Annotated in this window: 54 protein-coding genes and 1 pseudogene (2 of these 55 cut by a window edge); 33 read left to right on the plus strand and 22 right to left on the minus strand. The window is 66.9% G+C overall.

All coding sequences use genetic code 11. The features are described 5' to 3' along the window. Together VIF40_RS09200 and VIF40_RS09205 are read left to right on the plus strand one after the other, a co-directional pair. Positions 1-228, plus strand: partial view of an outer membrane protein assembly factor BamE gene (locus VIF40_RS09200; RefSeq protein ID WP_331937223.1) — the final stretch only. It extends 234 nt beyond the left edge of the window; the window shows 228 of its 462 coding nt (coding positions 235-462); its start codon lies beyond the left edge, outside the window; it ends in the stop codon at positions 226-228. Between the two features lie 370 nt (positions 229-598). Further along, positions 599-1,561: a transglycosylase SLT domain-containing protein gene (locus VIF40_RS09205; protein WP_331937224.1), complete on the plus strand. Its 963-nt coding sequence runs from the start codon at positions 599-601 to the stop codon at positions 1,559-1,561. 57 nt (positions 1,562-1,618) lie between these two features. On the opposite strand, the gene VIF40_RS09210 is transcribed toward VIF40_RS09205, so the two are convergent. Beyond that, complete coding sequence (locus tag VIF40_RS09210) at positions 1,619-2,638, minus strand: AraC family transcriptional regulator (protein ID WP_331937225.1); 1,020 nt, start codon at positions 2,636-2,638, stop codon at positions 1,619-1,621. A gap of 139 nt (positions 2,639-2,777) precedes the next feature. On the opposite strand from VIF40_RS09210, the gene VIF40_RS09215 reads away from it, so the two are divergent. Continuing rightward, positions 2,778-3,956: a DUF3047 domain-containing protein gene (locus VIF40_RS09215; RefSeq protein ID WP_331937226.1), complete on the plus strand. Its 1,179-nt coding sequence runs from the start codon at positions 2,778-2,780 to the stop codon at positions 3,954-3,956. Here the strand turns inward: VIF40_RS09215 and VIF40_RS09220 are convergent, their stop codons facing one another. The 4 genes from VIF40_RS09220 to uvrC all read right to left on the minus strand — a co-directional run bounded on the left by VIF40_RS09220 (position 3,957) and on the right by uvrC (position 7,494). Beyond that, a complete protein-coding gene (locus tag VIF40_RS09220) occupies positions 3,957-4,415 on the minus strand; it encodes a molybdenum cofactor biosynthesis protein MoaE (RefSeq protein ID WP_331937227.1) in 459 nt (152 codons plus the stop codon). 47 nt (positions 4,416-4,462) lie between these two features. Beyond that, positions 4,463-4,714 carry a molybdopterin converting factor subunit 1 gene (gene moaD, locus VIF40_RS09225; RefSeq protein ID WP_331937228.1) on the minus strand — a complete coding sequence of 84 codons (252 nt, stop codon included), beginning with the start codon at positions 4,712-4,714 and terminating at the stop codon, positions 4,463-4,465. Beyond that, positions 4,711-5,331 carry a CDP-diacylglycerol--glycerol-3-phosphate 3-phosphatidyltransferase gene (gene pgsA / locus VIF40_RS09230; RefSeq protein ID WP_331937229.1) on the minus strand — a complete coding sequence of 207 codons (621 nt, stop codon included), beginning with the start codon at positions 5,329-5,331 and terminating at the stop codon, positions 4,711-4,713. The genes moaD and pgsA overlap by 4 nt, the downstream gene beginning before the upstream one ends. Before the next feature lie 180 nt (positions 5,332-5,511). Next, a complete protein-coding gene (gene uvrC, locus VIF40_RS09235; protein WP_331937230.1) occupies positions 5,512-7,494 on the minus strand; it encodes an excinuclease ABC subunit UvrC in 1,983 nt (660 codons plus the stop codon). A gap of 98 nt (positions 7,495-7,592) precedes the next feature. On the opposite strand from uvrC, the gene VIF40_RS09240 reads away from it, so the two are divergent. The 5 genes from VIF40_RS09240 (at position 7,593) to VIF40_RS09260 (ending at position 11,797) form a co-directional block, all read left to right on the plus strand. Then, on the plus strand, positions 7,593-8,897 hold the full coding sequence (locus tag VIF40_RS09240) for a TAXI family TRAP transporter solute-binding subunit (RefSeq protein ID WP_331937231.1): 1,305 nt from the start codon (positions 7,593-7,595) through the stop codon (positions 8,895-8,897). Positions 8,898-8,954: 57 nt separating this feature from the next. Continuing rightward, positions 8,955-9,458 (plus strand): hypothetical protein, encoded by a 504-nt coding sequence (locus tag VIF40_RS09245; protein ID WP_331937232.1) that lies wholly within the window; start codon positions 8,955-8,957, stop codon positions 9,456-9,458. Between the two features lie 112 nt (positions 9,459-9,570). Beyond that, positions 9,571-10,746 (plus strand): AI-2E family transporter, encoded by a 1,176-nt coding sequence (locus tag VIF40_RS09250; protein WP_331937233.1) that lies wholly within the window; start codon positions 9,571-9,573, stop codon positions 10,744-10,746. Positions 10,747-10,915: 169 nt separating this feature from the next. Beyond that, entirely contained in the window at positions 10,916-11,134 is a 219-nt protein-coding gene (gene infA, locus VIF40_RS09255; RefSeq protein ID WP_018266249.1) for a translation initiation factor IF-1, read from the plus strand. A gap of 9 nt (positions 11,135-11,143) precedes the next feature. Further along, positions 11,144-11,797 (plus strand): Maf-like protein, encoded by a 654-nt coding sequence (locus VIF40_RS09260; RefSeq protein WP_331937234.1) that lies wholly within the window; start codon positions 11,144-11,146, stop codon positions 11,795-11,797. 4 nt (positions 11,798-11,801) lie between these two features. On the opposite strand, the gene alr is transcribed toward VIF40_RS09260, so the two are convergent. Continuing rightward, complete coding sequence (gene alr, locus VIF40_RS09265) at positions 11,802-12,947, minus strand: alanine racemase (protein WP_331937235.1); 1,146 nt, start codon at positions 12,945-12,947, stop codon at positions 11,802-11,804. 96 nt (positions 12,948-13,043) lie between these two features. Beyond that, a complete protein-coding gene (locus VIF40_RS09270) occupies positions 13,044-13,766 on the minus strand; it encodes a response regulator transcription factor (RefSeq protein WP_331937236.1) in 723 nt (240 codons plus the stop codon). 496 nt (positions 13,767-14,262) lie between these two features. On the opposite strand from VIF40_RS09270, the gene sdhC reads away from it, so the two are divergent. The 9 genes and pseudogenes from sdhC to VIF40_RS09315 all read left to right on the plus strand — a co-directional run. Then, positions 14,263-14,676 carry a succinate dehydrogenase, cytochrome b556 subunit gene (gene sdhC, locus VIF40_RS09275; protein ID WP_331937237.1) on the plus strand — a complete coding sequence of 138 codons (414 nt, stop codon included), beginning with the start codon at positions 14,263-14,265 and terminating at the stop codon, positions 14,674-14,676. Between the two features lie 66 nt (positions 14,677-14,742). Next, complete coding sequence (sdhD, locus tag VIF40_RS09280; protein WP_331937238.1) at positions 14,743-15,135, plus strand: succinate dehydrogenase, hydrophobic membrane anchor protein; 393 nt, start codon at positions 14,743-14,745, stop codon at positions 15,133-15,135. Positions 15,136-15,271: 136 nt separating this feature from the next. Beyond that, positions 15,272-17,101, plus strand: coding sequence for a succinate dehydrogenase flavoprotein subunit (gene sdhA / locus VIF40_RS09285; protein ID WP_331937239.1), 1,830 nt, complete (start codon positions 15,272-15,274; stop codon positions 17,099-17,101). 50 nt (positions 17,102-17,151) lie between these two features. Continuing rightward, a complete protein-coding gene (locus tag VIF40_RS09290; RefSeq protein ID WP_331937240.1) occupies positions 17,152-17,937 on the plus strand; it encodes a succinate dehydrogenase iron-sulfur subunit in 786 nt (261 codons plus the stop codon). 136 nt (positions 17,938-18,073) lie between these two features. Then, the gene (locus VIF40_RS09295; RefSeq protein ID WP_331937241.1) at positions 18,074-18,433 is read left to right on the plus strand and encodes a hypothetical protein; all 360 of its coding nucleotides are present in this window, start codon (positions 18,074-18,076) and stop codon (positions 18,431-18,433) included. A 175-nt stretch (positions 18,434-18,608) separates the two neighbouring features. Continuing rightward, positions 18,609-19,643, plus strand: coding sequence for an aspartate-semialdehyde dehydrogenase (locus VIF40_RS09300; protein WP_331937242.1), 1,035 nt, complete (start codon positions 18,609-18,611; stop codon positions 19,641-19,643). A gap of 175 nt (positions 19,644-19,818) precedes the next feature. Then, the gene (locus VIF40_RS09305; RefSeq protein ID WP_331937243.1) at positions 19,819-20,037 is read left to right on the plus strand and encodes an AbrB/MazE/SpoVT family DNA-binding domain-containing protein; all 219 of its coding nucleotides are present in this window, start codon (positions 19,819-19,821) and stop codon (positions 20,035-20,037) included. After that, positions 20,037-20,417 (plus strand): type II toxin-antitoxin system VapC family toxin, encoded by a 381-nt coding sequence (locus VIF40_RS09310; RefSeq protein ID WP_331937244.1) that lies wholly within the window; start codon positions 20,037-20,039, stop codon positions 20,415-20,417. The genes VIF40_RS09305 and VIF40_RS09310 overlap by 1 nt, the downstream gene beginning before the upstream one ends. A 69-nt stretch (positions 20,418-20,486) precedes the next feature. Beyond that, positions 20,487-20,615: pseudogene (locus VIF40_RS09315) on the plus strand (aspartate-semialdehyde dehydrogenase); the annotation flags it as partial. Here VIF40_RS09315 and VIF40_RS09320 read toward each other — a convergent pair. Next, a complete protein-coding gene (locus VIF40_RS09320; protein WP_331937245.1) occupies positions 20,590-22,356 on the minus strand; it encodes a SulP family inorganic anion transporter in 1,767 nt (588 codons plus the stop codon). The pseudogene VIF40_RS09315 and the gene VIF40_RS09320 sit on opposite strands and share 26 nt — an antisense overlap. 139 nt (positions 22,357-22,495) lie before the next feature. On the opposite strand from VIF40_RS09320, the gene VIF40_RS09325 reads away from it, so the two are divergent. Continuing rightward, the gene (locus VIF40_RS09325; RefSeq protein WP_331937246.1) at positions 22,496-22,789 is read left to right on the plus strand and encodes a hypothetical protein; all 294 of its coding nucleotides are present in this window, start codon (positions 22,496-22,498) and stop codon (positions 22,787-22,789) included. Positions 22,790-22,799: 10 nt separating this feature from the next. Further along, positions 22,800-23,483, plus strand: a complete 684-nt coding sequence (locus tag VIF40_RS09330) for a nucleotidyl transferase AbiEii/AbiGii toxin family protein (RefSeq protein WP_331937247.1) — start codon at positions 22,800-22,802, stop codon at positions 23,481-23,483. A 48-nt stretch (positions 23,484-23,531) separates the two neighbouring features. On the opposite strand, the gene VIF40_RS09335 is transcribed toward VIF40_RS09330, so the two are convergent. From VIF40_RS09335 to VIF40_RS09350, 4 genes are all read right to left on the minus strand, one after another. Then, positions 23,532-25,817: a TonB-dependent receptor family protein gene (locus VIF40_RS09335; protein ID WP_331937248.1), complete on the minus strand. Its 2,286-nt coding sequence runs from the start codon at positions 25,815-25,817 to the stop codon at positions 23,532-23,534. A 74-nt stretch (positions 25,818-25,891) separates the two neighbouring features. Continuing rightward, the gene (locus VIF40_RS09340) at positions 25,892-26,287 is read right to left on the minus strand and encodes a hypothetical protein (RefSeq protein WP_331937249.1); all 396 of its coding nucleotides are present in this window, start codon (positions 26,285-26,287) and stop codon (positions 25,892-25,894) included. 160 nt (positions 26,288-26,447) lie between these two features. Next, a complete protein-coding gene (locus tag VIF40_RS09345) occupies positions 26,448-27,347 on the minus strand; it encodes an alpha/beta hydrolase (protein WP_331937250.1) in 900 nt (299 codons plus the stop codon). Continuing rightward, entirely contained in the window at positions 27,347-27,820 is a 474-nt protein-coding gene (locus tag VIF40_RS09350) for a copper uptake system-associated protein (protein ID WP_331937251.1), read from the minus strand. Before VIF40_RS09350 ends, VIF40_RS09345 begins: the two co-directional genes overlap by 1 nt. Before the next feature lie 216 nt (positions 27,821-28,036). Between VIF40_RS09350 and VIF40_RS09355 the strand changes: the two genes are divergently transcribed. From VIF40_RS09355 to phbB, 3 genes are all read left to right on the plus strand, one after another. Beyond that, entirely contained in the window at positions 28,037-28,585 is a 549-nt protein-coding gene (locus VIF40_RS09355; protein WP_331937252.1) for a TetR/AcrR family transcriptional regulator, read from the plus strand. 115 nt (positions 28,586-28,700) lie between these two features. Continuing rightward, positions 28,701-29,876 (plus strand): acetyl-CoA C-acetyltransferase, encoded by a 1,176-nt coding sequence (locus VIF40_RS09360; protein ID WP_331937292.1) that lies wholly within the window; start codon positions 28,701-28,703, stop codon positions 29,874-29,876. A gap of 92 nt (positions 29,877-29,968) precedes the next feature. Beyond that, positions 29,969-30,694: an acetoacetyl-CoA reductase gene (gene phbB, locus VIF40_RS09365; RefSeq protein ID WP_331937253.1), complete on the plus strand. Its 726-nt coding sequence runs from the start codon at positions 29,969-29,971 to the stop codon at positions 30,692-30,694. A gap of 124 nt (positions 30,695-30,818) precedes the next feature. Here the strand turns inward: phbB and VIF40_RS09370 are convergent, their stop codons facing one another. From VIF40_RS09370 to VIF40_RS09380, 3 genes are all read right to left on the minus strand, one after another. Beyond that, positions 30,819-32,942, minus strand: coding sequence for a PAS domain S-box protein (locus VIF40_RS09370; protein WP_331937254.1), 2,124 nt, complete (start codon positions 32,940-32,942; stop codon positions 30,819-30,821). A gap of 192 nt (positions 32,943-33,134) precedes the next feature. Continuing rightward, entirely contained in the window at positions 33,135-35,201 is a 2,067-nt protein-coding gene (locus tag VIF40_RS09375; RefSeq protein ID WP_331937255.1) for an elongation factor G, read from the minus strand. A gap of 131 nt (positions 35,202-35,332) precedes the next feature. Then, on the minus strand, positions 35,333-36,424 hold the full coding sequence (locus VIF40_RS09380) for a DUF2332 domain-containing protein (protein ID WP_331937293.1): 1,092 nt from the start codon (positions 36,422-36,424) through the stop codon (positions 35,333-35,335). A gap of 226 nt (positions 36,425-36,650) precedes the next feature. Between VIF40_RS09380 and VIF40_RS09385 the strand changes: the two genes are divergently transcribed. The 3 genes from VIF40_RS09385 to rdgB all read left to right on the plus strand — a co-directional run bounded on the left by VIF40_RS09385 (position 36,651) and on the right by rdgB (position 38,812). Beyond that, a complete protein-coding gene (locus VIF40_RS09385) occupies positions 36,651-37,382 on the plus strand; it encodes a superoxide dismutase (protein ID WP_331937256.1) in 732 nt (243 codons plus the stop codon). A gap of 93 nt (positions 37,383-37,475) precedes the next feature. Beyond that, positions 37,476-38,189: a ribonuclease PH gene (gene rph, locus VIF40_RS09390; RefSeq protein ID WP_331937257.1), complete on the plus strand. Its 714-nt coding sequence runs from the start codon at positions 37,476-37,478 to the stop codon at positions 38,187-38,189. After that, a complete protein-coding gene (gene rdgB, locus VIF40_RS09395) occupies positions 38,186-38,812 on the plus strand; it encodes an RdgB/HAM1 family non-canonical purine NTP pyrophosphatase (protein WP_331937258.1) in 627 nt (208 codons plus the stop codon). Before rph ends, rdgB begins: the two co-directional genes overlap by 4 nt. 22 nt (positions 38,813-38,834) lie before the next feature. Here rdgB and VIF40_RS09400 read toward each other — a convergent pair whose 3' ends face one another. Next, a complete protein-coding gene (locus VIF40_RS09400; RefSeq protein ID WP_331937259.1) occupies positions 38,835-40,055 on the minus strand; it encodes an OmpA family protein in 1,221 nt (406 codons plus the stop codon). A gap of 158 nt (positions 40,056-40,213) precedes the next feature. Here VIF40_RS09400 and hemW point away from each other — a divergent pair, with 158 nt between their 5' ends. Next, on the plus strand, positions 40,214-41,383 hold the full coding sequence (gene hemW, locus VIF40_RS09405) for a radical SAM family heme chaperone HemW (protein WP_331937260.1): 1,170 nt from the start codon (positions 40,214-40,216) through the stop codon (positions 41,381-41,383). 13 nt (positions 41,384-41,396) lie between these two features. Here hemW and VIF40_RS09410 read toward each other — a convergent pair whose 3' ends face one another. From VIF40_RS09410 to VIF40_RS09425, 4 genes are all read right to left on the minus strand, one after another. Then, positions 41,397-42,845 (minus strand): ABC transporter permease subunit, encoded by a 1,449-nt coding sequence (locus VIF40_RS09410; RefSeq protein ID WP_331937261.1) that lies wholly within the window; start codon positions 42,843-42,845, stop codon positions 41,397-41,399. A 14-nt stretch (positions 42,846-42,859) separates the two neighbouring features. Continuing rightward, the gene (locus VIF40_RS09415; protein WP_331937262.1) at positions 42,860-44,242 is read right to left on the minus strand and encodes an ABC transporter permease subunit; all 1,383 of its coding nucleotides are present in this window, start codon (positions 44,240-44,242) and stop codon (positions 42,860-42,862) included. A gap of 38 nt (positions 44,243-44,280) precedes the next feature. After that, the gene (locus VIF40_RS09420; RefSeq protein WP_331937263.1) at positions 44,281-45,012 is read right to left on the minus strand and encodes an ABC transporter ATP-binding protein; all 732 of its coding nucleotides are present in this window, start codon (positions 45,010-45,012) and stop codon (positions 44,281-44,283) included. A gap of 212 nt (positions 45,013-45,224) precedes the next feature. Then, the gene (locus VIF40_RS09425) at positions 45,225-46,013 is read right to left on the minus strand and encodes a tRNA1(Val) (adenine(37)-N6)-methyltransferase (protein ID WP_331937264.1); all 789 of its coding nucleotides are present in this window, start codon (positions 46,011-46,013) and stop codon (positions 45,225-45,227) included. Between the two features lie 202 nt (positions 46,014-46,215). Here VIF40_RS09425 and VIF40_RS09430 point away from each other — a divergent pair, with 202 nt between their 5' ends. After that, positions 46,216-46,506: a YARHG domain-containing protein gene (locus tag VIF40_RS09430; protein ID WP_414684775.1), complete on the plus strand. Its 291-nt coding sequence runs from the start codon at positions 46,216-46,218 to the stop codon at positions 46,504-46,506. A 130-nt stretch (positions 46,507-46,636) separates the two neighbouring features. Further along, positions 46,637-47,653, plus strand: a complete 1,017-nt coding sequence (locus tag VIF40_RS09435; RefSeq protein ID WP_331937265.1) for a polyprenyl synthetase family protein — start codon at positions 46,637-46,639, stop codon at positions 47,651-47,653. 77 nt (positions 47,654-47,730) lie between these two features. Here VIF40_RS09435 and VIF40_RS09440 read toward each other — a convergent pair whose 3' ends face one another. After that, entirely contained in the window at positions 47,731-48,234 is a 504-nt protein-coding gene (locus VIF40_RS09440; RefSeq protein ID WP_331937266.1) for a Spy/CpxP family protein refolding chaperone, read from the minus strand. A 189-nt stretch (positions 48,235-48,423) separates the two neighbouring features. Between VIF40_RS09440 and VIF40_RS09445 the strand changes: the two genes are divergently transcribed. Together VIF40_RS09445 and greA are read left to right on the plus strand one after the other, a co-directional pair. Next, positions 48,424-49,410, plus strand: coding sequence for an MDR family oxidoreductase (locus tag VIF40_RS09445; protein WP_331937267.1), 987 nt, complete (start codon positions 48,424-48,426; stop codon positions 49,408-49,410). Positions 49,411-49,488: 78 nt separating this feature from the next. Next, a complete protein-coding gene (gene greA, locus VIF40_RS09450; protein ID WP_331937268.1) occupies positions 49,489-49,956 on the plus strand; it encodes a transcription elongation factor GreA in 468 nt (155 codons plus the stop codon). A gap of 60 nt (positions 49,957-50,016) precedes the next feature. Here greA and VIF40_RS09455 read toward each other — a convergent pair whose 3' ends face one another. Beyond that, complete coding sequence (locus VIF40_RS09455; RefSeq protein WP_331937269.1) at positions 50,017-50,910, minus strand: AAA family ATPase; 894 nt, start codon at positions 50,908-50,910, stop codon at positions 50,017-50,019. A gap of 250 nt (positions 50,911-51,160) precedes the next feature. On the opposite strand from VIF40_RS09455, the gene VIF40_RS09460 reads away from it, so the two are divergent. The 3 genes from VIF40_RS09460 to VIF40_RS09470 form a co-directional block, all read left to right on the plus strand. Further along, on the plus strand, positions 51,161-52,471 hold the full coding sequence (locus tag VIF40_RS09460; RefSeq protein ID WP_331937270.1) for a replication-associated recombination protein A: 1,311 nt from the start codon (positions 51,161-51,163) through the stop codon (positions 52,469-52,471). A gap of 521 nt (positions 52,472-52,992) precedes the next feature. Then, complete coding sequence (locus tag VIF40_RS09465) at positions 52,993-53,853, plus strand: outer membrane protein (RefSeq protein ID WP_331937271.1); 861 nt, start codon at positions 52,993-52,995, stop codon at positions 53,851-53,853. Between the two features lie 153 nt (positions 53,854-54,006). Then, positions 54,007-55,215: the 5' portion of an efflux RND transporter periplasmic adaptor subunit gene (locus tag VIF40_RS09470; protein WP_331937272.1), read on the plus strand. Its footprint extends 105 nt past the window's final position; the window shows 1,209 of its 1,314 coding nt (coding positions 1-1,209); the start codon lies at positions 54,007-54,009; its stop codon lies beyond the right edge, outside the window.

Below are 55,215 nucleotides of genomic sequence, written 5' to 3' on the forward strand. Positions count from 1 at the left end.
TATTATGTCAGCCAGCGCATCGAGCGCGAGCTCGCCTTCCTGCCGCCCGAGGTCGCCGACCAGCACATTCTCTCGGTCTATTTCGACAAATCGAAAAAAGTGCAGCGCATCGCCGACTATGGGCTGAAGGACGGCAAGGTCGTCGATTTCATCAGCCGCACGACGCCGACCGCCGGGGCCGAGTTCAATTTCATCCGCAATATGCTGTCGAAGCTCACCAGCTTCTGAGCATTCGATAAAAATTCGAGCTTTTTCAATCGGAAGCGTGGCTGTGTCGATTTGGCGCCAATAAGGCGGGCGAATCGACGGCCGCCCTCCGGGAGGAGCGGATCGCTTCATTTTTAAGGGCTTGTGGGAAATACGGAGCCCCGGCCGAATGTGACGCTCGCGTGACGCGAGCAGTCGATTTTTCGCCCCTCGCGGTTGCTAGCCTCTGTCTCGTCCCTACAACAGCGAGGAATGAAACAGAGTGTCTTTCGAAGCGATAGCTCCTGCCGTTCGCGGCGAAGCGTCGGCGCCGAAATGGTCGCGCTTTCTGCCCGTGCTCAACCGCGCAGACGCGGACCGCCCCCTCACGGGGGCCGACGGATCCGTTCACATGCTCCTACGCGCGTTCGCCATAGCGACGGCTCTCGCCTTCGCCCTGGTCGCCGCGCTGCTGTCTATGCCAGACGGCTGGGGTCGGTTCAGACTGTCGGAGGCCTCGCGCGCTGGCGCGCAGAGCCGCCGCGCGCCTCCGCCTTTGTTCTTCTTGACCAATCGCGGTCTCACCGATCAGCCGCTCGACGCCGATGCGGCAGAGGCGATGGGGGAGGCGGTGAAGGCCTGGTCCGGCTCCGTCGATGCGGCGAACGAGGCGCAGTCCGGCATGGCCGGCGCGGCGCCGGCGGTGCTGCAATTCGGCCCGGTGCGCGTCGCCCGCGCCATTGTCGAGCACGTCGTGCAGGCCGCCCGCACCACGGGCTCCGATCCGGCGCTGCTGATGGCGATCGCCGACAAGGAGTCGAGCTTCGCGCCCAAGGCCAAGGCCAGCACCTCTTCGGCGAGCGGTCTGTTCCAGTTCATCGATTCGACCTGGTTCAAGGCCGTGCGCATGTTCGGCCGCAGCTATGGCCAGGAGGCGGCGGCCGAGGCGATCGGCGGCGACTATCGCGTCGCTCCGCAGAAGCGCTCCGAAATCCTCGCCATGCGCAACGATCCTTATCTCTCCGCGGTGTTCGCGGCCGAGATGCTGAAGCATGACGGCGAGCGCATCGCCGAGCGGATCGGCCGGCCGCTGACGGCGGGCGAGATCTATCTCATCCACTTCCTGGGGCCGGACGACGCCGCGCGCTTCATGGCGAAGGTGGAGGAGGCGCCCGACTCGCCGGCGGCCAAGCTGCTGCCGCGGCCCGCCCGCGCCAATAAGCCGATCTTTTTCGCCCGCCAGGGCAAGAAGATGAAGCCGAAGTCGGTCAGCGAGGTGCATGAGGCCTTCGAGACGATGATGGGCAAGCGCTCCGATCGCTATAAAGGCGTGGAGCGGCAGCTGCCGGCCGCGGCGCTCGCCTACACCGAGTGAGCCTCATCCGAGGAAAATGAGAAAGGCGCCCCGCGGGCCGCCTTTTTCGTCTCTGGTCTATCGCTCCGCGGCTCTCGCCGATTCCCGCCAGCGGCTGGGCGCGAGGCCGCTCCATTGCTCGAAGGCGCGGGTGAAATGCGCCGGATCGCTATAGCCGAGCTGCGCGGCGATCTCGGTGATCGAGAGCTCCGGCCGGCGCAGCAGACCAATCGCGCGGCGCTGGAGCGTGTCGCGTAGGAGATCGGCGTAGCTCAGGCCGAGACTGCCGAGCCGTCGTTGCAGCGTGCGCTTCGACAGTCCGGCCCGCCGCACGACGGTCTCGAGCGTGGGGCGGCCGCCGAGCAGCTCCAGCTCGATCAGCACGCCGATCCTGCCGGGAAGATCGTCCGGCGCCGGAATGTCGAAGATGCGGGCGATCTCGTCGGCGCCCAGGCCATCTCCTTCGCCCAGTCGCGGATTGACCGTCATCAGCAGCCGCTGATCGAAGACGATCGCGCCCGGGCCGTCGCAGAGCACGATGTCCGCGCCCATCAGCTCGCCGATCGATCGTCGCGCGCTCGCCGGCAGGCCGCCGAACATCACGCGGCTCGGCAGCCAGCGCGCGCCGGCGAAATGCCGCACGAGCGCGATCATATACCAGACGGCCAGCATCTCGTTCTGCGGCCGGCCTTCCGTCGCGGGGTCGTCCAGCTCATAGGACCAGACGGCTTCCTCGCCCTGTCGTCGCAGGACCAGCCGCGTCGCGCTCTGCAGCATATGCGGCAGGCTGGTTCCGGCGCGATGGATCGCCTCGAGCAGCGTCGGCGCCTGCGTCACCCATTTGCCATAGACGCCGAGGCCGGCGATCGACGTGCGGCGGCCGAGGCGGGCGGCGAAGGCTTCGTCCGCCAGCTCGCGGGAGGAGGCGGCCAGCAGGCGAAAGTGATCGCGCAGCGGCAGCAGCGTGTCTGGCGCTTCGAGCAGGCCGAGCGGCAGCTCCGCGCGGCGAAACACGCGCTCGATCGAGCGGCCGGCGCCGCCGACGACCTCGGCGATCGGCCCCAGCGTGCTCGCGCGTGTGTAGCCGGTTTGTCGCATCTGCCCTCACGCGCCACCGTTCGGCGTTTTCGGCATGTCCTGGCAAGCGTCGCCAGCGACCGGACGATAGCATTCCCGATCGGCTCACAAACGCCGATCCATCGGGGGATTTGCCCGAGCTCGGGGAGGATTTTTGGACATGTGCCTCTATTGTCTCGGACGCGCGTCGGCCGGATTGTCTCGGCGCGAGATGCTGCAGATGGGCGCGCTGGGCGCCGCTCTGCCTTTCATCGCTCCGGCCGCGGCGGCCGAGAGCGCCGATTTCAAACGTGACATCGCAGCGCTGATCGCGCGCGCTCATTCGGGCGAGCTCGTCTCCTATCGTGTGTTCGAGATCGATGGCGACGATTTGCCCTGGATCGATCTCGGCCTCGCGGCGGCGAAGGGTCAGCAGGTCAGCTTTCTCGTCACCGGCCGCATGTGGATCGCTCGGCCCTATGACCTCTGGTTCAAGCCGGGCCTGGTCTTCCATGCGCGCACGCGTGGCAAAAGGCCGATCTACAGCCCCGGCGTCGACACCGGCACGATGATCGCCGCCCATGACGGCCCGCTGGAGATCGCCCGCTCCGCCGCGCAATTCGCCGATGCGGACGGCAGGCTGTGGACGCCCGAGGCGGAGTATCGCAAGCAGGAGGTGAAGATCGCCGGCGTCGCGCTGGTCTGGAAGGGCGAGGCGCTCGCCGGCCTCGAGAGCCTCGCCGCATCGGGCGATGTGGACGGTCTCGTCGCGGCGGAGATCGCGCGACTGAAACGGGGTCGCAAATTGCCGGAGGGCTGGAACGATCTTTTCAGTCTCGGCGGCGGCGCCGAGGCGTTCGGCCGCGAGGCGAATGGCGAGATCGTCTGCGAGAGCGCGGGCTCCGCCTCCATCATCGAGCGTCCGCTGCCGCTCACTTTCGCCACGCGGCCCAAGCTCGGCTGGCGCTGGAAGATCGATCAGCTTCCGTCGGCGAAGCCGGAGGATGCGCCGCCCTTCCACGACTATCTCTCGATCGGCGTGAAATTCGAGGACGGGCAGGACCTCACTTATTTCTGGAGCGCCGGCCTGCCGACCGGAAAAGTCTTCCGCTGTCCGCTCGCCGGCTGGAGCGCGGTCGAGACTCATATGGTCGTCGATTCGGGCGCGGCGGGGCTCGGCGAGTGGCGGTCGCTGGAGCGCGACGTCGCCGCCGATTACGCCGCCCATATCGGCGGGCCGGCCAAGTCGATCAGTCACATTTGGCTGCTGGCGATCACGCCCTTCCAGCGCCGCCGCGGCGCCTGCCGCTACGCCGACATTCGCGTCGCGACGGCGGATGGGGCGGTGACGAAACTATAGTCACTTGCTCCAGCGTTCGGCGGCGGCGTCGTCCTTGGCCTTGGCCTCGACCCAATCGCCGACGCTGCCGTCGGTGCGATGCTCCTTCTTCCAGAAGGGAGCGCGGGTCTTCAAATAATCCATCAGAAATTCCGCCGCCGCGAAGGCCTCGCCGCGATGGCGCGCGGCGGCGACGACGAGCACGATTCTCTCGCCGGGCAAAATGCGCCCATGGCGATGGATGATGGTGAGCGCCTGCAGCGGCCAGCGGGAGAGCGCCTCCTCGGCGGCGCGGGCGATCTCCGCCTCGGCCATGCCCGGATAATGCTCGAGCTCCAGCGCCGCGAGCGCGCCGTCCTCGTCCCGGCACAGACCCGTGAAGGTGACGACCGCGCCGATGTCGCGGCGTCCGTCCTCGATCAGCGCGGCCTCCCGGGCCGGATCGAAGGGCGCGGATTGGATGCGAATGGCAGGGGTCATGGGAGCGTGGGGTTCGATGCGCGCCTTCAGGCTAATCTGTCCGCCGCTCACCCGCCGGTCATCGGCGGAAAAAATGCGATCTCGCGCGCTCCGGCGATCGGCGTCTCATGGCGCGCATGGGTCTTGTCCAGCGCGGCGCGAATGATCGCGGCGTTCTCGAAAGCGTAGGCGTAGCTCTCGTCGCGGGCCTTCAGCCAGGCGATGAGCTCGCCGACGGTCGCCACCTCCGGGGGAGGGGAGAGCTCCTCCTCGGCGCGGCCGACGCGCTCGCGCACCCAGGCGAAATAAAGGGCCTTCATCGCGCCTCATCCGTTCCGAAATGCGCCCAGCCGGCTCTCATATAGTCATAGCCGGTGTAGAGCGTCAGCAGCGCGGCGATCCACAGCAGCACGCTGCCTATGTTCACCGTGCCGGGCAGCACCAGCTCCCCGGCCGGCCCGGCGATGAAGAAGCCGAGCGCGAAGAGCTGCAGCGTCGTCTTCCATTTGGCGATGGCGCTCACCGGCAGCGGCACTTTCAGCTCGGCGAGATATTCGCGCAGGCCGGAGACGAGCATCTCGCGGCAGAGGATGATGAGCGCCGCCCAGATCGTCGGACCGGCGATCGTCTGGTCGGCGACCACCATCAGCAGCGTGGCGGCGACCAGCAGCTTGTCGGCGATGGGGTCGAGCATGGCGCCGAGCGACGACTGCTGCGCCCAGGCGCGGGCGAGATAGCCGTCGAAGAAATCGGTGATGCCGGCGGCGGTGAACACGCCGAGCGCGGTCCAGCGCATCCAATGCTCGTCTGGCCATTGCAGCAGGCCCGCGACCACGGGCACGGCGACGAGCCGGCCATAGGTCAGAATATTGGGCAGTGAGAGCGCGCGCCCGCGGCGCGGCGGAATGGCCGTCGATGTCATGCCGGGAAGGAACATGGCGAGCGCCATGCTTGTCAATAGAGGAGACGAGCCTCGGCCGGGCGCAACGCCGTCGCGCCGTCGCCCGACCGGTCGAGCCGCGGCGGGAAACTTCGGCAAATCCTGCGTTTCCGCCGATCGCGCGGGCCGGCGGCGCCGTCGCCGCGCCACGCACAAATTTTAGACGCTCGCCGCCGATCAGCCGCCGCGCTGGAAATGGTCGAAGACGAGTCGCGCCGTCGCCTTGTTCACGCCCGACACATTCTCGAGGTCGCAGAGGGCGGCGCCGGCCACCGCCTTGGCGGTGCCGAAGGCCAGCAGCAGCGCCCGCTTGCGGGCCGGGCCGACGCCGGCGATCTCGTCCAGCGGATTCTTGGCGAAGTCCTTCTTGCGCCGCGCCCGATGCGTGCCGATGGCGAAGCGATGCGCCTCGTCGCGCAGGCGCTGGACGAAATAGAGCGCCGGATCATGCGGCGGCAGGCGGAACGGCTCGCGCCCCTCGACGAAGAACATCTCGCGGCCGGCGTTGCGGTCCGCGCCCTTGGCGATGGAGGCGATGGTCACGCCCTCGAGGCCGATCTCCTTCGCCACCGAGCGCGCCGCGTCGAATTGCCCGCGGCCGCCGTCGATGAGCACGAGGTCGGGCTTGGCGGGAAAGGCGTCGGGCGCCTCCGGCTCCGCCTTGTCGGCGTCCTTGGCGATGCGGGCGAAGCGGCGCGCCAGCACCTCGCGCATCATGGCGTAATCGTCGCCGGGCGTGATCTCGGCGCCCTTTATATTGAAGGTGCGGTAATGCGTCTTCATGAAGCCGGCCGGCCCGGCGACGACCATCGCGCCGATCGCTTGGCTTCCGCCGGTATGGGAATTGTCATAGACCTCGACGCGGCGCGGCGGCGTCTCCATGCCGAACATCTCGCCGAGCGCGACGAGCAGCTTCTCCTGGCTGGCGTCCTCGGTGAGCTTGCGCGTCAGCGTCTGCCTGGCGTTGGTCAGCGCATGGTCGACCAGCTCGCGCTTCTCGCCGCGCTGCGGCGTCGCGATCTCCACCTTGCGGCCGAGCTTGTCCGACAGCGCCTGCGTCAACAGCTCGCGATCCTCGATCATATGGGAGAGCAGCACCAGCGGCGCCGGCGGATGCTCGCCGTAGAATTGCGCGAGGAAGGAGCCGAGCACCTCCTCCTCGGTCAGGCTCTGGTCGGCGCGCGGGAAATAGGCGCGGTCGCCCCAATTCTGAAAGGCGCGGAAGAAAAACGCCTCGATGCAGAAGCGCCCGGCCTCCTTGGCGATGGCGAAGACGTCGGCCTCCTCGACGCTGTGCGGATTGACGCCTTGCGTTCCCTGGATCAGCGACAGCGCCGAGATGCGGTCGCGCAGCCGCGCCGCGCGCTCGAATTCGAGGCGCTCGGCCGCCGCGGTCATCTCCGTGGCGAGCAGCTCGCGCACCGAGCGGCTCTTGCCGGTGAGGAAGTCATGCGCCTCCTGCACCAGCTCGGAATAATCGGCGATCGAGATTTCGCCCGTGCAGGGGCCGGCGCAGCGCTTGATCTGAAAGAGCAGGCAGGGCCGCGTGCGGTTCTCGTAGAAGGAATCGGTGCAGGAGCGCAGCAGAAACGCCCGTTGCAGCGCATTGAGCGCGCGCCCGACGGCGCCGGCGTTGGCGAAGGGGCCGAAATAATCGCCCTTGCGCGAGCGCGCGCCGCGATGCTTGGCGATCTGCGGCGCATCATGGTCGCGCGCGATGAGAATATAGGGAAAGCTCTTGTCGTCGCGCATCAGCACATTGAAGCGCGGCTTCATCTGCTTGATGAGATTGGTCTCGAGCAGCAGCGCCTCGGTCTCGGTCTCGACCGAGATGAACATCATCGAGGCGGTCGCCGAGATCATGCGCGCGATGCGATTCACATGGCCGGCGAGGCGCGTGTAGCTCGCTATGCGCTTGCGGACATTCTTGGCCTTGCCGACATAGAGCACCTCGCCGTTCTCGGCGATCATGCGATAGACGCCCGGGCCGTTGGGCGCGGTCTTCCAATGCGATTTGATGACGCCGACGCCGCGCTTGACGCTCTCGGGCGTGTCCTCGGCGAGCTCGGCCGGGGCCGCGGCTTCGGCCTCGTCCGCGAAATCCTCTTCGCGGTCCTCCGTGGGGTCGAGGGTTTCGGGAAGGTCGGGCGCGTCGCTCATGGGCGTCAGATTTATGCCCGGCGGGCGGCGATGGGAAGAGCGCGAGAGGGTGGGGGCTGGCGCGCCGCGGCCTATTTCCTCCCGACGGAGGAGCCCCCATGCCCAAAGGCCAGGCGCCGCGCGCGATCTTCTGGGTCGCCGTTCTCCTATTTGCCGTCGCGGCGGCGCTGTCGCTCTTTTATTATCTGTCACCGCGGGCGACTTTGCGCATCACCACGGGACCGGCCATGTCGCCCGCCCAGCGCGCGATCTCGACCTTCATTCATGTCGTCTCCGGGACGCATCCTTTCATTCGGGTCGAGGAGGTCCCGGTCGCCGATCTCGAGGCGAGCGCCAAGGCGCTGGAGGATAAGAAGGTCAATCTCGCCGTCGTGCGCACCGATGTCGCGGCGCCCGCCAATGGCCAGACCATCGCCATTCTACGCCGCGACATTGTCGCGATCGTGCTGCCGCATGGCTCCGCGATAAAGGACGCCGCCGGCCTCGCCCGCAAGACGATCGCTGTGCCGGCAGGACCGTTGCAGGCGGAAAATCAGCGCGTGCTGGATCAGATCCTCGCCTATTTCGACGTCCCGGCGGCGAGCGTGCAGCGTCTCGTCCTCCCGCTCGAGGAGATCGGCCGGGCGCTGCGCTCGGGCCGCGCGGCGGCGGCGCTGGCGGTGGGGCCGATCGGGCCGGGGCAGGCGGTCGATGTCGTCGCGACGATCGCCAAAGCGACGAAGGGCGCGCCCGAGCTGCTGCCGATGGATCAGGCCGACGCCATGGTGAAGCGCTTTCCCGGTTTCGAACCGGTCGATATTCCCGACGGCGCCTTCAAGGCGCATCCGCCGGTTCCGGGCGATACAGTGAAGGGCCTCGCCGTCACCTATCGGCTGGTCGCGCCCTTCTCCATGCTGAATGTCGTCGCCGGGGCGGTCGGCCGCTCGATCTTCAAGACCAAGGCCAAGCTCGCCGCGCTCTCGCCCGCCGGCGCGCAGATCGAGGCGCCGGATTTGGACGCGCAGAACCCGCTGCTCCCCGTCCATCCCGGCGTCGCCGCCTATCTCGCGAGCGGCGACCAGAGCTTTTTCGATTCGCTCCAGCAATATTTCTACATCGTCGGCATACCGCTCAGCCTTTTGGGGTCGCTCATCGCCGTGCTGATCGGCCTGTGGAACAATCGCCGGCTCGTCGAGGATCAGAATCGCGTCGTCCGCCTGCTGAGCCTAGCCGATGAGGCGCTCGCGGCGGACGGCGCGGGCCTCGCGCGAATCGAGAAGGAGTTTCGCGAGATCGTCGCCGATTGCGTGAACAAGCTGGCGGAGGGCGAGGCGGGGCCGGATCGATACCCCGTGTCGTCGCTGGCGATCGACCACGCGCGCCGTTCGATCGAATGGAGGAAGGACCGGCTGCGGGCGGGGTGACGCCGCGCAATCTCATAGTAGAATGCGGCTGCTTTTTTTGCCGAGAGGATTTCGATCATGCCGTCGTCGCCCCGAGTTTTTTCCTGCGCCTGTGGGCGCGTCCGCTGCGAGGTCGCCGGCGAGCCGATCGTGAGCGCGGTCTGCTATTGCACGGATTGCCAGGAGGGCGGCCGCAGGATCGAGGCGCTGCCGAATGCGCCGCATGTGCGCGATCCGGACGGCGGCACGCCCTATCTCACCTTTCGCGACGACCGCTTTCGCTGCCTCGCCGGCGAGGAGCTGCTCGAGGACCATCGGCTGAAGCCGGATTCGCGCACGCGCAGGGTCGTCGCCAATTGCTGCGACACGGGCATGTTCCTGAAATTCGATCCCGGCTTCTGGGTCTCGACCTATCGTCTGCGCTATTCGGGCGCTCTGCCGCCGATCGAGATGCGCACGAAGATCGAGCGTCGGCGCTCGGCGCTGCCGCTGCCGCAGGATGCGCCGAGCTTTCGCGGCTTTCCCCTGCGGCTCATCGGCCGGCTGATCGTCGCGCGCCTCGCCATGGCCTCGGGGCGCTAGGGAATGGCGTCGGCGCAGCCGCGGGCGTGAAACAATTGCCGATCCGCGCTATGTTGTCGCGGGGGAGGCGCGTCGGGAGCCGAGGCGCGACAAAATATCGGGGAAAGCTCGGGTGATCGAGGACCAGCGCGAAACGTCCGGCCGCAGGCGGCTGAACGCCACACTCATCGATCTGATCGTGAGGCTCGGCGCGCTCGGCGCGCTGGCCTATTGGGCGTTCCTGCTGGTGAAGCCCTTCGTCACCATTGTGATTTGGAGCGCCATTCTCGCCGTGGCGCTCTATCCCGTGTTCGAATGGATGACGATCCGGCTCGGCGGAAGGCGGCGGCTGGCGGCCGCGGCCATCACTTTTCTGGGCCTGCTCTTCGTCATCGGGCCGGCGACCTGGCTCGGCCTCGGCGTCGTCGACGGATTGCGCGGGCTCGCCGATCGCATCGACGCCGGCGGAGTCTGGGTGCCGCCGCCGCCCGAGACATTGCGCAGCTGGCCCTTCATCGGCGCATCGGCCTATGAATTCTGGGAGCTGGCCTCCACCAATCTGCGTAGCGCGCTGGCCCAGGCGCTGCCGCAGCTCAAGCCCTATGGCGAGATCGCGCTGGACGCCACGAAGAACGCCGGCGCAGGAGTCTTCAAATTCCTGGTGTCGGTGATCATCGCCGGCTTCATGTTCGCGCCCGGTCCGGCGCTGGTGCGCGCCATCAAATCGGCGGTGACGCGCATCGACTCGAAGCGCGCCGAGCATTTCGTCGAGCTCTCGGGCTCGACGATTCGCACCGTCTCGCGCGGCGTCATCGGCGTGTCGCTGCTGCAGGCGGCGATCGGCGGGCTCGGCCTGCAGCTCGCCGGCGCGCCCGGCGCGAGCCTGCTGACGCTGTGCATTCTGGTGCTGGCCATCGTCCAGATCGGGCCGCTGCTGGTCGTGGTGCCCTCTATCCTCTGGGCCTGGACCGAGATGAACACGCTGCCGGCCTTGCTTTTCACCTGCTGCATGTTGACGGTGACGCTGGTGGACAATGTGCTGAAGCCCATCGTCATCGCGCGCGGGCTCACGACGCCGTTGCTGGTCATCATCGTCGGCGTCATCGGCGGCGTGCTGGCGCATGGAATCATCGGCCTCTTCGTCGGGCCGGTGGTGCTGGCCGTCGCCTGGGAGCTTCTGAGCGCCTGGGCGGGGGAGGGCCTGGCGGGGCGCCTCGTCCCGACGGAGCCGGCCGCCGCGTCCGCCGAGCCGCGCGCGATCGAGCCGCCCGCGGCGACCGTTCCGGTCGCCCATGCGCCGGAGCGCTGAAGCGCGCCGGAGCGCGAAAGCCCCGGTTCACAAATCGGCCGTACTCGATTAGGGTCCCGCGCGGATTTGCGCGTCCCGGCTTCGATCCCATATTGATGAGCGCCCGCTTCGTCAGCGGGCCTTTCGCTATCCGAGGTCCGCATCGGCGGCTCTCTGAAGAAGGAACCACATGGCCAAGGAAGAACTGTTGGAGTTTCCCGGAGTCGTCACCGAGCTGCTGCCCAGCGCGATGTTTCGGGTCAAGCTCGAGAACGAGCACGAGATCATCGCCCATACGGCCGGAAAGATGCGTAAAAACCGCATCCGCGTGCTCACCGGGGATAAGGTTCTCGTGGAGATGACGCCCTATGATCTCACCAAAGGGCGGATTACCTATCGTTTCAAATAATTTCGATTTATGGCGGAGCCGATCGTGACGTCCCACTCGACTGATGCGCGGCCCAAGCTGGTGCTGGCCTCGGCCTCGCCCCGCCGGCTCGACCTCCTCCAGCAGATCGGCCTCGACGCCGACGCTCTGCTGCCGACCGACATAGACGAGACTCCGCAGCGCAATGAATTGCCGCGCAGCCTCGCCCAGCGCCTCGCCGGCGAGAAGGCCGCCGCCGCCGTCAAGATCAGGGCCTATCAGCCCCAGCTCGAGGGCAGCTTCGTGCTGTCCGCCGACACTGTGGTGGCGGTCGGGCGGCGAATCCTGCCCAAATGCGAGGATATAGAGCAGGCCGAGGATTGCCTGCGCCTGCTCTCGGGGCGCCAGCACCGGGTCTTCACCGGCGTGACGCTCATCACGCCGCGCGGGGCCGAGCGTCATCGTCTGGTCGAATCGCGGCTGCGCTTCAAGCGTCTCGGCTCGACCGAGATCGACGCCTATCTCGCCTCCGGCGAATGGCGCGGCAAGGCGGGCGGCTACGCGATTCAGGGGCTGGCGGGGGCTTTCGTGGTGCGGCTCATCGGCTCCTATTCGGGGGTCGTCGGCCTGCCGCTCTACGAGACCGCCGCGCTGCTCGCCGGCGAGGGCTATCCGGTGCTGACCCCTTGGTTCGAGCGGGCGTGAGGCCTCAGCCGCCGATATAGACGCGCTCGTATCGTCGCCCGAGCCGGGTCAAAATCTCATAGCCGATCGTCCCGCAGCGCTCCGCCAGCTCGTCGACGCCGATCGTCTCGCCGAGCAGCTCGGCGGTCTGGCCCCGATACACCCCGTCCTCGGGGATGTCGGTCACATCCAGCATGACGAAATCCATCGACACGCGGCCGACGATCGGGCAGCGTCGTCCGGCGACGATCGCCTCGGGGGCGGGGCGGCCGGAGCCGGCGACGGCCGCCGGAAATCCGTCGCCATAGCCGAGGCCGAGCGTCGCCAGCCGCGTCGGCCGCGCCGCCGTCCACACGCCGTCATAGCCGACGCTCTCGCCGGCCTCGATCCAGCGCGTCGCCAGAAGCGGAGCCTCGAGCCGGGCCACGCCGCGCATCGGATTGGGCGCGCCGGGCGTCGGATTGCCGCCATAGAGGGCGTAGCCGGGCCGCAGCACGTCGTAATGCGGCTGCTGGCTCAAGAAAATTCCCGAGGAATTGCAGAGCGACGCCGGCGCGCCGGGGAAATGTCGCCGCGCCTCCTGGAAGGCGGCGATCTGCCGCGCATTGCGGGGATCGTCCGGCCATTGCGCGCAGACGAAATGGCTCATCGCCAGAGTGAGGTCCACATCCTGCGCCGCCACGGCTGCGGCCGCGGCGTCCCGCAGCGAAAGTCCCAGCCGATTCATGCCTGTGTCGAATTGCAGCGCGGCCGGCAGCCGGCGGCCGATGGAGCGGCCGAACGCCGCCCATTCGCGGATTTCCTCGAGCGAGGCGAGAACCGGCCGCAGCCGCGCGGCCGCCAACGCGCGGGCGCCGCCGCAGGGCAGGCCCTCGAGCACATAGACGATGGCGCGCGGCGCGACGCCGCGAATGCGCTCGCCTTCCCCCGCAGTGGCGACGAAAAAACTGCGGCAGCCGGCGGCGGCCAGCGCCCGCACGGCGGGCTCGGCCCCCAGGCCATAGGCGTCCGCCTTGACCACGGCGGCGCATTCGCTCGCGCTGGCGCGCGCGGCGAGCTGCCGCCAATTGGCGACGAGCGCGGAAAGGTCAATGGTGAGCGCCGCCCCCGCGCGCGCCTCGGCGGGGGCGGTCTCGTTCACGGGCGCTCGGGCCGATCGGTCGAATCTCATGAGGCATTATTCTAGCGCCGGAGCATGGCGTTCGCATGGCCAATCGCATGCATCATGCTCCGGCGTCATTAATTTTGCCGATTCACGCGCCGATGGTCAGCGTCGGGTTGCGGCGGCGGTCGGCTCGAGCTGCCGCGGGGCCGGCGTCCCGAGGCGGGCCGACGAGTCGACGGGCCGCGGGGACGGGGCTCCGAGGCGGACCGCCGGATCGGGCCGCGGCGCGCCGAGCGAGATGCGGACGAGGTCCGCGACGCTCTTGACCCGCATCTTGGTCATGATGTGGGAGCGGTGCGTCTCGACCGTGCGGGCGCTGATGCCGAGCTCATGGGCGATGACCTTGTTGAGCTTGCCCTCGACGAGTCCGGCGAGCACGTCGTTCTCGCGGTTGGTGAGCGTCGCGAGCCGGCCGGGCGTGGTCCGCGCGCGACCCCGATAGGCCCGGTGATCGACGCGGCGGGTCAGCGCCTGCTGAACCGAGGCGAGGAGCTTCGCCTCATTGACAGGCAGCTCGAGCAGATCGAATGCGCCTTCCTTCATCACCTGGATCGCGCCTCGCACATTGGCCTGCGCGGTGATGACGATGATCGGCAATTCGATCCGCCGCGCCTTGGCGTCTCTGAGCAATTCGATCCCGATCATCTCTGGCATGTCGACATAGATGATGACGCAGCCGCGGCTGTCGGTCTCGACGGCTTCGAAGAAGCGTCCCGCGTCGTCATGGAGGCGGAGATGATAATCCGCCTTGTCCAGCGCGCTCGTCAAAGACGAGCGGATGATGGGATCGACGTTCAAGATATGGATGGTTTCACTGTAATTCATAGATCGCTCGCGAGATGAGTTGACGAAAAAGTCAATCGACGAGACCAGCCACTCCCGCCGTCGACGAAAAGGTCGACGGTCCGACGTTACAAACGAAAACGGCGCTACTCCGAGAACCAACGCGACAAGGACGCTTCAAGACGCTGACCAACCTCGACGCTCATGCTACTCGACGCGTTCGCAGCCGGTGGAGAAAAGCCGGCTCCGAACGACGATGCGCCGGCTGGTCCCGGGCAACGTCGGCGGGCGCATGTTAACAGATCGTAACGCGCACGCCACGTTTTTCGACTCGAATCCTACGCATTGGCGCATCGATTGTGCGAGCGGCCCCTACGCGTTACGTAGGTTGCGCGTTCGATCGCGGCGATGCGCGACGGCGTCGCGCGGCCGTCGCCTGGAACGCTCGTGTCCGGTACGCGGTTTCTGGAACGCTTGTTGCAGCCGCGACGCGATTGAACTATCAGTCCAGCCCAGCCTGGAGCGGAGACAAAATATCATGGCTGACGCCGATCCCGTGAGCGAGAGCCTCGCCGCCGCGCGGCCGCTCTCCCCGCATCTTTCGATCTACAAGCCGCTTTTCACCATGATGATGTCGATCGTGCATCGCATCACCGGAGCGGCGCTCTATGCGGGCGCGCTGCTGCTGGCGCTCTATCTGCTGGGGCTCGCGCTCGGGCCGTCCGCCTTCGGCGCCGTATCCTGGATCATGGATTCCCTCATCGGCCGCCTCTTCGTGCTGCTGTTCAGCTGGGCGCTGTTTCATCATCTGCTCGGCGGCGTGCGCCATGCGATCTGGGACCGCGGGCTCTATCTCGATAGCGACGGCCGCGAGCTGCTCGCCAAGGTGGGTTTGGGCGGCGGATTGGCGTTGACCGCGCTCCTGTGGATCGCATCATCGCTCTTCGGCTAGCAGCGCCCGCTTCTCCAGAAGTGAGAGAGCGGGCCCGTCGAACTCGAGGTAAAGGGGAGAACGGATATGTCGACATCGACGTTCCAGAGCGGCCGCAGCGGCAAGGGAGACGCCTTCGTCTCCGATCGCGCCGGCTCGCTGCATGCGCTGGCCATGCGTCACAGCGCCCGGGCGCTGGCTCCGCTGGCGCTGATCGCGATCTGGCTCATCGTCGGATTGGTCGGCAAATCCTATGAGGCGGCGCGCGCCGAGATCGCGCGGCCTTTGCCGGCAATAGCGCTCATCGCCTTCATCGTCGTCGTCGCCTATCATGCGCGGCTCGGCATGGAGAACATCATCGAGGATTATGTTCACGACGACTCGCTCAAAGCGACGGCGTTGCTCATCAACAAATGGCTGGTGATCGCGATCGCCGCGGTCTGGACGCTCGCCATCATGATCATCGCCGCGCCGCGCTAGAGCGCTTTCCGATCGACCGGAATCGTTCGATCGATCAGAATTCGCTCCATATGAAAAAGCGAGATCGATTTCCGATCCAAATGGATCGGAAATTGATCTAAAAGCGGCTCGGGCGCTCTTTCGACGAGGATTTGGAATGGCTGCGAACGGCAAGACGACGATGAACATCGGTGGCAGGGCCTATCCGATCGTCGATCATACATTCGACGTCGTCGTCGTCGGCGCGGGCGGCGCGGGATTGCGCGCCGTCGTCGGCTGCGCCAAGGCGGGACTTTCCGCCGCCTGCGTCACGAAAGTGTTTCCGACGCGCTCGCATACTGTCGCGGCGCAGGGCGGCGTCGCCGCGGCGCTCGCCAATATGGGGCCGGACGATTGGAAATGGCACATGTACGACACCGTCAAGGGCTCCGATTGGCTCGGAGACCAGGACGCGATCGAATATCTGTGCCGCAACGCGCCTGAGGCAGTCTATGAGCTCGAGCATTGGGGCGTGCCCTTCTCGCGCACCGAGGATGGACGCATCTATCAGCGCCCCTTCGGCGGCATGACGACCGACTATGGCAAGGGGCCGCCGGCGCAGCGCACTTGCGCCGCCGCCGACCGCACCGGCCACGCGATGCTGCATACGCTCTACGGGCAGGCGCTGCGTCACGACACGCAATTCTTCGTCGAATATTTCGCGATCGATCTCATCGTCGATGCGGAGGGCGCCGTGCGCGGCGTCGTCTGCTTGAAGCTCGACGACGGCACGATCCATCGTTTCCGCGCCGCGCTCACCGTGCTGGCGACGGGCGGCTATGGCCGCACCTATCTCTCCGCGACATCGGCGCACACATGCACGGGCGACGGCGGCGGCATGGCGCTGCGCGCCGGCCTGCCGCTCCAGGATATGGAGTTCGTGCAATTCCATCCGACCGGCATTTATGGCGCGGGCTGCCTCATCACCGAGGGCGCGCGCGGCGAGGGCGGCTATCTGACCAATAGCGAGGGCGAGCGCTTCATGGAGCGCTATGCGCCTTCGGTGAAGGATCTCGCGCCGCGCGACATGGTCTCGCGCGCCATGACGGTGGAAATTCGCGAGGGCCGCGGCGTCGGCAAGGTGAAAGACCACATTCATCTGCATCTCGAGCATCTCGATCCCGCGATCCTGCACGAGCGTCTGCCGGGCATTTCCGAGAGCGCGAAGATTTTCGCCGGCGTCGATGTGACGCGCGAGCCTATTCCGGTGCTGCCGACGGTCCATTACAACATGGGCGGCATACCGACGAATTTTCACGGCGAGGCTCTGCGCCGCATCGGCGACAATCCCGACGTCGTCGTGCCGGGCCTCATGGCGATCGGCGAGGCGGCTTGCGTCTCGGTGCATGGCGCCAATCGGCTCGGCTCCAATTCGCTGGTCGATCTCGTCGTCTTCGGCCGCGCCGCGGGACTGCGCGCCGCCGAGGTGGTGAAGCCGGGGCAGGCGCAGCCGGAGCTGCCCGCCAATTCCGCCGAGCTCGCTCTGTCGCGCTTGGACGCGCGGCGCTTCGCCTCGGGCGCGATCGCGACGGCCGATCTGCGGCTGGAGATGCAGCGCGTGATGCAATCGCATTGCGCCGTCTATCGCGCCGGCGAGGTTTTGGCGGAAGGGTCGCAGGCGATCCATGCGGTGTGGGAGAAGAGCGCGGACGTCAAGGTCTCGGATCGCTCGCTGATCTGGAACTCCGATCTCGTCGAGACGCTGGAATACGACAATCTGATCGTGCAGGCGGTGGTGACGATGGATTCGGCGAAGAATCGCACAGAATCCCGCGGCGCCCATGCGCGCGAGGATTTTCCCAACCGCGACGACGGCGGATGGATGAAGCATACACTGTCGACGATCGACGAGGCCGCCAAGAGCGTGGCGATCGACTACCGCCCCGTGCACAGCTACACTCTGTCCGATGAGGTGGCTTATATAGAGCCGAAGGCGCGGGTGTATTGAGGGACGCGGTCGGCGGCTTCGACGCGGCATAGAATGCGAGTGGACAGATCATGGTCGAATTCGTCCTTCCCAAATCCTCCCGGCCCGTCGAGGGCAAGGTGTGGCCTCGCCCCGAGGGCGCGAGCCGCGTAAGGGAATTCCGCATCTATCGCTTCGATCCCGACGAGGCGTCGAACCCGCGCATAGACACTTATTTCGTCGATCTCGACGATTGCGGGCCGATGGTTCTGGACGCGATCATCTGGATCAAGAACCAGGTCGATCCGACGCTGACCTTCCGTCGCTCCTGCCGCGAGGGCATTTGCGGCTCCTGCGCGATGAACATCGACGGGCTCAACACGCTCGCCTGCACCAAGGGCATGGACGAGATCGAGGGCGCGATAAAGCTCTATCCTCTGCCGCATATGCCGGTGGTGAAGGATCTGGTGCCGGACCTCGCGGATTTCTACGCCCAGCACGCCGCGATCGAGCCCTGGCTGCAAACGGTGACGCCGGAGCCGGAGAAAGAATGGTTGCAGGCCCCCGACGACCGCCGCAAGTTGGATGGGCTCTATGAGTGCATTCTCTGCGCCTGCTGCTCCACCTCCTGTCCGAGCTATTGGTGGAACCGGGATCGGTTCTTGGGCCCGGCGGCGCTGCTGCAGGCCTATCGCTGGGTGGTGGACAGCCGCGACGAGGCGACAGCCGAGCGCGTCGCCTATATCGACGATACATTCCGGCTCTATCGCTGCCATACGATTCTGAACTGCTCCAACGCCTGTCCGAAGAGCCTTTTGCCGGGCACGGCCATCGCGGAGCTCAAAAATCTGGCGATCGCGCAGACGACCGGAGAATGAGCGAAGCCGAGCCGGTGCCGCAATGGCGCCCGACTCGGCGCGCAATCTCGCCTCGATCATGCCGCCGAGACGCCGGAACTTGTCTTTTTGCCGGCGCGGGGGCATTTTGGAGCACGATGCTCGAGGAGTAGCCGCCATGCGATTGCGCCCACTTCTTATGGTCGCCGCCGTTTTCGCCTTTTCATCCGCGCTTCCGCTCTCCGCGGGAGCGGAGGATACGTTCGACCCGAGCCGGCTGGACCTGTCCGCCGCCGGAACCGCCAAGGCGAAACCGAAGAAAAATAAACAGCAGCAGGCTGCGGCCGGTCAGGCCGCAGCGCCCGGCAAGCCGCCGGCCAAGGTCGAGAACCGCCAATTCGGCGAGCTCGAGGGCTGGTCGCCCGGCAAGTCTCCGCCCAAAAAGGAGAAAAAGGACGACGAAACGCCGCGTTTCGGCGGCCGCGCGCCGGTGAGCATGGGCAATAACGGCAATATGGCGGTCGGAATGCCCTTCTGAGAGGCCGAGCCTCGGCGCACAGCCGGACTCGCTCGCGATCCAGATGCGAAGCCGTCTGCGGGCCGCCTTCGGCCCGTAGGACGGCTTCGCCTGCTCGTTTCTCCCGGCTCGTTTCTCCCTGCTCGACAAAAGACGCGCCCGTCGGCATAAACGGGCGGAAAAGGAGTTCATATCCATGGGTTTCAAAGTCGCCGTCGCGGGCGCCACTGGCAATGTGGGCCGCGAAATGCTCGACATTCTGGCGGAGCGCCGCTTTCCGGTCTCGGAAGTCGTCGCCCTCGCCTCGTCGCGCTCCATCGGCACGGAAGTGTCGTTCGGCGACAAGATTCTCAAATGCCGCCATCTGGACACCTACGACTTCTCCGACACCGATATCTGCCTGATGTCGGCGGGCGGCGACGTCGCGCGCGAATGGGCGCCGCGCATCGGCGCGAAGGGCTGCGTCGTCATCGACAATAGCTCCGCCTGGCGCATGGACCCGGATGTTCCGCTCGTCGTGCCGGAGGTCAACGCCGCCGCCGCAGCGGGCTTCGCCAAGAAGAACATCATCGCCAATCCGAACTGCTCGACCGCGCAGCTGGTCGTGGCGCTGAAGCCGCTTCACGATGCGGCGAAGATCAAGCGCGTCGTCGTCTCGACCTATCAATCTGTGTCGGGCGCCGGCAAGGAGGGCATGGACGAGCTGTTCTCGCAGACGCGCTCCGTCTTCGTTTCCGATCCGATGGAATCGAAGAAATTCCCCAAGCGCATCGCCTTCAACCTCATTCCGCAGATCGACTCCTTCATGGAGGACGGCTTCACCAAGGAAGAGTGGAAGATGGTGGTGGAGACGAAGAAGATCCTCGACCCGAAGATCAAGCTCGTCGCGACCTGCGTGCGCGTGCCGGTGTTCATCGGCCATAGCGAGGCGATCAACATCGAGTTCGAGAATCCACTGTCGCCGGACGAGGCGCGCGACATTCTGCGCGAGGCGCCGGGCGTTCTCGTCATCGACAAGCACGAGCCCGGCGGCTACATCACGCCGCACGAGGCGGCGGGCGAGGACGCCACCTATGTCTCGCGCATCCGCGACGATCCGACCGTCGAGAACGGGCTGGTTCTGTGGTGCGTCTCCGACAATTTGCGCAAGGGCGCGGCGCTGAACGCGGTGCAGATCGCCGAGGTGCTGGTCAATCGCAAGCTGATCACGCCGAAGCAGAAGGCGGCGTGAGGCCGTCGACGCTCGGGCGTCGCCAGAGCAGGTTTTCCAGCATCCGCGCGACCGAGTCGCGCGGACGCCATTCTCGGTAACTCCCGCAATTCTCGTAATCCGATTCCTATTCTCAGGCTCTCTGGACAGGCTCGATTCACCCTCTTACGATAGTTGCATCGATAGGAGAATCGTAATGCCTCGCAAGGACACGGCGACGCTTTCGTCGAAATTCCAGATTTCCATCCCCAAGGCGGTGCGGAATGCACGGCGCTGGAAAGCCGGGCAGGAATTCGCCTTCGTTCCGAAGGGCGAAGGCGTGCTGCTCGTCCCGGTGCCGAAGCCCGAGGATTTGGTCGGCTTGGCGCGAGGCGCGAAGCCGGAGGACTATCGCGACCGAACCGATCGCTTCTGATGCGGCTTGTCGATACTTCGGCTTGGATCGAGTGGCTTATCGATTCGCCCGTGGGAAAGACAATCGGCGCCGAGCTTCCCGGGCGGGAGCAATGGCTGGTCCCCACCATCATCCAACTCGAATTAGCAAAATGGCTGACGCGAAACGTCGGCGAAGACGAGGCTGATCAGGCGATCGCCTTTACGCAGACATGCCGGATCGCCGATCTCGACACCGCGATCGCGCTGGCCGCCGCCGATCTCTGTATTCAGCGCAGATTGGCGACGGCGGACGCCATCGTCTACGCGACGGCACGCGCTCACGGCGCTGATCTTCTGACCTGCGACCGCCATTTCGACGGATTGCCCGGTGTTCGTTTCTTTCCGAAATCAAGCGGCTGAGCGCCGAATCCTCAGTCGACGAGCGATGCGTCGAAACTCCGCAATTCGTATCATGTCGCCGTAATCCCGACCTACATCTCGCGCATCCGCGACGATCCGAGCGTCGAGAACTCCGACAATCTGCGCAAGGGCGCGGCGCAGATCGCCGAGGCGCTGGTCAATCGCAAGCTGATCACGCCGAAGCAGAAGGCGGCTTGAACGCGCGGCTCTTGCGCGGGACGAGCGGGGCGGGGGCGTCGATCTGCAACGCGGCGGCGCCCGGCGCCAGCGCCCGCGTCGCCTCGTCGACGCTGCGAAAGAGCCGCCCTTCGCCGAGCGTCCTCATCACGCCATAGCGCGCGAGCGCCTGATGCGCGCGCACGGATTCGAGCCGCGCGATCGCGAAATCCGCGCCCGCCGCGCGGCAATCCAGGATCGCATCGTTCAAAATGCGCGCCGCCGTGTAATCGATCTCGACGATATTGCTCGCCTCCAGCACGACGAGCGCGGGCTTCTCCGCCTCGGCCTCGATCGCCTCGCGCAGATCGCGCTGGAAACCATAGGCGTTGAGGAAAGAGAGCGGCGCCTGAAAGGCCGCGACCAGCACGCCCTCCAGCCTTTCGCCGCAGGGCTCGGCCGCATCGGTGGAGCAGGGCCACCAGACCGAGCTTCCCGGCACGCGCGCGAAAGTGATGAGGCGCGAGCGCGTCGTCGTCCACACGCCATGCAGCAGCGACGCCAATATCGACAGCGACACGCCGGTCTGCACCGGCAGCGCGACGACGGCGGCCATGGTCAGCGCGACCAATGCGAATTCGCCGCGCGTCTTCGAATAAATGTCGCGCATCACATGCAGGCGGAAAATGCGTGCGGCGATAAACAGCAGCACACCGGCGAGCGCGGCGTTGGGCACATGCTCGAGCAGCGCGGCGCCGAACAGCAGCAACGCCACAATGACCAGCGCCGCGAAAATGGAGGAGAGCTGCGAGCGTCCGCCGGTCGAGGTGACGATCGCCGTGCGCGGCGGCGATGCGTCGACGGAGAAAGCGCCGACGAGGCCGGCGAGCAGGCAGCCGGCGCCGACGCCGAGATAGTCGCGATCGACATCGGGCGCGCGTCCTTCCTCATTGGGAAAGGAGCGCGAGGTCGCCGCCGTCTGCACCATGATGACCACCGCGATGATGATCGCGAGTCCGACGATATGGGGAATGTCGGCGGCGGCGATCTCCGGAAAGCGCGGATGCGGAAACTCCGTCGAGACGGCGCCGAGCACGGCGACGCCGCGCGCCTCGAGATCGAAATAGCGCACGGCGAAAGCGGAGCCGGCGAGCGCGACCAGCGCGGCTGGCAGCTTCGGGCTGATCTTCTCGCCGATGACGATGGTCGCGAGCGAGGCGACGCCGATGGCGACGGTGACGGGGTCGACGTCGCGCCAATGTTTCGCCATTTGGTCGACGCGGTAGAATTCGCCGCCCTCGACGCTCGGCAGGCCGAGCAGAGCGGGAAGCTGCGAGATCAGAATGTGGATGGAAATGCCGGCGAGAAAGCCGGTCGTCACCGGAACCGAGAGGAGATCGGCGATCCAGCCGGCGCGCAGCACATAGCCGAGAATCAGAATGCCGCCGACGAGCAGAGCGAGGAAGGAGGCGAGCGCCATGAATTGCGGCGAGCCGCGCGTCGCCAGCAAAGCGAGAGCGCCGGCGAAGATCGGCGCGATCGTCGAATCCGCGCCGCTGGAGAGGAAGCGATTGGAGCCGAAGGCGGCGAAGGCGAGCGAGCCGGCGAGAAAGGCGAAGAAGCCGATCTGCGGCGGAAAGCCGGCGAGCCGCGCCGTGGCCATCTGCTCCGGTATGGCGATGGCCGCCAGCGTCAGCCCGGCGGCGAGATCATAGCGCCAGACGGCCCGAGGCAGGGACGAGAAGATCGGCCAGGAGCGTTGCTGCGGCGTGGGGTGCGGCATGGGGGCGTGATCCGAGGCGATGCTGTCCCTAATCTAGGGCGTGACGCTCGATCTGTCATTGCGTGGCCGTGTCAGGAATGCTGACACGGCCACTTCCCGATGCTAGCTTTTTCAGCGGATGCCGAGAGGGTTTTCGAAAATGGGCGGACCTGCTCGAAATGCGGCGGCGCTTCGTCTGGCGGCGAAATATGTCTGGGGAACTCCGCCGGAGATCGTCGTCTCCAGCGGCTTGCGCGGGCTCGTCGTCAATGTGATGGAGCTCGGCGCTTGGGAGGACGCCCATGAATTGCTCGAGCTGGTCGGGCCGGACTTGTTCGTCGACGTGCTCGAATCGCCGCCGCCGGGCGTAATCTCGAATCGATCGCTGGCGTTTTGGCATCGCCGACTTGGCCGCGAGGGTGCGCCGCCCAAGTCTCGAAAGAGATTCGCGTGAGGGGGCGCTCATGCTGACGCCTCTGCTCGACGCATTGCCGGCGGCTCAGCGCGGCCTCTGGTCTTTGCTCGCGCGGATTCCTCGCCATTATGCGCTCTATGGCGGCACTGCGATCGCGCTTCGTCTCGGGCATCGCACGTCGGTCGATTTCCATTTTTTCTCGGATGTTCCACTGGACGACGCCGCCAAGAGCGCGCTCCTCGACGTTTTGCATGGTCTCGGTCGCGTTTCCGTGCTGCAAAACGACAAGAATACATTGACCGTGAGCGTTTCGCGGGACGACCAGCCAGTGAAACTGTCTTTCTTCGGCGGGATGTCGAACGGCCGTGTGGGCGAGCCCGAAAAGACCGCCGACGATGTTCTATGCGTCGCTTCCTTCGACGATCTGCTCGCCCATAAGCTGAAAGTGATTCACGATCGAGCGGAGGGGAGGGACTATCAGGATATCGCTGCGATGCTGGAGAGGGGACAGAACCTCGCGCGCGGCCTCGCTGCGGTCAAATCCTTGTTCGGCTCGGCGGTCCCCGTGATGATCACCGTGAAAGCTTTGTCCTATTTCGATGACGTGAACGAGCCCTGGCGCGTGACCGACGATATGAAGGCGACGATTTCCTCGGTGATCGAACGGCTTCCCCTACAATGGGACGAGGCGCCGATCTTGTCGCATGCGCTCGGTTGCGGATGCGCCGATTAGAGCGTCGTGACGAAGCGATCCCGACGGATCGCTTCGTCACGATGACGTTCAGAACGCCCATTTCATGCCGGCATAGACCGCGCGGCCATAGCCCGGATAGAAGGCCGCCGGATTCGACGCGCGCGCGTCGATGACCGTCGTCACATCGCTGATGTATCGCCGATCGGCGAGATTGCGCGCGTCGACATAGACGGTCAGTCCGTAAGGCAGCTTCATGCCCGCTTGCATGCCGATCAGCACATAGCCCGGCGTCTGCAGCGTATGCATATAGTCGACATAAGAGCCCTCCGGGACCCAGTCGATCGACGGCGCGAGATAGAAGCCATCCGGCCGGCTATAGGCGAGCGTCGTGCGCAGCACATGGCGCGGAATTCCGGCCAGCGGATTGTTTCCGTAATTGGCGTCATTCACGAAACGGAAGTCGCTCCAGGTCCAAACCTGCGTGAGCTTCAGGAGGTCATCCGCGCCCGGCGCGGTGATGTCGCGCCAGAGATCGACGCTGCCGGCGAATTCGACGCCTTGATGCATGGTGCGCTTGGCGTTGAAGGTCGTCGCCGGAACGCCCGCGCCGGGATTGGTGTTGAACTTCAACAGCTCGTCTTGCAGCTCGGAGTGATAATAGGTCACGTCCCAGGAGAAGCGGTCCCATTTGCCGCGCGAGCCGATCTCGCCGGTCCAGGCCTTTTGCGAGGCGAGCGGCGTGAAGGAAGCGCCGGGCGTCGGCGGGAAGAAGCCCTGCGTCAGATCGACGAAGTCGGGAACGTCGCGGCTGCCGGTCATATCGGCGAAGAATAGAATATCCGGCGTCGGCTGGAACATCAGGCCGACCTTCGGATCGATCCCGCGATAATTCTTCTCCGTATGGCTGGTCAGCGGCTCATAGGGAATTCCGCCCATTGCGGAATAGCGTCGATCGTCGCTGAATATTTTCGCGCCGAGCATGAGAGCGAGCTGCGGCGCGAGATAGAAGCGATCCTCGAAATAGGCCTCGAGATTGAGCGCCGCCATGCGGTTGTTGCGGATCTGGGCGCTGATCCCCGGATTGATGAAGGTTCCGCAAAAGCCGAAGCAGGAGCCGGCGGCGCCGAATTGCGCGAGGCCGTTGAAGGAATAGGGCGGGAAGGAATAGGCCGCATTGGCGAAATTGGCCGGTATCGCGCCATAGGGATTGAATTTCGCGCCATTGTAATTGGAATACCAATTGTCGGTGGAGCCGCGGCCCCAGACGCGCCCGCCGACCGTGAGCTCGTTTCTATGGCCGGCGATCTCGAATTTCGAGGTGAGCTTGGGCGCGAAGCCCCAGCTCTCACCCTCCTGCTCGATGACGACGAAAATCGGATGATAGAGGTAATTGTGGACGAACCAGCTGTCGACGTCGATGCGGCCGATGTCCGTCTCGATCGTCGTCTTGTTGGAGATGCGCTGGTTGCGGACATTGCGCTGCTGATCGGCGCCGAAGCCGTCCGCGCCGAAGCCGGCGATATAGGGCAGCGTCGCGAGCGTCGGATTCGTGCGCGCATTGTTCAGCGTCAGCGTGCCGGGCAATTGCTGATTGGTGTCGTAGACGCCGAAGTAGAATCGCGTCTCGATATTATTGGAGAAGCGATAGCCGATATTGCCGTTGATCTGCACATAGTCGGATTGCGAATGGGTGCGGAACCCGTCCGAATGCGAGAAGGTTCCGTTGACGAGGAAGTCGAAGTCGCCGATGATTCGCGAGACTTGCGCCTGGCCGCGGATGGAGCCGAAGCTGCCGCCGTCGATCGCTACGATATTCGGCGCGAGCGCCGTGCGCGCGGTGGGCGAGACGAAATTGATCGCGCCGCCCAATGTCGAGGAGCCGAAGGCGAGCGCATTGCCGCCCTTATAGACCTCGATCGAACGGAAATATTTGGGGTCGATCTGATAGAAATCGCCGCCGCCGTCGGCGTAGTTCATCGGTATGCCGTCCTGCAGCAGCTCGAAGCCGCGCAGATGATAATCGCGCGTGAGGTTCGAGCCGCGCATGGAGACGCGCAGCTCCTGCCCATAGCGCGTGTCGACGAAGACGCCGGGAACATCCTTCAACGCGTCGCGCAGATCGGCGATATGGCGCGTCTGCATTTGCGGCGAGGCGGCGTCGACGAAGGCGACCGAGCCGACGGTCTGCTCGATGCGGCGCTTCTGCTCGGCGACGGCGGGAACGGTGAGCGAGCCGCTCTGCCGCGCGGCGGTCGGGGAGGGCGCGTCGGCGCCGATGTCGATGGGCGGCAGCGCCGATTGCGCGAAGGCGGCCGGGGCGGCGAGAAAGAGCGCGCCGGCGGCGACGCCGCGCGAGAGAAGCGTGCGATACATGGGATATCTCCTGGGACGGCGTCGCGCCGTTCGAAGCGGAAAAAGGGCGCGGCTCGGCCGCGCGGTCGGTTCGGTCAGGAGAGGCGGGGCGGCGCGCGCGATGACCAGGATGTCGTCCAGCCGATCGGCGCTCGGCGCGGATGGTCGGCGGCCGGCCAGATCGGCGTCGCGTGAGCGTCCGCGCCGATCTCGGCGACGATGAAGGAGCCGATGACGGCGACGCTGTCGCGGGCGCTGCATTCGCAGAGCAGGCAGCAATGGGAATGCGCGCCTTCGCCGGCGGGCGCGGGACGATGATCCTGCGCCTCGCAATTGGGCGCGGCGACGGCGACCTCCGCGCTGGCGCTCGTCGCGAGAGCGAGAGGCGCGGCGGCGAGCAGCAATTGCAGCAGCAGCGGCAGGACAGCGAGCAGCGCGACCAAGGCCCGCAGGGCGCGCGGCGGCGTTGTGTCGCGACGTGCTCGGCTCATCTGCTTCGCCTGGATCATCCGCCTCTCGCGCCGCGCGAACCGCGATGCGGTTCGGCTTTCATGTATTGGTAACCGACCAATATTTTTGTGACAAGCCGCAGAGGCGGCCGGTTCCCTCTTGGTCGGTCGATTCCCGAAGGTTGTGGCCTTCGGGACACAGTCACGCGCGTCCGAGCCGCAATCCGGCCGCGAAGGATTCGATTGCGACGGCGACGACATCCGGCTGATCGACCGCCACGAAATGACGGGAGCCGCGCAACAGCGTCACCGCGCTTTTCGGCGCATCGGCGAGCAGCCCGGCGTAAAAGGCCGAGATATTTTCGTCGGCGCGGCCTGCGAGATAGGAGTCGGTCGCCGCGAGAGCGAGCAGCGGAGCCGTGAGCCGCGCCAGCTCCGGCCGCAGATCGGCGGAGAGCATCTCGACCACATAAGCGGCTGTCGCGCCGGGATCGCTGCGCGCCGCGCGCTCGGCGAAATGGTCCGCCCGCCGGGGATCGTTCATGCGTGCGGCGAGAAAGGCGCGCAGCGTCGCGCGAAAGCGCGCCGGATCGCCGGCCCCGACGGCGAATTGCTCGGCGAGACGCTTCGCGGCGGCGGCGCGCGCCTCGGCGTCGGCTCCGGCGAGGGCGGGGAAGACGGGATAGCCGTCCAGCGTGACGACGCCGCCGATCTGCTCCGGCCGCAGCAGCGCCGCTCGCAGCGCCACGAAGGCGCCGAGGCTGTGGCCGACGAGGATGGGGCGCTCCAGCCGGCGCTCTGCGACATAGGCGGCGATGTCGGCGGCGACGCGCGCGATCATCGGCGCCGCGATCGGCGGACGGCCGTCGAAGCCCGGCAGCGTCATGGCGTGAATCGAGAAGCGCGGGGCGAGGCGGCGGGCGATGTCGTCGAGCGCCCAGGCGCCGCAGGCGAGGCCGGGGATCAGCAGCAGCGGATCGCCGGCGCCGCTCTCCTCGATGGAGAGAACGCCGAACGCCCGCCCGGCTCCGGCGACTGCCGGTTGGGCCGTGGCGGCGAGGAGGCTGGCGCCGGCGATCAGCGCGCGTCGGGTCAGCGGCATCAGGGAATCGGGTGGTGGTGCGGATCGAGCGGCGTATGGCCGCCGGCGCTGTCCACGGCGACGACGCCGTCGAAGCGCGACATGCGCTCGAGCAGGGCGGGGGAGAGCCGGCGCTCGGCCGTCGCCAGCGAGGCGGCCAGAGCCTCGGCCCGCGGCCGCGCGAGGCCGAGCTTTTCCAGCGCGGCGCTCTGCTTCAGCGCGTCGCCGGCGCAGAGCGAAATCTCCCATTTGCCATCCTTGCGGCGCAGCAGCGCGCGCCCGCCGAGCTCGCCCTGCGCCCAATCGGCGATGGCGATGTCGCCGTCGAGGATGATCGGATCGACGGCCAGCGGCGCATCCGGACGGTCGAAGCTCTGCATGAGCAGATGTTTCACCGCCGTTTCGTCCTCGACGCTCCCCGCGGCGCCGACGCCCGGGCCCGACAGGAGGACGAATAGCGCCGCGCCGAGCCGGCTTCGCCGAAGAAGTCTCATTTTGTCCCCCATCGCCTTTTTCGCGAGGAATTGGTAATCTACCAATTCACGAATGACAAGAGCGATGCGGTCAGGCCGAAAAGATGGAGCGCGCAGGCCTCGGCATTGCCCAAACGAGCGGGTTATTGGTAGGGAGCCGAGTTCTTTGCGCGGAAGAAATGTGCGCCCGGAAGAAATGCGCGCCCGGAAGAAATGTCGCGCCCTGAAAGAAAAGCAGTGACGGCCGAAATCAGCGTCAGACAGCGGATCTTGAACGCCGCGCTCGACATCGTCGAAACGGACGGCGTCGAGGCGCTCACCCAGCCGCGCGTCGCCAAGGCCGCGGGCGTGCGGCAGTCGCACCTCACCTATTATTTCCCGCGCAAGGCGGATCTCTTCGTCGCGCTTCTGCAAGCGTCTCACGAGCGCGCCTCCCACGACCGCGCCGAGCGCGACCCGGCCGGAGCAGAGTCGGAGGATGTCCTCGATGCGCTGCGCAATCTGATGCTGGGCCGGGGGCGGATGCGCTTTTTTCTCGCCATTGTTTTGGGCGCGAGCCAGGAGGAGGAGCTGCGCCCCATCCTCGCCGCCCATGCGCAGGGGTTGACGCGCCGCGTCGCCGCCTATTTCGGGCGTGAGGCGGATGATCCGGCGGCGGCGGGCTTCGTCGACCGGCTGCGCGGCCTCGGTCTGCGGGCGCTGCTCGAGCCCGGATTGGCAGAGATGGAGAGGGACGAGTTGGAGCGGCTCGCCGCCGAATTCGGCCTCGTCCGCCGCAAGAATTGACGCGCTGCGGCAACGATGCCCGCGTGTGGCGCTTGACGAGCCTTGCTGCAAAATGCTCAACGTGCGCGAGCGGCGTCCGCCGGCGCCGATGAGCACGACCAATCAGGAGAACGATATGACGACGGAGATCGTGATCGTTTCCGCGGCGCGCACCGCTGTGGGATCGTTCAATGGGGCTTTCGGCTCGACGCCTGCCCATGAGCTGGGCGCGGTCGCCGTGAAAGCCGCCATCGAGCGCGCCAAATTGGAGGCCGCCGACGTCGACGAGGTCATACTGGGCCAGGTGCTCGGCGCCGCGCAGGGGCAAAATCCCGCGCGCCAGGCCGCCATCAAGGCCGGCGTGCCGCAGGACAAGACCGCCTTCGGCGTCAATCAAGTGTGCGGCTCCGGCCTGCGCGCCGTGGCGCTCGCCGCCCAGCAGATCCAGGCCGGCGACGCGACGATCATCGTCGCGGGCGGTCAGGAATCCATGTCGCTGTCGCAGCATTCGGCTCACATGCGCGCCGGCACCAAGATGGGTGACGTGAAATTCGTCGACACGATGATCGTCGACGGCCTCACCGACGCTTTCAATAATTATCACATGGGCATCACGGCGGAGAACGTCGCGGCCAAGTGGCAGATCAGCCGCGCCGAGCAGGACGCTTTCGCCGTCGCCTCGCAGAACAAGGCCGAGGCGGCGCAGAAGGCCGGCAAGTTCAAGGACGAGATCGTCCCCTTCAACGTCTCCACCCGCAAGGGCGATGTGATCGTCGACCAGGACGAATACATCAAGCATGGCGTGACGCTCGAGGGCGTCGCCAAGCTGAAGCCCGCCTTCATCAAGGAGGGTACGGTGACGGCGGCCAACGCCTCCGGCCTCAATGACGGCGCGGCGGCGCTCGTCATCATGACGGCGGCCGAGGCGGCCAGGCGCGGCCTCACGCCGCTCGCCCGCATCGCCTCCTGGGCGACCGCCGGCGTCGATCCGTCGATCATGGGCTCCGGCCCCATCCCGGCGTCGCGCAAGGCGCTGGAGAAGGCCGGCTGGAAAATCTCCGACCTCGATCTCATCGAGGCCAATGAGGCTTTCGCGGCGCAGGCGCTGGCCGTGAACAAGGACCTCGGCTGGGATCCCTCGATCGTGAACGTCAATGGCGGCGCGATCGCCATCGGCCATCCGATCGGCGCCTCGGGCGCCCGCGTGCTGACGACGCTGCTCTACGAGCTCGGCCGTCGCGGCGGCAAGCGCGGCCTCGCCACGCTCTGCATCGGCGGCGGCATGGGCATCGCCCTGACGATCGAGCGCTAAATATGGACCGCGGGCCTTCAGGCCCGCATTCGGGGCTGCGAGCCTGAAGGCTCGCAGTCCAATTCTTCGAAAATTCGATGGAGGAGGAAGAGGTGGGCAGAACAGCGGTTGTGACGGGCGGCACGCGCGGCATCGGCGAGGCGATCTCCAAGGCGTTGAAGGCGGCCGGCTATAATGTCGCCGCGACCTACGCCGGCAATGACGAGGCGGCGAGCAAGTTCAAGGCCGAGACCGGCATTCCGGTCTATAAGTTCGACGTGTCGGACTATGACGCCAGCGCCGCCGCCCTCGCGCAGATCGAGGCGGATCTCGGCCCGGTCGAGATTCTCGTCAACAACGCCGGCATCACCAAGGATCGCCTGTTCCACAAGATGGAGCTGGCGCAATGGCGCGCGGTGATCGACACCAACCTCAACTCGCTGTTCAACGTCACCCGTCCGGTCATCAACGGCATGCGTGATCGCGGCTTCGGCCGCATCATCGTCATCTCGTCGATCAATGGCCAGAAGGGCCAAGCCGGCCAGACCAATTACTCGGCGTCCAAGGCCGGCGACATCGGCTTCGTCAAGGCGCTGGCGCAGGAGAGCGCCGCCAAGGGCGTCACCGTCAACGCCATCGCGCCCGGCTATATCGCCACCGAGATGGTGAAGGCCGTGCCGCAGGACGTGCTCGACAAGCACATCATTCCCTATATCGCGGTCGGTCGCCTCGGCGAGCCGGAGGAGATCGCGCGGGCCGTGGTGTTCCTCGCCTCCGACGACGCCGGCTTCATGACCGGCTCGACGCTGACGATCAACGGCGGCCAGTATCTGACCTGACCTCTCGCTCGGGCGGGTTTCGAGCGATCGAAACCCGCTCATAGACATATTTGATCGGGGCGTCGTCCGCATTCGCGCGACGCCCCGTTTCATCGGTCGCGCGACGCAGCCGGCGAGGGCCTTCTCACGCTCCGTCGGAGGGCTCCTCGAGCCGGTCGTCCGCGAGCGGCAGGGTGAAGCTCAGCCTCGCGCCGCCGCCGGGATTCTGCTCCGCCCAAAGCGTCCCATAATGGGCCTCCACGATCGCGCGAGAGACCGGCAGGCCGACGCCGAGTCCATGCGTCTTGGTCGTGATGAAGGGCTCGAACAGCACATTCACCACATCCTCCGACAGGCCTGCGCCGCTGTCGACGATATCGGTGCGGATCATGCCGCCCTCGATGAGGCGGGTCGAGATGAGCAGCTCGCGCTTCTCGGCGCCGTGCATCGCCTCTATGGCGTTGCGCTTCAGATTGACCAGCACCTGACGAATCTGAATGCGGTCGACGATGACGCAATCATCCGCCGCCTCGAGATCGAGCGTGGTGACGACCTTGACATTGCTGCGCGCCATATCGGTGAAGGCGCAGGCGTCGCGGATGATGTCGTGCAGCCGCTGCATCGTCTTGTCGGGCTCGGCGCGGGTGACGAAGCCGCGCAAATGGCTGATGATCTGCGCCGCGCGCGTCACCTGCGCGACGGCGCTGTCCAGGATCGCCTCTAGGTCCGTCGGCTCCGCCGCGCCGCGCCGCAGCACGCGTCGCGCGGCGCTGAGATAGGTGGCGATGGCCGAGAGCGGCTGATTGATCTCATGCGCGACGCTCGCCGCCATCTGCGCCATCAGATCGAGACGGTCGGCGCGCAGCTTGCTCATCTGCGCCTCGGCCCGGCGACGATCGGTGAGGTCGCGCAGGAACAGAACGAACAGCCGATCGCCATCCTCCGCGGTTTCGCTGATCGAGAGCTCCAGCGGAAACGCCGAGCCGTCCTTGCGGCGGCCGAGGCGCTCGGGGTCGGCGTCGGCGGGCGCGGTCTCGTCGGCGTGGAGCGGCGCGAGACGCGCGTCGCGCAGCGGCTCGGAGAACAGAATGTCGACCGACAGCCCGATCGCCTCCCCCGCCGCACGGCCGAAGAGCCGTGTCGCCGCGGAATTCAGGGCCTGAATGACGCCCTTCTCGTCGATGATGACGATCGCGTCGACGGCGCCTTCGACGATCGCGCGCAGGCGCGCCTCGCCGGTCCGGCGCTCCTGCTCGGCGCGCGACTTCTCGCTGAGATCGGTGATCATGACGGCGTAGCCGTAGAGATTGTCGGCGTCGTCGCGGAGCGCGGCGATCCGTTCCTCGGCGGGGAAGACCGAGCCGTCCCGGCGCCGCAGGGCGTCCTGGCGCTTGACGATTCCGTGCTCCGAGACGGAATCCGGCAGCGCGTCGTCTTGCGCATCGGGATGGAGGATCGACAGACGGCGGCCGAGAATCTCGTCATGGAGCCAGCCGGTGATGCGCGCCGCCGCCGCGCTCCAGGCGACGATGCGTCCTTGCGGGTCCAGCGTCAAAATCGCCGAGTCCGGCGCCCCTTGGGCGAGCAGATGGAAATGCTCCTCGCTCTGGCGCAGCGCCTTGCGCGCGCGCTCATAGTCGAGGCTCTTGATCGTCTCCCAGCGGCCGCCGCGACGGATCAGCGCGAACTCGTGGCGGGCGATGACCTCGACGATCTCCGCGGCGCCGATCATCCGCAGTGAATAAGAGCAGAGCGTCAGCATCCGGTGGGAGTCGTGCAGGGCTCCGAGGCCCTTCTCATAGGCCATGATGAGCGGCCAGTCGCCGGCGTCGTGCTCGAAGGCGTTGCCGTTGGCGCGCAAACCGTCGAAACCGTCGCGCAGGGCTGCGTCATAGAAGGCCCGCCAATCGCCCAACAGCTGCTCGCCATTCATCTCTCCGGTACGAAGATACCACTCCTCACAAGAGACGATATCGATGCGGCGGCCGGCGAGATCGGCCTCGAGATCGGGAACGAGCAGCGACAGGCGCGCTTTTGCGGCGGCCACCGTCAATGGCGGGGAGGCGATCCACAGGCAGCGCTCATTGGCGCCGAGCCCGGCCGCGAAATAGGGCGCGACAATGTCGAGAAGATCGTCGACAGTCTCATAAAACTGGCAGAAATGCGTGCCCCACGGCAAATCTCCCGCGCCCTCTATGCCGGAAGGACGCGACAGCCGCTCGCTCCGCGACCGAAGAGTCACGAATTCCGTCGCGGTCTCTGCCTGCATTTATTTATTCCAGTATAGACCGCCGCCGTCTCCGGTCCGCAGGGCGCGAGCCCACTCGCCTTCGATCCGCCAATCGGATGGGACCAAATGCGAGCATTGCCAAAATGGGACAATGCTTCGCCGTCACCTGTGCCGGATCAAGAAACGCGCCACGGACGTCGCGTCCCGAAACGGAGCGAATATGTCCCGCTCTCAGTGGCCGGCGGCGCTGCGCGCGGCGACCACCTCATGCGCCTGCCGGCCGACCATCTCGGTGAGATGATCGAAGGACGCCTGGTAAAATCCGGCGCCCGAGGTGGCCGAGCGCAGCTCGACGATGAGATCGCCGATCTCGGCCTCGGGAATGAGCGCGTCGAGCTCGTCCCAGCCATCCCAGTCCGGGCGCGGTCCGAAGCCCAATATCTGCCCGCGTCGGGCGGAAACGATGCCCGTGGCGCGCGAAACCGCCTCGCTGGGCGCGAAAATCGCCACGCTGAGCATGGGCTCGAGCAGCACCGGCTCCGCCTTGCCCAGCGCCTCGGCCATTCCGATCCGCGCCGCCGTGCGGAACGCCATGTCCGAGGAATCGACGCTGTGATAGGAGCCGTCGACGAGGACGGCCTCCACATCGACGACGGGGAAGCCGAGCGGACCGCGCGTCAGCGCGTCCCGGCAGCCGACTTCGACCGAGGAGAAGTATTGTTTTGGCACAGTTCCGCCGTGGACCCGCTCGGCGAAAGCGAAACCTTCGCCGCGCTGCCGCGGCGCCACCTCCAGCACCACATCGCCGAACTGGCCATGGCCGCCCGACTGCTTCTTGTGGCGTCCGCGCACGGCGACCGGATGGCGGATCGTCTCCTTATAGCCGACGGCGGGCGCATGGGTGGAGACGGTCACCCCATAGCGCGACGCGAGGCGCTCCAGCGCGACGCGAATATGCATCTCGCCCTGGCCGAGCAGCTTCATCTCGCCGAGCGCCTGGTCATGGGCGAAGACGAGCGAGGGGTCCTCGTCGATGAGCTTGGCCAGAGCGGCGGCGAGACGCATCTCGTCCTTGCGGTCGCCGACCGAGAGCGCCAGCGCATAGACCGGCCCCGGCGCGGCGATCGGCGCCGGGGCCGCGGGGGCGCCAGCGCGGGCGTCCTGGATCGCATCGCCGGCGGCGACGTCGTCGAGGCGGCCGAAAGCGACCGTGTCGCCGGCTTCCGCTTTCGCCTGCCGCGTCGTCGTGGCGCCGAGCAATGACGACACGCCGCTGATTTTCTCCTCGGCGCCGGAGGAGCCCATGACGGACTGTCCATCGGAGAAGGAGCCGCGCAGCACGCGCGCGAGCGAGAGCTTGCCGCCATGCAGCGTATGAACCGAGCGAAACACATGCGCCAGGGCGGGCCCGGTCTCGGCGACGCCGAGCCGCGCCCGTGTCGCAGCGACGCTCGGCGCCTCATGGCGCAACGCCTTGAGCAGCCGCGTCACGCCGGCGCCGCGTTCCGCCGCGCCGATGAAGACCGGTGCGACATGGCCGAAGCGCAGCTCCTTGGCGAGATCGTCGAAAATCTGGTCGCGCGGCGGCTCGATATCGGTGAGCAGCTCCTCCATCAGCGCATCGTCATAATCGGCGAGCCGCTCCAGCATGGAGTAGCGCGCCTCTTTTTCCGAGGGCGCTTCGCCGGCTGGCATGTCGACGACCTCGGAGGGCGCATGCTCGCGATAGACATAGGCGCGCTCCAGAGCGAGATCGATGAAGCCGACCGCAATGCCATTGTTCCACAGCGGGATCTGCCGCAGCAACAAGGGCGTGCGCGAGGCCGACTGGAGAAGCGCGAGAGAATCGCGCAGATTTCCCGCTGCGGCGTCGATCTTGTTCAGGAACAGAAAATGCGGAACGCGCGCCTCCTCCACCGCGCGCAGGACGAGCTGCAGCGCCGGCAGCTTGCGCGGATCGGAATCGGCGACGACGATCGCGGCGTCGGCGACAGAGAGAACGCGGCGCTGCTCATGCGCGAATTCGACCGAGCCGGGACAATCGACGAATGTGTAGCGGTCGCCGAGATAGTCGGCGCGGCCGACGTTGCATTCGACGCTCATCGCATGGGCGCGCGCTTCCGGCGAAGCGTCGCCGACGCTGGTGCCGTCGCGCACGAAGCCTTGCCGCTGCACGGCGCCGCAGCGGGCGAGCAGACATTCGAACAAGCTCGTCTTGCCGCTCTGAAAGGGGCCGACAAGCGCGATCAGTCGCGCGCCTTCGGCTCGCGCCGCGCCGGACGTTCTCGTTTCACTCATGTCCCGCTCCCGTTCCCGGCGCCGGCGAGTGGAAACCTGTCGGCTCCGTCGAGGTTGATGCTCCCACCACATGGGCTCGCGCGCAAGCGACGAAAAGTGCTGCGGCGCCGCAGTGGCGCGCGCAACGCAAGCTAAAGGGGAAGCGGTCGGGGGCGATGCGGGCCGGCGCCGCTCCACTCCGCCCATCGCCCGTGAAAATCCGCGCGGCCGAGCGCAAAGCTCTCGCCGCCGGGCCAGAGCGTCAGTGTGAGCGCGGCGGAGCGCGTGTCGCCGTCCGCCTCCATCTGCAACAGGGCGAGCGGCGTCTCGCGCGTCGCCGAGGCTCCCGCGGCCTCGAGCGCCGCCATGGCGCAGCGCTTCGTCGCCAGCGGCAGATATTGCCAGACGACGGTGTGATAGACGAAGCGCGCGACGCTTCGCGCAGGCGGCGTCGAAAGACGCGCGGCGAGCCAGTCGCCGGCGTCGGCGCGCTCGACGCGCTCGCGATGCGCCGCCGCGAGGGCGAGCGCTGTCTCCATGCGGGCGAGACGTTCGGCTTGATCCGGCCAGACATAGGCGAGCAGCCGCGCGCGATGGTCCGCGTCGCCGGGATCGAGCGGATCGACGTCGCAACCCGCGCGCGCGACGATCCGCAATGCGGCGTCGAGCGCAGGCGCCGCGCCGCGCCAATCGCAGGAGAGGCGAAGCGCCGCCGATCGCGCGCCGAAAGCGCCGCCGCGAAGGTCATAGGCATAGCGATCGAAATGCAGATTGAGGCCGGCGCTGGCGCCGATCTCGAATGTCTCCAACGGCAGGCCCGTCGCTGCGGCGACGATCAGCGCGCCGCCCAGAACGACGCTGGAGCGCCCCGCTTCATTGGTCTGCGGCGGGCGAACGAGAAAGCCCGCGAGAAAATCGTCATGCGTCTCGATCGCGCGCGCGATCTCACTTGCGAGCGCCGCTGCGTCGAACGCATTGGGCGGATAGGCGGCCGCGAGTCCGGGTGCTTCGCCCGATCGCGCGAGAAAATGCAGCGCGCCGGCCGCGCGCAGCGCCAGCGCATCGGCCTTGGCGCGCGCGCCCCAGGACCAAATCCTGCGGCCGACGGCGCTGTTCTCGTCGAGGCTTTGCGCGAGAGCCTCGCAGACGGCGGCGGTGAAGGGCGAGGCGAGATCGCGGCAGGCTGTCGCCTGAAAGGCGAAGGCGGCCCCGACCGCGTCGGGCAGATGGGGGGTGGAACGCATCATCGCTCTCGGCCTCCTCGCGCAATTCTTCGCAAGCGGCCGCATCGACATTCGGCCATGCGAAAATGCGACGCCGAGAAATTCGTCGCCGCCGCAGTCAATTCTGCGATAGCTTTGCTTAGACCGGATTCCGATCGGATCGAAATCCGGTCCTATTTTTCATTCGGAGCGCAAAGCGCTCCGGCGCGGAAGGCGAGCGATCGGCTTCCGCTCGAGGAGGTCGAGAATGACGCGTGATTTTCATCGTCGACAATTTCTGGGCGCCGCCGCGACGAGCGCCGTATTGGTCGCCGGCTCCGCGCCCGCCGAGGAACGCGTCGAGGTGCGGGCGCAGGAGAAAGCCGCCGCCACGAAACGAGCCGCTGTCATCCATCAGGCGAAGCCGATGGCTTTCGATCCGAAGCGCGTCGAAGGACTGTCGGAGAAGATTCTCGTCTCCCATTACGAGAATAACTACATCGGCGCGGTGAAGCGATTGAACGCGATCCTCGATCAGCTCTCCGGCCTCGATTTCGACAAAGCCCCCGGATTTCAGATCAACGGGCTGAAGCGCGAAGAGCTGATCGCCGCCAATTCCATGATCCTGCACGAGGTCTATTTCGCCGGGCTCGGCGCCTCCGGCAAGCCGGGCGCGGCGCTCGCCGCGGCGCTCGACCGCGATTTCGGCTCCTTCGACCGCTGGCGCTCGGAGTTCGTCGGCATGGGCAAGGCGCTCGGCGGCGGCTCCGGCTGGGTCGTTCTCGCTTACGACAAGCATGGCGGACGGCTGGTCAACAGCTGGGCGAACGACCATACGCAGACCCTGGCCGGCGGCGATCCGATTTTCGTGCTCGACATGTTCGAGCACGCGTATCAGATGGATTTCGGCGCGAAGGCCGGCGATTACGTCAAGACCGTCATGGCGGCGGCCGGCTGGTCGAACGCCGACCGTCTCTACGAAAAATACAGCAGAGCCTGACCGGCCGGCCGGCGCGCAGGCGCGTGCGCCGGCCCGGCTTCCACTCTCGGCCGAACCGCGTTAGTAAGGCTGCTTCTCGAACAAGGAGCCTTCATGCGGCCGAGCAAACGCGCGCCAGACGAAATGCGTCCCGTCAGCTTCGAACGGGGCGTCGCCCGCTACGCCGAGGGCTCGTGCCTCGTCAAATTCGGCAATACGCATGTCCTCTGCGCCGCGACGCTCGAGGACAAGCCGCCGCCGTGGCTGCGCGGGCAGGGGCGCGGATGGGTGACGGCCGAATACGCCATGCTGCCGCGCGCCACCCATACGCGCACGCGTCGCGAGTCGAGCTCGGGCAAGCCGTCGGGCCGCACGCAGGAGATTCAGCGCCTCATCGGTCGCTCGCTGCGCGCCGTCACCAATCTGCCGGCGCTCGGCGAGCGTCAGGTGGTCGTCGATTGCGACGTGATCCAGGCCGATGGCGGCACGCGCACCGCGGCGATCTCCGGCGCCTGGCTGGCGCTGCACGACTGCTTCCAATGGATGCGCTCGCGCTCCATCATCAAGGACAATCCGCTGCGCGATCATGTCGCCGCTGTGTCCTGCGGCGTGTGCAATGGCGATGCGGTCATCGATCTCGACTACGCCGAGGATTCGACCGCCGAGACCGACGCCAATTTCGTCATCACCGGATCGGGCGGCCTCGTCGAGGTGCAGGCGACGGCGGAGGTCGCCATCTTCTCGGAGGATAGTCTCGGCGCCATGCTGGCGCTGGCGCGCGGCGGCGTGGACAGGCTCGTGCAATTGCAGAAGGCGGCGCTGGCGTGACGCGCAGGATCGAGGGGCGTCTCGTCATCGCGACGCATAATCCAGGCAAGCTGTGGGAGTTGCGCCAGCTGCTGGAGCCGCATGGCGTCGACGCCGTCTCGGCGGGCGAGCTCGGCGTGGCCGAGCCGGAGGAGACCGAAACGACCTTCTCCGGCAATGCGCTCTTGAAGGCGCGCGCCTCCTCGGCGGCGACGGGCCTGCCGGCCTTCGCCGATGATTCGGGTCTGTGCGTCGATGCGCTGGACGGCGCGCCGGGGGTCTATTCGGCGCGCTGGGGCGGCGACAATCGCGACTTCGCCGCCGCGATCCGCCGCGTCGAGCGCGAGCTGAGAGAGCGCGGCGCGGCGCCGCCTTTCTCGGCGCATTTCATTTGCGCTCTCGCCATCGTCTGGCCGGACGGCCATGTCGAGGCGTTCGAGGGCCGCGTCGACGGCGTGCTGGTGTTTCCGCCGCGCGGCGAGAAGGGCTTCGGCTATGATCCGATCTTCCTGCCGGATGGGCTGGAGCGCACCTTCGGCGAGATGATGTCCGCCGAAAAGCATGCGATGCCGGGCGACGGCTCGCGCGCGTTGTCGCATCGGGCGCGGGCGTTTCAGGCGCTGGCCGGGGCGTGCCTGGGGTAAGCGCGCGTTCGGCGCGAGGACGTCATCGCACCAGCAATTCCACCCGCCGGTTCTCCGCCCGGCTCGCGGGATCGTCGCCCGCGACGAGCGGCTGCTCATCGCCGACGCCGGCGCTCGTCAGCTTCTCCCGCGCGACGCCGATGCGGCGCAGATAGTCGGTGACCGCGCGAGCGCGGCGCTGCGACAGATCGCGCTTGTCGTCCGCGGAGCCCTGCGAATCCGCATGGCCGCGGACCTCGACCGATGCGTCCGGACAATGTTTGAGCGATCCGGCGAGGCGCAGCAGAAACCGCTCCGTCCCCGAGCCGAGCGCGACGCTCTTCGCCGAAAAGCGGATTTTCTCCGAACTCGCGAGGGCGCCGAGCGCCGCTCGGCAGGGCGAGACCGCGGTCTCGGCGACGGCGGGCGGCGCGCTCGGCCCTTCCGGCGCGGGCAAGGTCGGGTCCTTGGGGATGTTCCAGACGAGGGCCGCGGGCGGCGGCTCCATGGCGGCGGGCGCCGGCCGCTCGGCCGAGCGGCCTTCCGCCACCTTGCGGCCTTTTTTCGTCGCGGGCGGCGCCGTCTCGGCGACCCGCGGACGCGCGGCGACGGCCGCGACGCGCTCCCGCTCGCGTTGCGTCCAGGCGGCCTCGGCGGCGCGATGCGCGGCCTGCTCGGCCGAGGCGGCGGCCAGCGCCTCCTCGCGCTGCGTGGCGGCCGGCGGCGACAGAGAGTCGACGCGCCAGACGACGCGCACGCCCGAGGCGCTCGCGAGCCGTTCCGCCAGCGCCCTGTGGCCGGGCGCGTCGGCGGGCAGAAAGACATCGCGGCCGCTCACCTCGAAATTCAGCGGGTCGCCGCCCTCGCGCTGCACCAGCGAGCCGAGCCGATGCTCGAGCGCATCCTCGAGGCTCTTGGCCGCCTCGCTATTGGCGATGACGGCGACGATGGCGATGGCGCCGGCGCCGATCCGCCATGCGGCATGGTCGCGCGAGACCGGGCCGGCCCAGAACGCCACCGCGCCGACGCCGGCCAGAAAGACCGCATAGAGCGCGAAAACGCCCTCGAGATAGAGCGCGAAGCGGCCGAGCGTGGCTTTGCCGAGGATGGCGGCGAGACAGAGCGCCAGAGCGAGGAAGAAATCTCCCGGGCGCAAAAGGGCGGGGTCGTCGCCCTTCCGGCGCAGGCTGCCGAAGCCCGAAAGCGCGCCGACGAGAAAGGCGACCGCGAGCCAGAGGCCGTAAAAGCTGAGAAAATAGGTCATGTCCGGTGATGATCTCGAGCGGGACACGACCCCGCGAAGCGGCAATTAACGCCGTTTCGTCGTCTTTCAATGCGGCGATGAGAAACCATGGATGCGGCGAAGCTCGAGACGACTGCGCGGCAGCGTGACCTTCTCGGCCGGCCGTGGCATAAAGCGCCATGGCTGCGACGATTCGAAACGCTTTCGACCCTGGCTTCGGCGTCTATGTGCATTGGCCGTTCTGCCTGTCGAAGTGCCCCTATTGCGACTTCAACAGCCACGTCCGCAAGGGCGAGGTCGATGAAGATCGCTTTGTCGACGCGTTTCGCGCGGAGATCGCCCATCGCGCCGCGCTGGCGCCGGGACGCGAGGTGCGTTCGGTGTTCTTCGGCGGCGGCACGCCCTCGCTGATGCTTCCCTCCACGCTCGAGGCGATCCTTCGAGCGATCGCCGACCACTGGCCGATGGCCCCCGACGTCGAGATCACGCTGGAGGCCAATCCGACCAGCGTCGAGGCCTCGCGCTTCCGCAGCTTCAAGGCGGCCGGCGTCAATCGCGCCTCGCTCGGCGTGCAGGCGCTCAACGACATAGAATTGCGCGCGCTCGGCCGCCAGCATTCGGTGGCGGAGGCGCTCGCCGCGCTCGATATCGCCAATAAGATTTTCGAGCGCACCTCCTTCGATCTCATCTATGCGCGGCCGCAGCAGACGCCGGCGGCCTGGCGCAAGGAGCTGGAGCTCGCGCTGGCGCGCGGGACCGAGCATGTCTCGCTCTATCAGCTCACCATAGAGCCGGAGACGATGTTCGAGCGCATGGTCGACGCCGGCAAGCTCGAGCTGCCGAACAATGACATCCAGCGCGCTCTGTGGGACGTCACGCAGGAGGTCACGGCCCGCGCCGGCCTGCCCGCCTATGAGGTCTCCAATCATGCGCGGCCCGGCTCGGAATGCCGGCACAATCTCGTCTATTGGCGCTATGGCGAATATGCCGGCGTCGGCCCCGGGGCGCATGGGCGGCTCGTCACGCCGCGCGGCCGTCGCGCCCAGGCCACCGAGAAGCATCCGGAAATGTGGCTCACCTGCGTCGAGACGGAGGGTCACGGGCTCATCGAGGACGAATTGCTCTCCGCCGAGCAGGAAGGCGACGAGTTCCTGCTGATGGGCCTGCGCCTGCGCGAGGGCATCGATCCGGCGCGCTTCTTCGCGCTCACCGGCAAGAAGCTGGCGCAGTCGCGCGTCGCCGAGCTGATCGGCGACGGGCTCGTCGAGCTGACGCGCGACAATCGCATTCGCGTGAGCTCGGAAGGTTTTCCCGTGCTCGACGCTGTGGTGGCCGATCTCGCGGCCTGACGCCGCGCGTCGCTCAGACCGGAATGCGGCGCAGGCGCCAGAGCGCGATAGCGGCGATCGAGATCGTCGGGACGAGGATTTGCGCGAGGCTCCAGGCTCCGCGCAGCAGCAGAATGGGCCGGTCCTCGCTCCATTCGAAGCGCGGCGCGGCGCGAAACTCGGCCTCGGTCACGAGGACGCCGCTCTCCAATCTGGACTGCAGCCTTTCGGTCTTGTCGCGAAAGAACTCGGCCGCGGCGAGTCGAAAGCGCGCGTAACGATCGGCGTCGGTTCCGGCGAGCGCGCTCATCCCTTCGAGGACGGCCGCCGCCGGCGAGAGAATGCGAAAGGCGTCGACGAAATCGCGCCGCGTCTGGTCGCGCGCCTCATACTCCTCCACCCAGGGGCGCAGCCTCTCCGAGATTTCCTTCTGCATGTTCTTGCCGCGCATCGCCATCGCCGAGGGCGGGGCGGCGCCGTCCGCCGGCCTTTGCTTGCGGGAGTAGTCCACGCGATCGAGATCGGCGTTGCGGCGCGCCGATTCGTCGGTCGCCTCGGTCTCGAGCTCGATCATGCCGGCGCGCGAGAGCGCGGGATGGATCGTGTCGACCACGAGATTGAGCGTGATCGGCGCGACGAGCGTCACCGCGACCCAGGCGCCGACGAGGGCCAGCGCATTGAAGGCCGATGATCGGCCGAAGGAATTGACCAGCACGGCGAGCGCCAGCCAGAGCAGCCCATAGGCGAGCGCGAGCGTCGACCACAGCAGCCAGTCGGCGAGCAGAGCCGAAGCGTCCGCAACGGGCCGAAACAGCAGCAGAGCGGCGAGCGGCGCAGCCAGCAATGGCGCGGCCAGAGCGAGCGCGCGCGCTGCGCCTTTGCCGAGCGCGAGGGAAGCGGGCGAGACGCGCTGCGCGAGCAGGAGGCGCAGCGTTCCCTGCTCGCGCTCCGCCGACAGAAGATTATAGCTCAGGCCGAAGACCAGCAGCGGCAGCAGAAAGACGATGACGAAGGCGGCGTCGAACTGTCCGCTGGTCAGGCGCCAGGGATTTTCTATGTCGGTGTCATAGAGAAACTGCGCCTCGCTATATCCGCTGATGCGCAAGAGATTCGTCATCAGATCGGACTGGCCGAGCGCGAGCGGCGCGAGCGGCAGAGTGGGCAGCGAGACGCTGCGATTGGCGGGGCTGAGGCCGAGAACGCGCGGAGACGCATAAGGCGTCGGCGTCTTGGCTTCCTCGGCCGCCTTCAGCATCGTCGCGATCGTGTCCCATTGCTTGTTCTGCTCGGCGGCGATCGCGGCGAGCTGGGCGTCTTTCTGGTCGATCCGCTGCAGTCCGTCGGCGAGCCCGCCGGCGAGCACGGCGGTCAGCAGCAGCAGGACGATCGGCAGGCTGCGTTCGCGCCACAGCAGGACGAGCTCCTGGCGGAGAATGGTGAAAAAGGCGCTCGGCGCGCGAAGCGAGGCGTCAATCGGCGTCATGGCGGAGCTTTCTCTCAGAAGGGACGCAAATGGCGCGCGGCGACGACTGCCGCGAGCAGCGACAGCGCGAAGCCGGCGGCCAATGTCACGAGATTCGGCCAGCTGCTCGCCAGCGCCTCGGCGCTGCTCGGCCCTTCGTAACGAAAGGGCGGGACTTTCGCCCAGAGCTCGGGGGAAGCCTGGTAATTATAGGCTTCCGATCCGCCTGCGGCGATGCGATTGTCGCTCATCGTGTCTTGAATGAGCCTGCGATGCGATTCCGCCGCGGTCGCGAAGCTGCGCTGATGCGCGAGGTCGACGCCCGCCATGCTGGTCGAGAGCCCGCGCAGCGCGACCAGCGGCGAGGCGAGGCCCAGCCATTCCTGCAGATGGCGCTGGCGCTCGAACAGGTCCCATAGCCCGTTGTAGTGCTTGTCGAAAACGACATAGCCGGCATGATCGTCGACCCGAAGCGCGCGCGGCGCCTCCTCCATCGGCAGCTGCGACGCGTTCTTCACATGGAAATTGTCTTCGAGAGCCTTGTTCTGCGCCGCGCGGAGATCGACGCCGAGCGCGTTCATGAAGTCTATTCGCGTCGGCGTCGGAAGGGCGGCGTGCGCCGCCTCCGAGGCGGCGCGTGGAACGACGATTGTCGCGACGGTCCAGATCGCCAGCAATGCGACCAGCGCGCCGCGCGCCCGCGGCGCTGCGGCCGACACGGCGAGCGTGACGAAGAGAAAGGTTCCGAGATAGAGGCCATAGCCGATGGCGATCCAGCCGAGGCGCGCGAGATTGTCGGCGAGCGCGCCGACCGCGGCCGCCTGATACAAAGCGATCAGCGACAGAACCACCGCGGGCGCGAGGAGCGCCGCCGCGGCCGCGCCGATCGCCAGCGCCTTGCCCCAGAGCAGGCGCGAGGGCGCGACGCCGAGGCTCGCGAGCTGGCGCAGCGTTCCCTGTTCCCGCTCGCCCGCCAGCGCGTCGAAGCCGATGAGCACGAGGATCAATGGCGCGAGAAGCTGCAGCACATAGGCGGCGGAGAGATCGCCGAAGCGCCGCAGCCCCGTCGCATCCTGCGCCGGGCGGAAGCCGAAGTCGTTCTGCTTATGCGCCTCGAGCCAGACGGTCTGGCCGGCGAAGGGCTCGAGCCCGGGATCGAACAAAGCGAGCGGCGGCTCCGGCTTGAAGACATGCATTCCCAGATGCGCGGCCGAGTGTGGATTCTTGGGACCCTGGCCGACCCAGGTCGCATAGCCCTTTTCTTCCGTGGCCGCGCGCTCGGCCGCCGTGTCGCTCTGCAGGCGCCAGCCGACCGCGATCGAGACGATCAGCAGAAGCAACGCCAGCCCGCCGAGCCAGGGCAAGCGTCCGTCGCGGATGAAGCCGCGAAAATCTCTCATGGCGATGACCGCTATCATGGACAATCTCCTCTCGCAGGACCGGCGTCAGGCGCTCATCAGGCGCTCATGGCGTCGAGATAGAGCGCCTCGAGATCCGCATGGCCGATCTCGCGCGCGCCGATCTCGGCGACGATGCGGCCGGAGCGCGCAATGCCGATGCGCGTGCCCGTCTGCTTGGCGTTGAAGAGATCGTGCGTCGCCATCAATATGGCGACGCCGCGATCGGCGGCTGTTTTCAACAGGCGTGAGAATTCATTGGCGGATTTGGGGTCGAGGCCGGAGGTGGGCTCGTCGAGCAGGAGCGCTTTCGCCTGCTTGGCGAAGGCGATGGCGACGCCGACCTTCTGGCGCATGCCTTTCGAATATTGCGCGACGCGCCGGTCGGCGGCCGCTCGGTCCAGCCCGGCCTCCTCCAGCAGCTCGAGCAGCCGGTCTCGCGAGAACCGCCGGCCGCAGCCGAGCGTCACGAAATAATCGAGATTTTCGACGCCCGAAAGCGTCGGATAGAGCGTCACCTGCTCGGGGATATAGGCGACATGCGTCTTCGTCTCGAGCGGATGTTCGGCGACGTCGAGGCCATTGATCCAGGCCTTGCCGTCGCTGGCCGGAATGAAGTTCAGCAAAATATTGATGAGCGTCGTCTTTCCGGCTCCGTTGGCGCCGAGGAGGCAATAGATCTCGCCGGGCTCCACATCGAGATCGACCTGGTCGAGCGCATGATTTCCATCGAAGAATTTGCTGAGACGCCGCGTCTTGATCATCGCCTTCTCCAAAACAAAGGCGGTCATGCGATCGCGCGGCGGCGCCGCGACGATCGCTCCTGGTAATTGCTCTGGTCCGCCCACGGCACTATGCCAGAACGATCGAGCTTGTGAAGTCGTTGAGGCGGAGAATTCCCCGACGTCAAAGTAACATCAAAATAACATCGGCTCGATCCGTAGAGCTTCGCCAGCAGACTGCCGCCGAAGCTGCGCGGCTGATCGACGATCACGAGACAAGATCACGTGACAAGGTGAGGCGGCCAGGGCAGCTCGCCTTCGCCGCGATGGAGCGCCTCGGCGCGCGGCGTGAAGGCGCCGTCCGCCTCATGCAGCGCGAGCGGCGAGAGCAGCGACAGCGGCGCCTTCGAGCCTTTGACGCCGCGCAGCAGAATGCGCGTCGCCGCCTCCCCCACGCGCGGGGCGATCGGCAGCAGGCTCAGCGCGCCGAGTCGCGCGCCGACGCCGGCGAGGCACTCCTGCAATGCGTCGGCGCGATGGATCATGACGAAGAGCCCGCCCGAGCGCAGCAGCGCGATGCAGGCGCGCAGCCAGGGCTCGAGTCCCGCCGCGCTCATATGGGCGAGCGCGCGCCGCGGATCGGGCGAGACGCGCACGCGGCCCGGCGTGAGATAGGGCGGATTGGTGAGAAGCACCTCGGCGCTCTCATTCTCGAGCCCGCCGGCGCGACGCGCCGCGATCGAGAGGAGATCGGCCTCATGCACGCGGATGCGCGCCGCGAGCGCGTTCGCCGCGACATTCTCGCGGGCCAGCGCGCAAGTCTCCGGATCGATCTCGACCAGGCCGAGCGTGGCGGCGGGGGCGCGCAGCGCTGCGGCGAGGCCGACGGCTCCGGTTCCCGCGCCGATGTCGAGAATGAGCCCGCGCGTCTGCGCCGGGGTCGCCGCCGCGAGGAGGACGGCGTCGGTTCCGGCCCGGTGGCCGCGCGGCATTTGGCGCAGACGCAAGCGTCCGCCGAGAAAGGCGGCGGCCTCCGACCGTTTCTCTCGAGTGTTCGGGGGAACGTTCATTTGCGGGAAACGTTCATCGCACTGAAAAATGTCACAGCGTCTCGCATCGAGCAAGCTCTCTCGCATCGAGCAAGCTCTCGACCGAGTTCTCGCGAGCGATCGGCTTCCGTTCGTTTGGAAACGGCCTGAAGTTGCGACTGGAGCCCGGTCGTCGTCGAGGAGGACATGCGTCGAGGAGGAAATGCGTCGAGGAGGAAATGCGATGAAATCGATGAGCGACATGATCCGTATTCTCGCCGCAGGGGCGATCTTGTCGGCATTTGCCGAAATCGCCGCGCCGGCGCCCGCGCTCGCGCAATCGGGCGCTTTGTCCTGCGACCGGCTCTGGCGAGAACGCAACGCCATCTATGCGCGCGCCGGGCATTGCTTCAAAACCACGCGCGGGCGCTCGGCTTTCGGCGGGGGCTGCTTTCCGCCCTATGGCCGGCTGGGCGGCGCCGACGCCCGGCGGGTTCGCCAGCTCCAGACCTTGGAGCGCCAGAACGGATGCTGAATTCTCACGCGGAACAGCGTCCGATCGGCCAGGGGAGGGCCCGCCCGGGCGCGCGCTCCCCCGGCTTGCCGCGCGCGCTCTGAAGCCTTAAGTTCGCCCCAGCATTCCAAGGCAAGCCAAAGGGGTCTACGTGGGCATCGTCATACCGCTGGAAGAAAAGGAAAAGAAGTCCGCCAGCCTCGATACTCTCCTTTCGTTGATCGGCCCCGACCTGCAGCGCGTCAACCAGCTGATCCTGCAGCGCACCGGCTCGGATGTGACGACGATCCCCGAGGTCGCCAATCATCTCATCTCGGCGGGCGGCAAGCGCCTTCGCCCGATGCTCGTGCTCGCCACCGCCGGAATGTGCGACTATCAGGGCGACGGCCACATCAAATTCGCCGCCGGCATCGAATTCATGCACACCGCCACTCTGCTGCACGACGATGTGGTGGACGAGAGCGACATGCGCCGCGGCAAGATCGCCGCGCGCATGCTGTGGGGCAATGAGACCTGCGTTCTGGTCGGCGATTTCCTGCTCGGCCATGCCTTCAAGATGATGGTCGAGCCCGGCGTGCTCTCCTGCCTGTCGGTCGTCTCGCAGGCCGCCGCAGTCATCGCCGAAGGCGAGATTCTCCAGCTCAACGCCGCCAAGGACACGCAGACGACGGAAGACGCCTATATGGCCGTCATCCGCTCCAAGACGGCGGAGCTGTTCGCCGCTGCGGCCGAGGTCGGCCCCATGCTCTCCGGCCGCTCCAAGGCGGAAGAGGCCGCCTGCCGCAGCTATGGCATGAATCTCGGCGTCGCCTTCCAGCTCATCGACGATGCGCTCGACTATGGCGGACAATCCTCCAAGCTCGGCAAGAATGTCGGCGATGACTTCCGCGAGGGCAAGATCACGCTTCCCGTCGTGCTCGCCTTCCGCCGCGGCAGCGAGACGGAGCGCGAGTTCTGGCGCCGCACCTTGGAGAAGGGCGAGATTCACGACGGCGACGTCGAGGCCGCCTGCGCGCTGATGAAGAAGCACGACGCGATCAAGGAGACGGTGGAGCGGGCGAGCCATTACGGCGTCATGGCGCGCGAAGCGCTGGAGATTTTCCCCGCCTCGCCGTGGAAGTCGGCGCTGCTCGAGGTCGTCGATTTCTGCGTCGAACGCGCCTATTGACGCGAAAACGCCCCGCAGGCGTTCGGCCGGCGGGGCGTGAGGACTGGGCTTTTTTAAGCGTCGGTCGTGATCGAGCGTCAGTCGTGCTCCGGACCTTCGTGCGGACCGCCGAACTCGTGCCCATGATGCGGACCCTTGGCGATCGTATGCAGCAGAACGGCGAAGCGGCGCTTCTGCGCTTCGTCCAGGCTGTCGAAGAGCGGCTTGGCGGCCTCGGCGAGCTTCTCCGTCTCGACGGCGCGCGCGGCGAGTCCCTTCGAGCGGAGCTGCAGGCCTTCGATCACGCTGCGATGCTCGTGGATGTCTTTCATCTTGTCCTTGACCTCGGCGAAGCGCGCGGCGCGCGCCTTGGCGATGTCGCGCAGCGCGGTCTCGACCGCCGGCCAGCTCTTCTCCTGGGCGGGGGTGAGCTTGAGGCCGGCCTTCAGCGCGGCGACCTTGGCGTCGGTGAAGGCGGCGCGATCTTCCGCCGAGAATTGCGGATGATGATGCTCCGCCGGCGCCTGCTGCGCAAAGACTCCGGCCGAGAGCGGAAGGGTGAGAGCGACCGCGGCGGCGGCGGCGAGGAGATGTTTCTTCATGAGCGTTCACCTGGGGGGAATGGGTGGACTTGACGCCCCGACAATTCGTTCTCGGCAGACGAAAAGCAACTTAATGTTTGGTAATGTCCCGCTTCAGAAACCTTTCGTTTACATAAGCTTTTACGTATCTGACCGGATGGCGGAGCGATGGCGACGAGAACGACGCCCGACGAGAAGGAGACATCGAGAGTGAGCGCATTCACCGCCATACGCATAGACCAGGACGAGGCGGGCTATCGCGCCGCCTATGTCACGCTCGACGCGAGCGAGCTGATGGACGGCGACGTCGACGTCGAGGTGACGCACAGCACGGTCAATTACAAGGACGGGCTCGCGGTGACCGGCAAGGCGCCGGTGGTGCGGCGCTTCCCGATGATTCCGGGCGTCGATTTCGCGGGCGTGGTCACGCGCTCGAGCCATCCGAATTTTCGCGCCGGCGAGCAGGTGATCGCCGGCGGCTGCGGGCTGGGCGAGCAGCATTATGGCGGCTTCGCGCAGCGCGCCCGGGTCAGCGGCGACTGGCTGGTCCATTTGCCGCAGGGGCTGACGCCGGCGCAGGCGATGGCGATCGGCAGCGCCGGCTACACCGCAATGCTCTGCGTGCTGGCGCTGGAGGGCCGCGGGCTCGAGCCTTCGCGCGGGCCCGTGGTGGTGACGGGCGCGGCGGGCGGCGTCGGCTCTGTGGCGGTGGCGCTGCTGGCGGCGCTCGGCTGGCGCGTCGTCGCCTCCACTGGACGTCCCGAGGAAGAAGCCTATCTCAAAGAACTCGGCGCGGCGGAGATCGTCGATCGGGCGGAGCTGTCGGCGCCGGGCAAGCCGCTGCAGAAGCAGCGTTTCGCCGGCGGCGTCGACACGGTGGGCTCGGTCACGCTCGCCAATGTTCTGGCGCAGACGGCGATCGACGGCGTCGTCGCGGCCTGCGGCAATGCGCAGGGAATGGAGCTGCCGACGACGGTCGCGCCCTTCATTCTGCGCGGCGTCTCTCTCATCGGCGTCGAGAGCGTGCGGCCCAATCTGCCGCTGCGGCGCGCCGGCTGGGAAAGGCTGGCGCGCGATCTCGACAAGGGGATTCTCGCGCGCATGACCGAGACGGCGCCTTTCTCCGAGGCGTTGGAGCGCGCGCGATCGATCGTCGCGGGCAAGATCAGAGGTCGGCTGGTCATTGAGATCGGTTGACGCGCAGTCGTCTCGGGCGTTCGATCGGACGCTCGCGAGATCGGCGATTCTCGGAAGCGTCGGACAGGACGTGATGACATGAGCAGCGCCTTCACCAAAGAACAGGACGACGACGAGCTCCGTGAGGAGCTTCCCGATCGCCCGGTCAGTCCGCACCGCAATCTCGTCACGCCGGAAGGTTTCGCGCAGATCGAGGCCGAGCTCTCGCGCCTGCATGGCGAGCTCGATGCGGCGCAGGCGAAGGACGACAAGCGCGCGGTGGCGCGGGCGGCGCGCGATGTGCGCTATTGGACGGCGCGGCGCGCGAGCGCTGAGGTCGTGCGGCCGATCGCCGATCACGAGCAGGCGCGCTTCGGCCATCGCATCGTCATCGAGGACGAGGCCGGCAAGCGTCAGAGCTTTCGGCTGGTGGGGGAGGACGAGGCCGATCCGGCCAAGGGCCTCATCCCCTATGTGGCGCCGCTCGCCAAAGCGTTGCTCGGCAAGAGCGTCGGCGACGGCGTCGAGGCGATCCATCACAGCGCCAGGATCGTCGAGATCGGCTGACGCCCTCGTGAGGAACCGCGCGTGACAGCGCGGTTCGTCTTTGTTTTACGCCGCGGCGGCTCACGCCGCCTTGCGGACCGCGGGCTTGGCCTGCGGCTTGGCGGGCTTTTCCGCGACGGGCGCGGGAGCGGCGGCCTGCTTGCGCGCGGGCTGCGGCTCTTGCTTGGGCGCGATCTTGCCGGCGACCTTCGCCGCGGGTTTTGCTTCGACCTTGGCCTCGACCTTGGCCTCGACCTTCGCCACCGGCTTTGCCTCGACCTTCGCCATGGGCTTGGCTTCCACCTTGGCCTCGACCTTGGCTTCCGCCTTCGGCTCGGCCTTGGCGGGGGCGCCCTTCTTGAGACGGCGCTTCACCGACTGCCACAATTCCCGCATCTCTTCGGCGGCGACGCCGTCGGGATTGAGCTCGCAAACTCCGAGCCCGAGCCGTGCGGCCTCCTGATAGTCGACGCGCGCCGAGACGAGCGGCGCCAGCAGCGCGCCGATCGACTGCAGAGCCTGAGCGCCCTGGTCGACGCGGGCGTTCTGCTGAGCGGGCGGGCATTGATTGAGAAGAAAGGCGTAATCCTTCTTCTTGTCCTTGATCGTCGCGCGGGTGAGCTCGCAGGCCCACAGGTCGAAGACATTGGGACGGGCCGGGATGATGCAGAGATCGGCCGCGCGAATGGCGGCGTCAGAATATTCGCTGTCGGCGCCCGGCGCGTCGATGACGACGAGCGTGACGCCTTTCTTCTCGAGCGCGGCGAGCGCCTTGCCGAGCTTGGCCGGAGGCACGTGCTCGACCGGGACGTCCGTCGCCTCGCGCGCCTTCGACCATTTGACCAATGATTGGAGCGGATCCAAATCGATAATGAAAACACGCTCGCCCGCGCAACTGGCGGCCACGGCGATGCTGCTTGCGAGCGTGCTCTTTCCGGCGCCGCCCTTCTGCGTGACGAATGCGATAGTGCGCATGCTGATCGACCTGTGTTTGAAAGTTAGGCTCCTACGCCGCCGGGACGCCACCAGAAAAGAACGCCACGAGAGAACAGGGAGGGTCGGTAAAATTTTACAGAATCGTAATACTCCCCCAATGGTTAACCGGCGGTTAAATCGGCCCGGCAAAGGTAAAGGTTCGGAAAATACGAACGAGCGGGGCATGGGTCGGCGCGCGCGGTCCGGCGATCGTCTATAATGGTCGCTCAATCGTCTAGAATGGCAGTCCATGAGTGATTTGTTCGCCGCCGCCGGGCTCGATCGCAACGCGCCACACCCACTCGCCGACCGACTGCGTCCGCAAAAGCTGGACGAGGTCGCAGGCCAGGACCATCTCGTCGGTCCGGGCGGGGCGCTGACGCGCGCGATCCGTTCCGGCTCGATCGGCTCGCTGATCTTCTGGGGTCCGCCCGGCACCGGCAAGACGACGGTGGCCCGCCTTCTGGCGCATGAGACCGATCTCGCCTTCGTGCAGATATCGGCGATCTTCACCGGCGTCGCCGATCTGAAGAAGACCTTCGAGGCCGCGCGCGGCCGCCGCGCCATGGGGCAGGGGACGCTGCTCTTCGTCGACGAGATTCATCGCTTCAACCGCGGCCAGCAGGACTCGTTTCTGCCGGTGATGGAGGATGGATCGGTCACGCTCATCGGCGCGACGACGGAAAACCCCTCCTTCGAGCTCAACGCCGCGCTTTTGTCGCGCGCCCGCGTGCTGGTCTTCAAATCGCTCGACGCCGAGGCGATCGAGAAGCTCCTTCAGCGCGCCGAGCAGAGCGAGGGCCGGCTGCTGCCGCTCGACGCGGATGCGCGCGCCGCGCTGGCGACGATGGCCGATGGCGACGGCCGCGCGGCGCTGACGCTCGCCGAGGATGTCTGGCGCGCGGCTGGCGAGGGCGAGATCTTCGACAGCGCCCGGCTCGCCGAGGCAGTGCAGCGCCGCGCGCCCATCTACGACAAGGCGCAGGAGGGCCATTACAATCTCATCAGCGCGCTGCACAAATGCGTGCGCGGCTCGGACCCGGACGCCGCCCTCTATTATTTCGCGCGAATGCTGGTCGCCGGCGAGGACCCGCTGTTCCTGGCGCGCCGAATCGTCCGCATGGCGGTGGAGGATATCGGCCTCGCCGATCCGCAGGCGCTCGTCGTCGCCAACGCCGCCAAGGACGCCTATGATTTTCTGGGCAGTCCGGAGGGCGAGCTGGCCCTGGCGCAGGCGGTTCTCTATGTGGCGACCGCGCCCAAATCCAACGCCGGCTATGTCGCCTATAAGGCCGCCCGCCGCCTCGCCGAGGAGAGCGGCTCGCCGATGCCGCCCAAGACCATCCTCAACGCGCCGACCAAATTGATGAAGAGCGAAGGCTATGGCGAGGGCTATCGCTACGACCATGACGAGCCCGACGCCTTCTCCGGCCAGGATTATTGGCCCGAGACGCTCGGCCGGCAGAGCTTCTACCGTCCCGTCGAGCGCGGCTTCGAGCGCGAGATCGCCAAGCGGCTCGACTATTGGGAGCGGCTGCGGCGCGAGCGGCGCGGCTCCTGACGCGCGCGCGAGCGACGCGATTCCGATGCATGCAAGTCATTGAAGAAGATTCGGTTTCGCGCGTCGAATCGTCGCTGCGACATGCCGTCTTCGCAACGAATGCTTGTCGCCTCGCCTCTCATCTTCGACAGATTGCTTGGGCTCGATGCTGCGACGCATCGACGCGCGCCATCGGGTCGGCGGCCGATGACGCCACGCGGAGCGCCTCGGATGTCGATCAATATATTGAAATAACGAAATAAAAATTATGTCTGGCGGCAGCGCGGCGAATCGCCTCCTGGCTTATGTTTTCCTGCAATGTCAAGCGCATAGCGCCATGAAACGAGTATTCATTGTGATGGAATTGTCACAATAGCAATAAAATCGTCTGTGAGCCAAGCAGAATGGGCTATCCAGCGTTGACGCGGCTTTGGACCGAGGGGTAGTACCCATTCGATCGGCAACACCGAGCGGCCGCTCGGATCATTCAGCGTCGGGGGGCGCAGGACCGAGACGGCCGCACTGATCGAAGTGAGGGAACCATGAAGACATTTTCCGTTGTCGGCGCGCTCGCGCTGGCGATTGCCGCCGCTCCGGCTTTTGCGGCCGACCTTCCGTCGCAGAAGGGCGCGCCGGCCTTTATCGCTCCGGCCGCTCCCGTGTTCAGCTGGACCGGCCTCTACGCCGGCGTGAACATCGGCTACGGCTTCAACGCCGGTGGCAATGGCTCCGGATCGCTGTTCTCGCCGCTCGCGACTCCGAGCGTCTCCGCCTGGAGCCTCGGCCAGAACCTCGAGGGCGTCACCGGCGGCGGCCAGATCGGCTATAATTATCAGGTCAATCCCTGGCTCGTGGTCGGCCTCGAGGCCGACTTTCAGGGCTCCGACATCAGCTCGAGCTCCAGCGGCTTCGTGAAGGGCTTCTTCCTCGGCGACGTCACCGGGATTTCCTCGACGAGCAGCCTCAACTGGTGGGGCACGGTCCGCGGCCGCGTCGGCGTCACGCTGCCGTCCCTGCCGAATGTGCTGGTCTACGGCACCGGCGGCTTTGCTTACGGCGAGGTCGACAAGTCGGTCAGCGTCGTGAACTTCCCGATCCCGCCGGCCGGCTCGTCCCAGTTCGGCCGCTCGTCGTTCAGCCAGACCGCGACGGGCTGGACCGCCGGCGGCGGCGTCGAATGGGCGCCTCTCGCCTTTCCGGGATGGTCGGTCAAGGTCGAATATCTCTATACCGACCTCGGCGCGACGAATCAGTCCTTCGCCAGCTCCTCCATCATCGGCGTCGGCGTTCCCTTCGTCGCCGCCCACACCTCGCCGACCCAGTTCCACACGGTCCGCGCCGGCCTGAACTATCGCTTCAACCTGTTCGGCTCCGCGCTCGTCCCGGTCGTCGCGAAATACTGACGTCTCCGCCACTCGGAGAGAGACGCCCGGCGCAGGTCGCCGGGCGTTTTCGTTTTTTCGGGCGCCGGCGCGCTCGAGATCGAGGCGCGGCGCCCGGTTTTCCGGCGCTCCGGCGTGGACGCGGCCGGGCGTAACGGTTAAAGAGGTCGCGAGATGCGATCACGAGACTTGGCCCATATCCTTCGCCGCCTGGCGGTATCGGACGTCGTTCCGACCGGTGCAGGAGAGCGGCGGTCGAGCTTCGTTCCAGTTTGGAGCAATTCTAATTCGGCGCGCGCGCGGGGGCTGCGCTTCGGCGCGGCGCTGCTGGCGAGCGCCATGCTCGGCTCGCTGTTTCCGCAGCTCTCCGCGCCGATCCGGGCGCTGTTCCGCGGCGGCGAGAAGGCCGCCGAGGCCGCCGAGCCCAAAGGCGCGGAAGGGCTCGTGAGGCTGACCGCCGAGCAGATCGGCGCCGCCAAGATCGCCACCGTCGCGGCGGCTCCCGGCGTGCTGACGCGCGACGTCGTCGCGCCGGCCGTCGTCTCCGTCGATCCCGACCGCATCGGCCGCGTGGCCGCGAAAGTGGCCGGCGCGGTCGCCGAATTGCGCAAGAAGCTCGGCGATTCGGTCGAGAAGGGCGAGGTGATCGCCATCATCGAGAGCCGCGAGGTCGCGGACGCCAAGAGCGACTATCTCGCCGCCAGAGTGGGGCTCGATCTGCAAGCGGCGCTGTTCCAGCGCGAGAAGGGGCTCTTCGACAAGAAAATCTCGGCCGAGCAGAGCTTTCTGAAGGCGCGCGGCGCCTATGAGGAGGCCAAGCTGCGCGTCGATCTCGCGCGTCAGAAGCTCGCCGCGCTCGATCTCTCCGAGGCCGAGATCGCCGCGCTTCCGGGACAGCCGGTCGGCGAGCTGCGCCGCAAGGAAATTCGCGCGCCGTCCTCCGGCAAGGTGATCGAGCGCCGCGCCGATCTCGGCCAGCCGGTCGGCGGCGATGCGCAGCTCTATGTCGTCGCCGATCTCTCCACCGTCTTTGCCGAGATCGCCGTCGCCATCGCCGATCTTCCCCAGGTGCGCGAGGGGCAGGGCGTTCTCCTGTCGCATGACGGCGAGGGCGAGGCCGAGGGCCGCATCGTCTTCATCGGCCCCATGCTCGACCATGAAACGCATTCCGGCCGCGCCGTCGCCGCTTTCGCCAATGCGGATTTCGGCTTGCGCCCCGGCACGGCGATGACGGCGCGCGTCGCGCTGGAGGAGAAGCCGGCGCGTTTGCGCCTGCCGCGCTCCGCGACGCTCTTCTTCGAGGGCGAAACGGTCGTCTTCGTGCGCGCGCCCGAGGGCTTCGTGAAGCGCAAGGTCGAGACGGGCGCGAGCGACAGGGAGTCG

This window comes from Methylosinus sp. (genome assembly GCF_036560965.1).
GTDB lineage: Bacteria > Pseudomonadota > Alphaproteobacteria > Rhizobiales > Beijerinckiaceae > Methylosinus.

Excerpts from the sequence above, each read along its gene's own strand:
- VIF40_RS09205 (WP_331937224.1), top strand. The coding sequence starts at position 599 with ATGCTCCTACGCGCGTTCGCCATAGCGACGGCTCTCGCCTTCGCCCTG.
- VIF40_RS09210 (WP_331937225.1), bottom strand. The coding sequence starts at position 2,638 with ATGCGACAAACCGGCTACACACGCGCGAGCACGCTGGGGCCGATCGCC.
- VIF40_RS09215 (WP_331937226.1), top strand. The coding sequence starts at position 2,778 with ATGTGCCTCTATTGTCTCGGACGCGCGTCGGCCGGATTGTCTCGGCGC.
- VIF40_RS09220 (WP_331937227.1), bottom strand. The coding sequence starts at position 4,415 with ATGACCCCTGCCATTCGCATCCAATCCGCGCCCTTCGATCCGGCCCGG.
- moaD (WP_331937228.1), bottom strand. The coding sequence starts at position 4,714 with ATGAAGGCCCTTTATTTCGCCTGGGTGCGCGAGCGCGTCGGCCGCGCC.
- pgsA (WP_331937229.1), bottom strand. The coding sequence starts at position 5,331 with ATGTTCCTTCCCGGCATGACATCGACGGCCATTCCGCCGCGCCGCGGG.
- uvrC (WP_331937230.1), bottom strand. The coding sequence starts at position 7,494 with ATGAGCGACGCGCCCGACCTTCCCGAAACCCTCGACCCCACGGAGGAC.
- VIF40_RS09240 (WP_331937231.1), top strand. The coding sequence starts at position 7,593 with ATGCCCAAAGGCCAGGCGCCGCGCGCGATCTTCTGGGTCGCCGTTCTC.
- VIF40_RS09245 (WP_331937232.1), top strand. The coding sequence starts at position 8,955 with ATGCCGTCGTCGCCCCGAGTTTTTTCCTGCGCCTGTGGGCGCGTCCGC.
- infA (WP_018266249.1), top strand. The coding sequence starts at position 10,916 with ATGGCCAAGGAAGAACTGTTGGAGTTTCCCGGAGTCGTCACCGAGCTG.
- VIF40_RS09260 (WP_331937234.1), top strand. The coding sequence starts at position 11,144 with ATGGCGGAGCCGATCGTGACGTCCCACTCGACTGATGCGCGGCCCAAG.
- alr (WP_331937235.1), bottom strand. The coding sequence starts at position 12,947 with ATGAGATTCGACCGATCGGCCCGAGCGCCCGTGAACGAGACCGCCCCC.
- VIF40_RS09270 (WP_331937236.1), bottom strand. The coding sequence starts at position 13,766 with ATGAATTACAGTGAAACCATCCATATCTTGAACGTCGATCCCATCATC.
- sdhC (WP_331937237.1), top strand. The coding sequence starts at position 14,263 with ATGGCTGACGCCGATCCCGTGAGCGAGAGCCTCGCCGCCGCGCGGCCG.
- sdhD (WP_331937238.1), top strand. The coding sequence starts at position 14,743 with ATGTCGACATCGACGTTCCAGAGCGGCCGCAGCGGCAAGGGAGACGCC.
- sdhA (WP_331937239.1), top strand. The coding sequence starts at position 15,272 with ATGGCTGCGAACGGCAAGACGACGATGAACATCGGTGGCAGGGCCTAT.
- VIF40_RS09290 (WP_331937240.1), top strand. The coding sequence starts at position 17,152 with ATGGTCGAATTCGTCCTTCCCAAATCCTCCCGGCCCGTCGAGGGCAAG.
- VIF40_RS09295 (WP_331937241.1), top strand. The coding sequence starts at position 18,074 with ATGCGATTGCGCCCACTTCTTATGGTCGCCGCCGTTTTCGCCTTTTCA.
- VIF40_RS09300 (WP_331937242.1), top strand. The coding sequence starts at position 18,609 with ATGGGTTTCAAAGTCGCCGTCGCGGGCGCCACTGGCAATGTGGGCCGC.
- VIF40_RS09305 (WP_331937243.1), top strand. The coding sequence starts at position 19,819 with ATGCCTCGCAAGGACACGGCGACGCTTTCGTCGAAATTCCAGATTTCC.
- VIF40_RS09310 (WP_331937244.1), top strand. The coding sequence starts at position 20,037 with ATGCGGCTTGTCGATACTTCGGCTTGGATCGAGTGGCTTATCGATTCG.
- VIF40_RS09320 (WP_331937245.1), bottom strand. The coding sequence starts at position 22,356 with ATGCCGCACCCCACGCCGCAGCAACGCTCCTGGCCGATCTTCTCGTCC.
- VIF40_RS09325 (WP_331937246.1), top strand. The coding sequence starts at position 22,496 with ATGGGCGGACCTGCTCGAAATGCGGCGGCGCTTCGTCTGGCGGCGAAA.
- VIF40_RS09330 (WP_331937247.1), top strand. The coding sequence starts at position 22,800 with ATGCTGACGCCTCTGCTCGACGCATTGCCGGCGGCTCAGCGCGGCCTC.
- VIF40_RS09335 (WP_331937248.1), bottom strand. The coding sequence starts at position 25,817 with ATGTATCGCACGCTTCTCTCGCGCGGCGTCGCCGCCGGCGCGCTCTTT.
- VIF40_RS09340 (WP_331937249.1), bottom strand. The coding sequence starts at position 26,287 with ATGAGCCGAGCACGTCGCGACACAACGCCGCCGCGCGCCCTGCGGGCC.
- VIF40_RS09345 (WP_331937250.1), bottom strand. The coding sequence starts at position 27,347 with ATGCCGCTGACCCGACGCGCGCTGATCGCCGGCGCCAGCCTCCTCGCC.
- VIF40_RS09350 (WP_331937251.1), bottom strand. The coding sequence starts at position 27,820 with ATGAGACTTCTTCGGCGAAGCCGGCTCGGCGCGGCGCTATTCGTCCTC.
- VIF40_RS09360 (WP_331937292.1), top strand. The coding sequence starts at position 28,701 with ATGACGACGGAGATCGTGATCGTTTCCGCGGCGCGCACCGCTGTGGGA.
- VIF40_RS09370 (WP_331937254.1), bottom strand. The coding sequence starts at position 32,942 with ATGCAGGCAGAGACCGCGACGGAATTCGTGACTCTTCGGTCGCGGAGC.
- VIF40_RS09375 (WP_331937255.1), bottom strand. The coding sequence starts at position 35,201 with ATGAGTGAAACGAGAACGTCCGGCGCGGCGCGAGCCGAAGGCGCGCGA.
- VIF40_RS09380 (WP_331937293.1), bottom strand. The coding sequence starts at position 36,424 with ATGCGTTCCACCCCCCATCTGCCCGACGCGGTCGGGGCCGCCTTCGCC.
- VIF40_RS09385 (WP_331937256.1), top strand. The coding sequence starts at position 36,651 with ATGACGCGTGATTTTCATCGTCGACAATTTCTGGGCGCCGCCGCGACG.
- rph (WP_331937257.1), top strand. The coding sequence starts at position 37,476 with ATGCGGCCGAGCAAACGCGCGCCAGACGAAATGCGTCCCGTCAGCTTC.
- VIF40_RS09400 (WP_331937259.1), bottom strand. The coding sequence starts at position 40,055 with ATGACCTATTTTCTCAGCTTTTACGGCCTCTGGCTCGCGGTCGCCTTT.
- hemW (WP_331937260.1), top strand. The coding sequence starts at position 40,214 with ATGGCTGCGACGATTCGAAACGCTTTCGACCCTGGCTTCGGCGTCTAT.
- VIF40_RS09410 (WP_331937261.1), bottom strand. The coding sequence starts at position 42,845 with ATGACGCCGATTGACGCCTCGCTTCGCGCGCCGAGCGCCTTTTTCACC.
- VIF40_RS09415 (WP_331937262.1), bottom strand. The coding sequence starts at position 44,242 with ATGATAGCGGTCATCGCCATGAGAGATTTTCGCGGCTTCATCCGCGAC.
- VIF40_RS09420 (WP_331937263.1), bottom strand. The coding sequence starts at position 45,012 with ATGACCGCCTTTGTTTTGGAGAAGGCGATGATCAAGACGCGGCGTCTC.
- VIF40_RS09425 (WP_331937264.1), bottom strand. The coding sequence starts at position 46,013 with ATGAACGTTCCCCCGAACACTCGAGAGAAACGGTCGGAGGCCGCCGCC.
- VIF40_RS09430 (WP_414684775.1), top strand. The coding sequence starts at position 46,216 with ATGAAATCGATGAGCGACATGATCCGTATTCTCGCCGCAGGGGCGATC.
- VIF40_RS09440 (WP_331937266.1), bottom strand. The coding sequence starts at position 48,234 with ATGAAGAAACATCTCCTCGCCGCCGCCGCCGCGGTCGCTCTCACCCTT.
- greA (WP_331937268.1), top strand. The coding sequence starts at position 49,489 with ATGAGCAGCGCCTTCACCAAAGAACAGGACGACGACGAGCTCCGTGAG.
- VIF40_RS09455 (WP_331937269.1), bottom strand. The coding sequence starts at position 50,910 with ATGCGCACTATCGCATTCGTCACGCAGAAGGGCGGCGCCGGAAAGAGC.
- VIF40_RS09460 (WP_331937270.1), top strand. The coding sequence starts at position 51,161 with ATGAGTGATTTGTTCGCCGCCGCCGGGCTCGATCGCAACGCGCCACAC.
- VIF40_RS09465 (WP_331937271.1), top strand. The coding sequence starts at position 52,993 with ATGAAGACATTTTCCGTTGTCGGCGCGCTCGCGCTGGCGATTGCCGCC.